Below are 57671 nucleotides of genomic sequence, written 5' to 3' on the forward strand. Positions count from 1 at the left end.
CCGCCGGGCAGGGATTCCGGCAGGGAGCCGGACAGGACGGAGCCTTGACAGGCCGTCCGCGCGTCGTATGTGCTTCGTTGGCGAATCGATTCGCACCTCTCCCAGCGCGGCTGTCTCCGTCTCGTCCTACCTCAAGGAGTACGACAATGCAGCCTTCATCCGTTCCCTTATCGAGCCGTGTGCGGCGTGGGTGGCGTTCTCGGGCGGCCGTCGTCGCAGCCGTGGTGGCGGCGCTGGCAACGCTCCTGGCCACCGCCCTGACCTGGTCGGCACCGGCCTCGGCAGCGACCACGCCGCTGGTGGGCGTAGGCTCCGGGCGTTGCCTGGACGTCAGCGCCTCGCAGGCGAATGGCGCGCAGGCGCAGATCTGGGACTGCAACGGCCAGTCCAACCAGCAGTGGACCGCCACCAGCTCCGATGAGCTGCGGATCTACGGCACCAAGTGCCTGGACGTTTACGGCGCCGGCACCGCCGACGGCACCAGCGTGATCATCTGGGACTGCAATGGCCAGAACAACCAGAAGTGGCGCCTCAACGCCGACGGCAGCATCACCGCCGTCGGAGCGAACAAGTGCCTGGATGTCAGCGGTGCCGGCACCGCCAACGGCACCAAGGTGCAGATCTGGACATGCCACGGCGGCACCAACCAGAAATGGACCACCGGAGCCGGGCCCACCCCGACGCCGACCCCGCAGCCGCCCGGCGCGCGCCCGTGCGACATCTACGCCTCCGGCGGCACGCCGTGCGTGGCCGCGCACAGCACGACACGGGCGCTCTACGGCTCCTACAACGGCAACCTGTACCAGGTCAGGCGCTCATCCGACAACACGACCAGGAACATCGGCGTGCCGACCGCGGGCGGTGTCGCCGACGCCGCGGCCCAGGACTCGTTCTGCACCGGCACCACGTGCGTCATGACCGTCGTGTACGACCAGTCCGGGCGGGGCAACGACCTGTGGTACCAGGGATCCAGCGTGGTCCCCGGCTCCCCTCAGAGCAGGCCCGCGATCGCGACCACCGAGTCGCTCACCGTCGGCGGCGGCAAGGCGTACTCGCTCTACATCAACCCCGGCAACAGCTACTGGCGGGACGGCCACCTGACCGGCGTGCCCACGGGGACCGCGCCCGAGGGCATGTACATGGTGACCAGCGGCACCCACGTCAACGGCGGCTGCTGCTTCGACTACGGCAACAGTGAGACGACCAGGAAGGCCGACGCCGCCGGCGCCATGGACGCCATCAACTTCAGCACCCAGTGCTGGTTCGGCGGCTGCCAGGGAACCGGCCCCTGGGTCCAGGCCGACCTCGAATGGGGGCTCTATCCTGGCGGCAGCCAGTCCTGGAACCCCAACCAGCGGGCGCTTCCCCACAAGTTCGTCACCGCCACGCTGAAGAACAACGGCACCAGCCGATTCGCTATCAAGGGCAGCAACGCGCAGTCCGGCAGCCTGTACACCCTGTACGACGGTCCGCTGCCCAACGGCTACAGCCCGATGAAGAAGCAGGGGGCCATCATCTTGGGCAGCGGCGGCGACTGCTGCAAGCCCGACGGCGGCGCCAACCTCAGCGCCGGAACCTTCTACGAAGGAGCCATGACCGCCGGCTATCCCACCGACGCCACCGAGAACGCCGTCCAGGCCAACATCATCGCCGCCGGCTACCGCTGACCCAGTCGCACGAACCTACGGACGAGGCCGGGCACCGGCGAGGGGGCATGACACTAGGTCTGATGGAAACCGCCGGTGACCTCCAGCAGCCGTCGTCCGGCGTGCTCCGGCCGGATGTTGGGGCCCGCTGCGGCCCTTGCGTCCGGCCGGCGGGTGAACGCGTTGATCGCGTTCTCGTCGATCGTGATGCCGAGACCCGGCGCGTCTCCGAGGATGAAGGCGCCGTCCTCGATGTGCAGGTCGAGCGACATCCCGACCGGCGGGTGCAGATCCTGCAGCTCGCTGGCCAGGTGGTTCGGCACCGATGTCGCGGCGTGCAGCAGCGCGACCGGCGTGTTGCCGATCGGGCTGACCGGCAGGTCATGGGCGTGCGCCAGGGCGGACACCCGGAGGAAGTGGGACACTCCCCAGACCACGGCCGTCTGGACGATGTCGACGGCCCCCGCGGCCAGCAGCGGACGGAACTGCTCGAGCCCGGTGAGGTTCTCCCCCGTGGCGACGGAGGCGCGGATCCCGCGACCGACCACGGCCAGGCCTTCGGAGTCCCACCGCCGGACCGGCTCTTCGATCCACGTGAGATCCAGGGTGCGTTCGAGTTCGCAGACGTGCCGGACCGCCTGCTTGCGGGTCCAGGCCTCGTTCACATCGAGCATCAGGCCCGGCCGCGATCCGTGCCCGGCCTTGGTCAGGACGTCCCGTACCAGCGTCAGGCGGTGCCGGTCGCGTTCGATGTCGAGGCCACCCTTGAGCTTGGCCGCGCGCAGACCGTGCTCGGCGTAGACCTGGTAGACCGAGACGAGTTCGTCGTCGGTCAGGCCGATGTCGAGGCCCGAGGCGTAGGCGGGCACCCGCCGGTCGCGTCCGCCGAGCAGCCGCCAGAGCGGTTCGCCGGCCGCCTGTGCCTTGATGTCCCACAGGGCGGTGTCGAACGCGCCGATCGTACCGAACACGGCGCCGGCGTGGCCCGCCTTGAACGTCTGCCGCAGCATGCGGTCGTAGAGTGCCGTCACCCCGCGCGGATCCTCGCCCTCGATCGCGGCGAAGACAGCCGCGATCTCGACGTGCGGCCCGAGGCCGATGCCGGTGATCCCCTCGTCGGTGTCCACCATGACGAGCGGCACCGAGACGACTCCGTCGGCGAAGACGCCGTTGGCGTCACCGACGGGACGGCCCCATTCCTGGACCGTCGTCGTGGTCCGATACCCCGTGATCCGCATGTCAGCCTTTCGTGGAACCGGCGGTGACGCCGTCGGCGATCTGCCGCTGGAGGAACAGATAGATCATCAGCACGGGTACCGCGGCGATCAGGACCCCCGAGGCGAAGGTGGGGATGTCGTCGGAATACTGTCCGCGCAGCGCGTTGACCCCGATCATGAGGGTGCGATGCTCGGGCGACGGCATCATGAGCAGGGAGATGAGCACGTCGTTCCAGCAGAACAAGGCGTCGAGAATGCCGACCGACAGCAGCGCCGGAACGCCCAGCGGCAGCATGATCCGCCGGTACACGCCGTACACCGTGTTCCCGTCGATCCTGGCCGCGTCGACGATCTCCACCGGAATGGTCCTGTAGTGGCTCGTCATCAGGAAGACGGTGAAGGGCAGGAACTGCGCGACGTAGGCCAGGATCAGCCCCGGGTAGGTGTCGATGAGCCCGCTGTCGGCCATGACCCTGGTGAGCGGCACCATGATCACCTGGAAGGGGATGAACAGCCCCGCGAGACAGCCAAGGAAGATCACCGAGGATCCGCGGAAGCGCAGTTGGCTCAGCGCGAAGCCCGCCATCGACCCCAACAGCAGCAGCAGGGCCACGGCGAATGCCACCACGATGAACGAGTTGACGAAGTACCGTGCCATTCCGGCGCTGGCCCACGCCTCGGCGATGTTGTCCCAGCGCAGGGAACCCGCCGGGGAGAATCGGTCGAGGATGTAGTCGCGCCGGGTCTTCATCGCGACGTTGACGGTGAACACGAGAGGATAGATCGTCGCCAGCGCGAGAACAGCCATCGGAACGGCGGCCATCCACCTGGCCAGACGCATGCCGCGCATCAGTCCTGCCTTCCCGCGCGGCGGAGCAGAGTGATCTGCAGGAGTCCCACCACGAGCATGACGACGAAGAGGACTGTCGAGGCGGCCGAGGCGAGCGCCGGGCGGTTCATCTGTCCCTGTTGGTGCCAGATGTAGTACTCCGGCAGGTAGGTCGACCCCTCCGGGCCCCCGCTGGTCATGATGAAGAGCAGGCCGAACATGGACGTCAGCATCCCGATCATCGTGGTCACAAAGACGAACTGAATGGTGCGCGTCAGGCTCGGGATGATCACGTGCCAGATGATCTGGCGGAGCGACGCGCCGTCCACGCGTGCGGCGTCCAGCAGCGAGGCGTCCAGGGTGCTGAATCCGGCGAGGAACACCACCAAGGCCATTCCGAACGTCGCCCATATGTGCACCCCGACCACGGTGAACATGGCGATGCCCGGGTCGCCGAGCCAGTCGACCGGGCCGACGCCGATCCCGCCGAGCAGGGCGTTCAGCGGACCGTCGAACCCGAGCATGAGGTTGAAGATCGCACCGACGATCACCGGTGAGAGCACGGCGGGGAAGAAGTAGACGCTGCGATAGACCCGATGGCCCGGCACACGCAGATAGATGAAGGTCGCGAGCAGACCCGGAATCGCCACCGCCACGGGAAGCAGCAGCACCAGCAGCCCGACGTTGCCCAGCGCGGTGTGGAACAACGGGTCTCCGAGCAGTTCCAGGTAGTTACTCACGCCGACCGTGGTCCCATTGAGCTCGCCGTCACCCGTGAAGGAGAAGTTGACGCCGAGAACCAGCGGCCACAGCCGCAGCACCACGATGATCAGTACGGCCGGGGCCACCAGAACATAGGGCGCGAGGCGCTCCGCGCGCGCCCCACGGGCGGTCGCGTGGACGCCCCCGCGGTGTCCACGCTGCTTCACCATGTCCCCACCGGCGCGCCCGGATCCGGCCGGGCGGACCGACGGCGACAAATCTCCGATCGGCACGCGGTCAGCTCGCCCGGTCGGAGGCGGCCAGCTGCTTCACAGCCTTGTCCACGGTGGTCGACCCGCTCAGGAGCTGCTGGGACAGTCTTCCCATCAGGTCCAAGGTCTTGGAGGACAGCGCGACGTGCAAGGCAGGCTTGCCGGTCTTGATCTCGGACACGATCGAGGCGACGGCCGGGCCGGCCTGCGAGACGTCGATCGTCGTGTCGGACGCGATCGCGCCGGCCTTGGAGTAGAACGCGGTCAAGGCGTCGGTCGAGGTCAGGGATCGCACCAGATCGGCGGCCAGCTTCGGATCCTTCGTCCACTTCGCGACCGCGTAGCCGATGCCGCCGTCGTACGGAAGGCTCGGGGTGGCTCCGTCGGTGACGACGGGGGCCGGCATGACGCCGATCTTGTCGGGCGGCAGGAACTCGCCGAAATCCTTCCAGTGCCCGATGTCCGACATCAGCCCGATGATGTGAGCGGCCTTACCGGTCTCGAAGACTCTGAAGATGTCGGTGAACATCGCGGTGGAGTTGGCACCGTCGTTGTTCAGCCCTTTGTCGCCGGCGTCCTTCCACAGCTCGAAGATCCGCCTCACATGAGGAGAGGTCCAGTCGCGCTTCCCGGCGATCCAGTTGTCGTACTCCTGAGGCGTCAGGACGCCGGATCCGAGGCCCGACATGAAGAACTGGATTCCGAAGCCTTCCTTGTTGCCCAGCGCGAAGCACGCGGCCCCGGTCGCCTTCTTGATGGCGGCGCAGCCGCTGACCAACTCGTCCCAGGTCTTGGGCGGGTTCGCCGGGTCGAGACCGGCCCTTTCGTAGAGCGTCTTGTTGTAGTAGATCGGGTGGCCCTGCAGGGTCACCGGCGCGGCGTAGGTCTTGCCGTCCTTGCTGAAGGCCTCCCAGCCCGCCAACCGGCTCTTGTCCTCGCTCACGTACGGGTCCAGCGGTAGGAGCGCGTTCACCCGGTCGCGGATCTGGCCGCCCCCGTTGAAGAGCATGACGTCGGGCCCCTTGCTGGACTGAATGGCCGTGCCGAGCAAGGTGTAGTACTGGTCGAAGGGCTGGGCGACGAACTCGACGGTGACGCCGGGATGCCGCTTGGCGAAGTCGGCCTTGGCCTTCTCGATGTAGGCGGCGGCCGTCGGTTCGCCGGACTTCCAGTCCCACACCACGAGCTTGCGCAGCTTGGGCTGCGACTCTCCGCCGGACGGGGAATCCGTCCGCGCCGCGCTCCCGCAGCCGGCCACGGCCAGCCCCGCGGCCAGCAGGACCGACCATAACGCTCGCTGCTTCATAGCTGTTCGCCCTCCGAGAGCGGCCGACGAACCCGGCCGTCTTGGGCCGAAACATAATTCGTATGACGTATTACGGTCAAGAGGGGACATGTACACTGATGCGGTCGCGCTGTCCTTGCCAGGTCACCGGAGGGGAGACATGACGGCACCGCAGGAAACGGGCAGCGCTGTCCCGGCACCACCGGCCTGGGCCCAGCGTCCGGCCAGTCTCGCCAGAGCGGTGACCGCCGAGCTGGTGGAGCGCATCGTTCGCGGCGTGCACCCGCCGGGGACGCCGCTGCCCACCGAGCCCGCGCTGTGCGAAGCCTTCTCCGTGAGCCGCACCGTCGTCCGGGAAGCGGTGAAAGTCCTGCAGGAGAAGGGACTGGTACGAGTCCGTCAGGGCTCCGGCACCATGGTGACCCCTCCGGTGATGTGGGACATGCTCGACGAGCTCGTCCTCGCCGCGGCCATCGCCGCGGACGACAGCCTGGCGATCCTCGACGACCTCGTCGTCACGCGGCGCGTGCTGGAGTCCGACATGGCCAACGTCGCCGCCCGCCTGGCCGGGCCGGACACCATCGAGCAGCTGCGCGCACTGGTGGATCGGATGGACGAGCTCGTGGCCGACCCGGTCACGTACGCCGAAAGCGACCGCGCCTTCCACGACACGATCATGCGGGCGTCGGGAAACCGCATCGCCCGTGGCGTCGTACGGGCGATGGAAGGCCAGGTCATCAACACCGCCCGGTACATGGGCCGGACCGAGCGGGCCCTGTGCGTGGCGTCGAACCTCGGCCACCGCCGCGTCTACGAACGCATCGCCGCCCACGATCCCGCGGGCGCCGCCGAGGCGATGTTCCAGCACATCACCGAGGCCTGGATCGTCCGCCGCAGCGGAACGGCCGATCCCGTACGGCTACAGCGTTAGCACGAGTACATCCCGCGAGACCGGGCGCGCGGAACGATTCGATTGACCGCCGTGAAAGTTTCATCGCGACGCGTCAGTGGCGGCCACGGCCGCTTCTCCTGGTCAGGCGCCGAAGCGACGGGGCCATCTCAGGCGCGGGCGCTCAACGTCGAGAAGGCCGATCCTTGACAGGTCTTGTCACGGTCATATTTGCTCCGCTGCACCATCGCCTCCAGCCGCCAGGAAGAAAGGAGATCCCATTACGGCGGCGTTGAGTGAGCGCTAACACTCCACCGCCCTCACTCCCGGAAAAGGTGGTAGAAGTGGCTTCCCTTTTACGTTGTCCCCCCAAAAAAAGGGAAAGGAATTTGCGTGATGTCGAGGCTTAGATACCTCTTCACCGCTATTGCTTCCGTAGTACTGCTCGTCGTCCTGGCCACGGTGCATACGGCGCTGGGCGACAGCACTCCCCCGCCCCTCGCACAACAGAGCGCTCTCGCGGGCAGCGCTGGATGCGGCAAGAGCCCGACGCTGAGAAGCGGTCCGCAGTCGATTACCACCAGCGGAAAAAATCGTAGCTATATCCTGAGAATTCCTGACAACTACAACAACGCCACCCCCTACCGGTTAATCTTCGGATTCCACTGGAATGGCGGCACCGCCAACGATGTCGACGGGGGCGGAACCAGCGGGTACCCCTGGTCCTACTACGGGCTCCGGGCATTGTCGAACAACACCGCGATCTTCGTCTCGCCTCAGGGCTTCAACAACGGCTGGGCCAACTCCGGCGGTGAGGACATCACCTTCGTCGACGACATGATCCGCCGGATCGAAGCCGACCTCTGTGTCGACACCTCCCAGCGCTTCGCCATGGGCTTCAGCTACGGCGGCGGCATGAGCTACTCGCTCGCGTGCACCAGGGCGACGGTCTTCCGCGCCGTGGCGGTCTACTCCGGCGGGCAGCTCAGCGGGTGCAGCGGCGGCAACCAGCCCATCGCGTACATCGGGCTGCACGGCCTCAGGGATCCGGTGCTCAACATCTCCACGGGCCGGTCGCTACGTGACAGGTTCGTCAGGAACAACGGCTGCACCCCCCAGAACCCGCCGGAGCCTGCGCAAGGGAGCCTTACGCACATCGTCACCAACTACTCGGGGTGCCGGGCCGGGTATCCGGTCGCATGGGCGGCGTTCGACGCCGGCCATACCCCCGGTCCCGTGGACGGGAAGCCCGGCGACTTGGAGCCCGGCGAGAAGTCCTGGACCAGGCCAGTGGTGTGGAACTTCTTCGCGCAGTTCGGAGGCAGCGACCCGAATCCGACGCCGACGCCGACGCCGACGCCCACGGTTGATCCGCCGACGACAGGCGCGTTCAAGGGTGTGGGGTCGGGGCGGTGCCTGGACGTCAGCGGAGCCTCGCAGGCCAACGGCGCGCAGGCGCAGATCTGGGACTGCAACGGGCAGTCCAACCAGCAGTGGGCCTCCACCGGTTCCGGTGAGCTGCGGGTCTACGGCGGCAAGTGCCTGGACGTGAACGGGGCCGGGACGGCGGACGGCACCGCGGTGATCATCTGGGACTGCAACGGTCAGAACAACCAGAAGTGGCGCCTCAACGCCGACGGGAGCATCACGGCGGTGGGGGCGAACAAGTGCCTGGACGTGTCCGGGTACGGCACCGCCAACGGCACCAGGGTGCAGATCTGGACCTGCACCGGCGCCACCAACCAGCAATGGACCCGCGTCTGACAGCCCGTGACAGCTGACCACGCGCCATCGCCGGGACGAGTCATCGCCCCGGCGATGGCCACGAGCACGCAGGCACGTACACGGTGCAGGGCTCGTGCTCGTACCCAACGGAGGCCGACCGCCCGCGAAACCCCCATGGGCATGGAGAACCGAGATGACTGATTTATCGCGAAGGCAAGTGCTGAGATTCGGCGCGGCTGGAGCCGGAGCCGCGCTGTTGCCGTTGCCATGGACGGCCACGGCCCGAGCCGCGTCGGTGGCGCCTGCGGAGGTGCGCGCCGCGAACGATCTGGCGCTCTGGTACGACAAGAGCGCCGGCACGGAGTGGCTGCGTGCGCTTCCGATCGGAAACGGTCGCCTGGGCGCCATGGTGTTCGGCAACGTCGACACCGAGCGGCTGCAGCTCAACGAGGACACCATCTGGGCCGGTGGGCCGTATGACCAGAGCAACACGAAGGGCGCGGCGGCGCTGGGGCAGATCCGGCAGCTGGTCTTCCAGAACCAGTGGAGCCAGGCCCAGAGCCTCGTCGACCAGAACATGCTGGGCAACCCTTCGGCTCAGCTGGCCTACCAGCCCGTGGGCGATCTACGGCTCACTTTCGGCAGCGCCGCCGGGGTTTCGGAGTACAACCGTTTCCTGGACCTCATCACGGCCACCACGACGGTGACGTACCTGCAGAACGGCGTGCGGTACCGGCGCGAGGTGCTCGCGAGCGCGCCGGACCAGGTGATCGCCATCCGGCTGACCGCCGACAGGCCCGGCTCGATCACGTTCTCCGCGACGTTCGGCAGCCCGCAGCGGACGACACGCTCCAGCCCGGACGGCACGACGGCGGCGCTCGACGGCGTCTCCGGCGACCAGAGGGGCCTGGCCGGCAAGGTCAGGTTCCTGGCACTGGCCCGGGCCGTCGCCGAAGGCGGCAGTGTCAGCAGCTCCGGCGGCACACTGCAGGTAAGGGCCGCCAACAGCGTGACGGTGCTGATCTCCATCGGCTCCAGTTACGTGAACTACAAGGACGTCAGCGGCGACTACCAGGGCATCGCCCGGCGCCATCTCGACGCCGCCGCCGGCCGGACCTACGACGACCTGCGTGGCCGGCACGTCGCCGACTACCAGCGGCTGTTCGGGCGCACGACGCTCGACCTCGGCCGCACCGCGGCGGCCGACCAGCCGACCGACGTCCGGATCGCGCAGCACGCCAACAGCAACGACCCGCAGTTCTCGGCGCTGCTGTTCCAGTACGGCCGTTACCTGCTGATCTCTTCCTCGCGTCCCGGCACCCAGCCCGCCAACCTGCAGGGCATCTGGAACGACTCCCTGACCCCGTCCTGGGATTCGAAGTACACCCTCAACGCCAACCTGCCCATGAACTACTGGCCGACCGACACGACCAACCTGTCGGAGTGCTACGAGCCGGTGTTCAGGATGATCAACGACCTCACGGTCAGCGGCGCCCGGACGGCCCGGGTGCAGTACAACGCCGGCGGCTGGGTGACCCATCACAACACCGACGGCTGGCGGGCATCGTCGGTTGTCGACTTCGCCGCGGCGGGCATGTGGCAGACCGGCGGCGCGTGGCTGGCCACCATGATCTGGGATCACTACCTGTTCACCGGCGACCTCGATTTCCTGCGGCAGTACTACCCGGCCATGAAGGGGGCCGCGCAGTTCTTCCTGGAGACCCTCGTGCAGGAGCCGAGCCTGGGTTACCTGGTCACGAACCCGTCGAACTCCCCCGAACTCAACCACCACTCGGGCGTCAGCATCTGCGCCGGACCCACGATGGACAACCAGATCCTGCGGGACCTGTTCAACGGCTGCGCCAAGGCGAGCGAACTCCTGGGCACGGACGCGAGCTTCCGGACGCAGGTCCTGGCCGCCCGGGACCGGCTCGCGCCGATGAAGGTGGGCTCGCGCGGCAACATCCAGGAGTGGCTGTACGACTGGGTCGAGACCGAGCAGAACCACCGGCACATCTCCCACCTCTACGGCCTGCACCCCAGCAACCAGATCACCAAGCGCGGCACCCCCGCGCTGTACACCGCCACGCGGCGGACCCTCGAACTGCGCGGTGACGACGGTACGGGCTGGTCGCTGGCGTGGAAGATCAACTACTGGGCGCGGATGGAGGAGGGCACGCGGGCGCACGACCTGATCCGCTCCCTCGTGACCACGGCCCGGCTCGCGCCGAACATGTTCGACCTGCACCCGCCGTTCCAGATCGACGGCAACTTCGGCGCGACGTCCGGCGTCGCCGAGATGCTGCTGCAGAGCCACAACGGCGAGCTGCACGTGCTGCCGGCGCTGCCGGCGGCCTGGCCGAGCGGGAAGGTCCAGGGTCTTCGGGGGCGCGGCGGCTACACCGTGGACGCGACGTGGAGCTCCGGCGGGGCCACCGAGATCCTCATCAGGTTCGACCGCGACGGGACGGTCAACGTGCGCGGCCGGATGTTCGCCGGGACCTACCAGGTGGTCGACACCACGACCGGCGACACCGTCAGCGTCACCAAACCCGAGAACGACGTCATCAGATTGACCGGCCAGGCCGCTCGTACGTACCGCATGACCGGGTCCGGCCCCGCGCCGGCGAGCTACGTGCGGATCACCAACGCGACCACCGGCCTGGCGCTGGACAGTGGCGGGAATGTCGCCTCCGGGGCGAACCTCAAGCAGTGGAACTGGGACGGCAGCACCAACCTGCAGTGGCAGCTCGTGGACCTGGGCGGCGGGTGGTACCGCATCGTCAACCGTGCCAACGGCATGGTCGCCGACAGCTGGGGCAACACCGCCAACGGAGCCAACGCCAGGCAGGCGGCGTGGGACGGCGGCAACAACCAGCAGTGGCGCCTCAACAGCACGGGCAACAGCCGCTACCAGATCATCAACCGCGCCACCGGCACGGCCCTCGACGGCATGGGCAACAGCACAGCCGGCTCCACCGTGGCCATGTGGACGCCGAACAACAGCACCAACAACCAATGGACCATCACGGGCGCGTGAACCCGACGACGCTCGCAGACCTTCGCGCGCTTCGCCGCAACCGGCCACCGGTTGCGGCGAAGCCATGGGCCTACCGACGCGGCGTCAGGAACGGTTCCACGTCCATTTCTGGTTGTTGCCGCCCGAGCAGTCGTACAGCTGGATCTGGGTGCCGTTGCCGGTGCCCGCGCCGATGGCGTCCAAGCAGCGTCCGGATTGCACACCGACGATGCTGCCGTCGGAGTTGACGCGCCACTTCTGGTTGTCGCCACCCCAGCAGCTGTAGATCTGCACCTTCGCGCCGTTCCCGGTGCCGGCGGCATCCAGGCACTTGTTGCCGTACACCTTGACCTCACCCGCGGAGGTCGAGCTCCACTGCTGGTTGGACTGGCCGTTGCAGTCCCACAACTGCACCTGAGTGCCATCCGTGCTCGAGGCGTTGGGCACGTCCAGGCACCGACCGGAGGCCACCCCCTTGATCTGACCGTTGTCGCCGGGCGGCGTCGGGGTCGGCGTGGGCGTGGGCGTGGGGCCGGGGTTGGCGGCGTTGAGGGCGTTGAGGACCGCGTCGTAGGCGGGCTTCTTGTTGGCGCCATTGAACAGCAGCGGGCTGGCGTTGGCGCCGAGCCAGGAGTCCTGGTCGCGCACCCCCCACACCGTGATGCCGGCGCAACGGGCCACCGCCAGGCAGTCGTTCACCACGGCGGCGTAGGTCTGCGGAGAGGCGCCCTGGATGTCCAGCTCGGTGATCTGCACGTCCACCCCGAGGGCGGCGAAGCTGGAGATGGTGGTGCGGTAGTTGCTGTTGTACGGGCTGCCGCTGTTGAAGTGGGACTGCAGGCCCACGCAGTCGATCGGCACGCCACGCTGCTTGAAGTCGCGGACCATGTTGTAGACGCCCTGCGTCTTGGCCCAGGACCAGTTGTCGATGTTGTAGTCGTTGTAGCAGAGCTTGGCGGCCGGGTCGGCGGCGCGTGCGGTGCGGAACGCCACCTCGATCCAGTCGTTGCCGGTGCGCTGCAGGTTGGAGTCGCGCCGCCCGCCTCCGCTGTCGGAGTAGGCCTCGTTGACCACGTCCCAGGCGTAGATCTTGCCCTTGTAGTGGGCCATGACACCGTTGATGTGGTCGATCATCGCCTGGCGCAGGCTGCCGCCCGACAGCGACTGCATCCAGCCGGGCTGCTGGGAGTGCCAGGCAAGCGTGTGCCCGCGCACCCGCTTGCCGTTCTGCACGGCCCAGTTGTAGATGCGGTCGCCGTTGCCGAAGTTGAACTGGCCCCGGTTCGGCTCGGTGGCGTCGATCTTCATCTCGTTCTCGGCCGTCACCATGGTGAACTCGCGGTTGGCGATCGTGGTGTACTGCGAGTCGCCGAGCCTGCCCGCGCTGATGGCGGCGCCGAAGTAACGCCCGCTCTGCGCGGCGGCCGCGCCGAGCGTACTCGCCGCGGCATCCGCTGGTAGCGGCGCCGTCAGCGCCGTGATCAGGCCGAGTGCGCCGAGAGCACCGACGATCAGGGACCAGCGTAAGCCGTTCAAGGGCCGCCTGGTTCCAGGCGAGGGTATGGCGTTTGCGCCCATGCCTGAGCCTCCATGTCTGAGATACGGAAACGGGATCGACGCCGCGCCCACCACCAAGGCGCCGCTTGGTGACTCAGTGTGGAAATACTCCCGAAACATTGTCAAGACGGATATAAAAGTTTCGGACACATTTGACCGCCTACTCCGGTGCTACAGGGCCTCAGCCACCCATGATGCACACCGAAACTTTCGCCCGTTCCTGCCGCAGAGGACGGTAAGCCCTGAAAGTTTCATACCTTTGCCCCGATCACGCGTCGATGGTGCGCCAGGTCAGCTGCGGGTCCAGCGCTGGTTGGCGCCACTGCCGCAGGACCAGATCTGGAGTTTGGTGCCGTTGGCGGTGGCGTTGTTCGGCACGTCAAGGCACTTGTTCGCGCCGACGGCGGTGATGGTGCCGTCTGCGTTGAGGCGCCACCGCTGGTTGTCCTGGCCGTTGCAGTCCCAGATGATGACACTGGTGCCGTCGGCGGTGCCCCGGTTGTACACATCCAGACACTTGCCGCCGTAGACCCGCAGCTCACCGCTCGCGGTCGCCGTCCACTGCTGGTTGGCCTGACCGTTGCAGTCCCAGATCTGCGCCTGCGCGCCGTTGGCCTGCGAGGCGCCGGAGACATCAAGACACCTGCCCGACCCCACACCCCTGATCGAGCCCGTGGGCGGAGGCGTGACGATGCCCCCTCCGGTCACGACGTACATGGCCGCCCCGTGTCCGGGGACCGACGCGCTGATCGTCCCGGACGAGGAGGACGTCGTGTGCGCCCACAGGTCGCGCACCGAGTAAGAGGACGCGGACCCCAGCCCCAGGGCGGAGGCGGTGGTGGAGACCGTCGAAGTGGAGGTGCCCCGGTTGAGCAGCACGACCGCGACCGAGCCGTTCGACATCGGCTTGCGCCAGACCTCCAGGTTGCCGTTGTCGCTGATCTTGTTGCCCTGCCTGCCACCCCAGTCCTGGTTGACCGCGATGACCTCGGTGTTGGTGAGGATCGTGCGCGTATCGGCGCTCATCGTACGGATGTCGTTTCCGGTGATGAGCGGCGCGTTCAGCAGCGACCACAGGCTGAAGTGCGCGCGGCCCTCGGTCCCCGTCACCCCGCCGACGCCCACCTCCAGCATGTCCGGATCGTTCCACCCGCCGGGGCCCGAGTACGCGTCGAGCCCAACCTGCTGGTCCAGGATGCCCATGATCGAGTTCCAGTTCGCCGCGATGTCGCCGGTGTTGCGCCAGGAGTTGCCCACCGGCATCCCCCACGTCCACACGCTCTCCTGCCCCCAGTTACACAGGCTGTACACGATCGGACGCCCGGTGGCGGCCAGCGCGTCCCGCATGGCCGTGTACCGCTGCTGCCCGTTCAGGCCCCGGTGGTCACCGCAGTTGTCGTACTTCAGGTAGTCGATTCCCCAGGACGCCCACAGGGCCGCGTCCCGCCGCTCGTTGCCCAGGCTGGCCGGGTACCCCGCGCACGTCGTGGTTCCGGCCGAGGAGTAGATGCCGAGCTTGAGCCCCTTGGAGTGGACGTAGTCGGCCAGGGCCTTGATGCCGTTGGGGAACTTCTGCGGATCCGGCACCAGGTCACCGTTGGAGTTGCGGTTCTTGGTGGACCAGCAGTCGTCGATGTTGACGTAGGTGTAGCCCGCCGACGCCATGCCGCTGGAGACCATGGCGTCAGCCGTCTGACGGATCAGCGAGTCGTTGACGTTGCAGCCGAAGCTGTTCCAGTCGTTCCAGCCCATCTGGGGCGTGCGGGCCAGGCCGTTGTCCAGCGCGGCGGCCGGCGACGTCTCACTGCCGATCGCGACAACGGAGCCGGCTGCGAGTACCGCCGCCATTGCTAAGCCAAGGATTCTGCGCATCTGATTCCTCTACCTACCGGGGTTTCGGGGAGATCTCCGGGCGATCCACCGGGGGGACGTCATGCGTTGAGGCGAGTCCAGCGCTGGTTGGCGCCACCGCCGCAGGACCAGATCTGGAGTTTGACGCCGTTGGCGGTGGAGTAGTTCGGCACGTCAAGGCACTTGTTCGCGCCGACGGCGGTGATGGTGCCGTCTGCGTTGAGGCGCCACTTCTGGTTGTTCTGGCCGTTGCAGTCCCAGATGATCACTGCGGTGCCGTCCGCCGTCCCGGCCCCGTTCACATCCAGACACTTGCCGCCATAGACCCGCAGCTCACCGCTCGCGGTCGCCGTCCACTGCTGGTTGGCCTGACCGTTGCAGTCCCAGATCTGCGCCTGCGCGCCGTTCGCCTGCGAAGCGCCGGAGACATCAAGACACCTGCCCGACCCCACACCCCTGATCGCACCCGCACCAGGGGTTCCGCTCCCCGGCTGGCCGATGCTGCCCGGTACCGACTGAAGCGCCTCGTGCCAGGCGGCGGCCATCTTGTCGTAGCCACCGGCGGTGGGGTGAATGCCGTCGATCAGGTCGGAGGTGGTCAACTTGCTGTGCATGTCGACCAGGTGGACACGTTTGCCGGTGTTCACCTTGCTCTGGACGATGCCGGGGATCGCCGCGTTGAAGGTGCGGGCGGCCGACTCCTGGCCGGAGTTGGACAGCGGGATGATGGTGGCGACGAAGACGTCCGCGTTGGGCACGGCTGTGGTGATGTGGTCGATCAGCGTGGACACCCGTTGCGGGGCACCGGCCACGTTGTAGTTCTGCAGGACATCGTTGGTGCCGATGTGCAGCAGCACCGTGCGCGGTGTGTACGTACGCAGCCAGCCGGTGATGTTCGCGTCGATCTGGTCGATCCGCCAGCCGGGATGGCCCTCATGATCGTGGTCGCCCAGGCTGCCCGGCCCGTTGAACTGCGACCCGACAAGGTCGACCGTGTAGCGGCCGGCGGCCAGGCGCTGCCACAGCCCGATCCGGTATCCGCCGGGCACCTGCGTACCCTCGGTGATCGAGTCGCCCAGCGGCATGACCCGGACCCCGCCGTTGGATTCGGCGCCGACGACACCGGCCCCCGCCACCACCAAGGCCACGGCCATCAGCGCGACGGCGCACCATCGTCCCCACGTACGCGTGCTCAACCCCTCACGGCGGTCAGGGGGCAGGTCGAATCGTGTAGCAATGTATGCGCTGACGTACTTGCGCTCCGGCCCGCCTGTTGTGGACACGGGGACCTCCTTCGGTAAGAATCGGCGACTTGGGATCGTGCTCGGTGGTTGCCGTAACGGACCCACGGTGGGGACGCTCGGGTGCTGCCTGATTCGGCATGCCGGCGGAGGCTCCCGATCTAGTTGTTAGCGCTAACATCGCTTTGGCTCAAACCGGTGCTCCTTCCAGACAGGCCAGCTGAGGTGGTGGTGTGGCGGAGCAAACATGACGCGGGAAGATCCGTCAAGGGCCCGCTCTCGTCCATCGCGGTTCTGCCGCGCGCCGAAGTGGCCTGATCAGAGCTGACCGGGCGCGGTCGCACAGTCGCGGCCGGCGAGGTGATGAAACGTTCATCCGGCGGCCGTGTGGCATGACCAGGACGCACCAGCGCACCGGCCTCCTGAGTGCGACCATCCCATCGAACCGATTCGTCCATGGTCTTGACATGTTTCGTAGCCGTTTCCACACTGAGTCCGCAAGGCGGTGGTGAACGGCAGGAGTCCTCGGCTGTGACGCGTCCGGCGATGGACCGGTCGTGGATCGCGGCTGCCTCCCCTGATGCCTCATGGGAATCGCGCGGCCGGCCAACCGGATTCCCACGGCAGTACATCGCTCTCACATGTCGGGCCCTCTTTCCCGGCGATCGAAGGAGGACACAATGGTTGCCATCGGCGGGGCCCGGCAGGCCTTACCGGGGCGGCGTGGCTGGCGGTCACTGGTCGCCGTCCTCGTGACCGCCGTCCTGGCCGGCTCCATGTTCGCGCTCGGCACCGCACCGGCCTCGGCGGCGAGTGTCGACACCAGCGCCTGGTACGTGCTGGTGAACCGCAACAGCGGCAAGGCCCTGGACGTGTACAACCTGGCCACCAACGACGGGGCGCGCATCGTCCAGTGGGCTCGCAACGACGGCAACCAGCAACAGTGGCAGTTCGTCGACTCCGGCGGCGGTTACTATCGGCTACGCTCCCGCCACTCAGGCAAGGTGCTGGACGTCTACAACTTCTCCACCGCCGACGGCGCGGCCATCGTGCAATGGAGCGACCAGAACGGAACCAACCAGCAGTTCCGGCTGGCCGACTCGACCGGAGGCTACGTCCGTCTGCTCAACCGCAACAGCGGAAAGGCGCTGGAGGTCCAGGGCGCTTCCACCGCAGACGGCGGGAACATCGTGCAGTACTCCGACTGGGGCGGGAGCAACCAGCAATGGCAGCTGGTCCGGGTCGGCGGCTCAGGATCGGGTTCCCTGCCCTCCACCTTCCGATGGAGCTCCAGCGGCGTGCTGGCCGGTCCCAAGCCGGACGCCACGCACCCCAGCGCGGCGATCAAGGACTTCTCCGTCATCCGGTACAACAACCAGTGGCACGTCTACGCCACCAACGCCACCGGCAACGGCTGGGGCCTGCTGCAGTTCTCCTTCAGCGACTGGCCGCAGGCCGCCTCGGCGCCCTACGCCTATCTCGACCAGTCGCCGATGGGACCGGGCTACCGGGCCGCGCCGCAGGTGTTCTACTTCGCGCCGCAGAACCTGTGGTACATGGTCTACCAGACCGGCCCGCCCACCTACTCCACCAGCAGCGACCCCACCAACCCTCGCTCATGGTCGGCCCCGCGGACCTTCATCGCCAGCGAGCCGCCCATCGTGACCCAGAACAAGGGCAACGGCACCTGGATCGACTTCTGGACCATCTGCGACACCGCCAACTGCTACCTGTTCTTCAGCGACGACAACGGCCACCTCTACCGGGCGCAGACCAGCCTGGCCAACTTCCCCAACGGCTTCGGCAACACCCAGATCGTCCTGTCCGACAGCCAGTTTGCTCTGTTCGAAGCGTCCAACGTCTACAAGATCGCCGCCGAGAACCGGTACCTGCTCATCGTCGAGGCCATCGGCTCGACCGGCCGACGCTACTTCCGGTCGTGGACCTCCCCCAGTCTCACCGGCTCCTGGACCCCGCTCGCGGCCACCGAGTCCGAGCCGTTCGCCGGCCGTAACAACGTCACCTTCCCGGGCGGCGGCTGGACGCAGGACATCAGCCACGGCGAGCTGGTCCGGGCGAGCAACGACCAGACCCTCACCATCAACCCCTGCAAACTCCAGTACGTCTACCAGGGCATGGACCCGGGCGCCGGCGGCGACTACGGCCGCCTTCCCTGGCGGATGGGCCTGCTCACCCAGACGAACTCACCCTGCTGACCTGCGCGCCCGCGGCCCGCTCAACCTGCACCGCCCCTCCGTGACCAAGGAGTCACATATGGACGCCACACTCCGCAGGCGGCACAGAGGCCGCCGCCGGATCGCCGCCCTCCTTGCCGCAGGCGCACTCGTCGCCGCCTCCGTCGTGACGGCCGCCACGCCGGCCCTGGCCGCGGACCAGGCCATCACCGTCGACTTCTCCGCCGGTGGTGGCTCTCCCACCTACCGCGCCGCCGGATGGATCTACGGCATGACCGAGAACGCGTCGGCGCCGCCGGACCGCTTCTACACCGATGTGAAGTTCCGGTACATGCGCGCCGGCGGGGCGCAACTCGACAGCCCGGGCGGGTGGGTGTCGGGCAAGTACGACCGCCGATGGAACTCCACCCGCGCTCAGCTGCTGCGCACCCGATCGCTGGGCGGGGAGTTCATCCTGCTCGTCCACGACCTCTGGGGTGCCGACGGCTACCCGATCTCGCGATTCCCCGGCGACAACGGCGACTGGACCGACTACGACAACTTCCTCACCCGCCTGATCAACGACGTGCGGGCGACGGGCGCCACCGTACAGTGGGACCTCTGGAACGAGCCCAACATCACCTTGTTCTGGAACCGCCCTCAGTCCCAGTACTTCGAGCTGTGGCGGCGCGCCTACCAGCGCATCCGGGCCGCGTTCCCGACGCATCTCATCGTCGGGCCGAGCTGCGCGTGCGTGCCCTCGACCACGAACCCGTTCTGGAACCAGTACCTGGACTACGTCAAGGCCAACAACGTGGTCCCCGACATCATCAGCTGGCACTCCCTGCCCGGCGACCCGGTCGCCAACGTGGCGGCGGCCGACACCACGCTGAACTCTCGCGGCATCCCGCATCCGCGCCCGTACCAGATCAACGAATACGGGGCGTCCAACGAGCAGAACCCCGGTGACGGATCCTGGTACATCGCGCGCCTGGAAAGGGCCGGCGCCGACGGCCTGCGCGCCAACTGGGCGGGCGGTGGAAACCTGCACAACGACCTCGGCAACCTGCTCGTCCGCAACTCGGCAGGCGAGTACCAGCCGAAGGGCGAATGGTGGGTCTACCGCTTCTACGGCTCTCAGACCGGCCAGATCGTGTCCGTCACGCCCAGCTCCTCGTACGACGCGTTCGCCACCAAGGCGGCCGGGACGGTCAAGATCCTGGTCGGCGGCGGCAGCACGACCGGCAACATCGCCGTCAACCTGCGGCGCCTGGACACCACAAGCGGCATCGTGCAGAACAACCAGGTAAGGGTCGTCGCCGAGCGCATCCCCTACAACGGCGGCGGCGCCGTCCAGGGCCCGGTCCTCGTCCAGAACTCCGTGGTGACGCTGTCCGGCGACGGCGCGACGGTCAACCTGCCGCACACCGCCATCGACGACACCTACACCCTCACGCTCCTGCCCCCCACGGACCCCGGCCCCGGCCCCGGCGGCGGGTCGACGTCGGTGTTGCGGAATGTCAACGCCGGCCGGTGCCTGGAGGTCCCGAACGCGAGCACCGTCAACGGCACCCAGCTCCAGCTCTGGGACTGCGGCGGCGGCACCAACCAGCAGTGGACCCTCACCTCGTCCAGGCAATTGCAGGTGTACGGCAACAAGTGCCTGGACGCCAAGGGGCAGGGCACCGGCAACGGCACCCAGGTGATCATCTGGGACTGCAACGGGCAGGCGAACCAGCAATGGAACGTCAACAGCGACGGCACCATCACCGGCGTGCAGTCCGGCCTCTGCATGGAGGCGAGCAACTTCGGGACCGCGAACGGAACGAAGGTGCAGCTGTGGTCCTGCACCGGCACGACCAGCCAGAAATGGACGAAGAGCTGACGTTCGACCTTGTGAGGAGCGCCGGGTGAACATCGGCGAGATCGCCAGGCGATCGGGCGTGTCCCGCAGCACCGTCTCGTACGCCCTGAGCGGCAAGCGCCCGGTGTCGAAGGAGACCCGGCGGCGCATCCAGGCCGTCATCGACGAGCTCGGCTACCGCCCCAACGCGACCGCCAAGGCGCTCAAGGAGGGCAGGACCCGCACCATCGCCCTGGTCATTCCGCCGGCCAGCCGACGCCTGACCGACGTGCAGCTCGGCTTCGTGGCCAGCGTCGTCGACGCAGCCGGCCGCGCCGACCTGGACGTCCTGCTGTCACCCTCGGGCGGCGAGCACGAGCGTTCCTTCGAGCGCGTCATCGGCGGCAGGCGCGTGGACGGCGTCATCCTCATGGAGATCCGGCTGGAGGACGACCGCGTCACCCGCCTGCGGCAGACCGGACTGCCATTCGTCGTCGGCGTCGCCGCACGGCACCTGGCCGAGAACCTGCACCCTCCGCTCACCGCGGCCGACATGCCCGCCGACGAGCTCGGCTCCCACGCCGTCGAGCTGCTCATCGAGCGCATCGCCGATCCCGCGGCTGCGCACCGCAATCTCCTCCTTGCTCCGCCCATCTCCCTCCGCGGGACCACCGCACCCGCGCGCCCCCCGCGACTTCCTGCTCTCCTGACTAGGGGCGGTGATGATATGCGGCCGGCTGCCCGAATTCGGCTCAGGCGGGTTCAAGGCGGTCGCGAAAGTGCGGCCCTGCCTCGACGGGCAGCCGGGAAAGGATGGGGAGTTCGAACCCTGATCCATCACCTCGACGCGGACCCGTCGGGGGTCGAGCCACATGCGGACACGGAACGATCCGTGTCGCCATCGGCCGGAGATCGTGTGCTTTATGGCGTTGGCCGACAGTTCGGTGGCCAGGAGGCGCAGATTATCGAGGAGATCTTCGTCTTCGGCGGTCTCGGGACATTCGACAACGAGCCACCGAGACGCATAAATCCGCACATCACTAATAATGTCCGGACGACCGGGAAACTTCATCTCGCCTACCATCCGCATGCCAAGCGCTGCCATTTTCACCATCTTTGTCCTATACATCTGCTTCCCTGTATATGCCAGCAAAGACCGCCGCCGGCCTCTGCCATATGAACAGCGGCCTACTATCTGCCGCCAGCCACTTCACAACACTGCTCGCGGCCAGCTACCTTGTGTGCGATAAAAGCCCCAGAGCGGTCCCAGACTTTCGCTGGCACTGAACCAGAAAGCTGGAATGGACCTGGCGCAGGGAGCAGCGATGCCGCCACTTAAAGAGCTAGACCCGACCGCCAACCCAACAGCGCGTTTCGGTGCGGAACTACGAAAATACCGACTCGCTGCAAATTTGACTCAGGCCCATCTCGCCGATCGCATCGGCTACAGCAAAAGCCGCATCGGCAACGTGGAGCGCGGTGACGAGAATCCCACGTACGAATTGATAGAACTCTGCGAAAAGGCGCTCGGCCTGGAGGGAGCGTTGCTCACCCACTGGCCGGCCATCAGCGGCAAGGGGATGCCCAACTGGTTCCAGCAATGGCCGCCGATCGAGCGGAAGGCCGACCAACTCATCACCACGGCTCCGTTGATCGTCCCTGGGCTGGCGCAGACGGAGGAGTACGCGCGCGCAATCTTCGAAGGCGAACCTCACTCCACGCCGCAGCAGGTGGAAGAAGCGGTTCAGGCTCGCATGGAGAGGCAAGCCATTTTCGACAGACCGACTCCTCCGCAGTTCCTTGCTGTGGTGGACGAGGGAATCCTGTACCGTCCGGTTGGAGACAGGTCCGTGACCCTACGACAACTGGAACACCTGATCACCCTTCAGCTACTCCCGTACGAAGGCCTCTGCACAGCAGTGCTGGTGGGTTCGGCTCTCTTGGCGCAGGAGGACGGAGTGCCGACTGCGGCATACGTCGAATCAGCCCTCCTCGGTCGCGTTGTAGACAAGCCCCACGAGATCAAACGCATCGTGGATCGGCTCGAACGCGTACGCAGCACGGCGCTTCCCGAGTACTTGTCAGTGCAGCGGATCAAGGAAAGAGTGGCGACGTGGAGCTGAATGAGGTAATCACGAGAGAGATCGCAGACCCGGCTGGATGGATCACCGCGTCCAGTGGCCAGGGCGGTGACTGCCTGGAGGCCAAGCACCTGTCCGACGGCCGCGTCGCCCTGCGCGACACAGAGCAGCCCGACACCCAGCCCTGGGTTCTCCGCCGGGCCGTCTGGGACAAGTTCATCACGGGCGCGAAGAACGGCCTGTTCGACTGACCACGCGGCCCCTGGCGATCTGCCCGGGGCCGTCGCGTGTCTTGCCCAGAAACACACACGTGGATCCATTCTGAGGCGCACGCGCGCGCCTCGCGTGGCGGGGCCGACGCCAACCGAGCGAACTCTATGACCGCATCACCCGCGAACACCCGTTCTACGCCGACGCCAGCGAAGACCTCGCCTCACGCGGCGACCTCGCTGACAAACACCCCGTTATCGACCTGTGCGGTGGGACGGGCGTCACCGCAGCCAGCCTCCTGAAGCGCCCTCCCATCACACGGCCGCACTATCCGCCGTGACAACCCTCTCGCATACATCCGGATCCTCAGCTGATCCTCCGGGAAGACCCCCTCCCAATCGTGCTCCAGGGGAACCCATGCCGCAGGCTTGCCGGAGGCCGATACCGGCCTGGCCGGTCACGACGCGTCGTAGCGCAGGCGGGCGGCGGCCACATATGCGCGGTGCTGCTCGGCCCATGCGATGAGCCCGGCGGCCTGAGCCGAGAGCGTCTGCCCGACCGGGGTCAGGGCGTAGTCGACCCGCGGCGGCGAGGTAGGGGTGACGGTGCGTTCCACCAGGCCGTCGCGCTCCAGGCTGCGCAGGGTGAGGGTGAGCATCCGCTGGGAGATGCCCTCGATGGCGCGCTGCAGTTCGGAGTAGCGCTTGGGCCCGCCGCCGAGCAGGTTCATCACCAGCACGCTCCACTTGTCCCCGACGCGGTCGAGAATGTCGCGCAGCTGACAGGTCGGGTGGTCCTCGCTGACCGTCTCACGCACATCGGTGTGCCTTGCGCGGGTCAAAGTGCCTTCTTCCGTCATGGCGGCATTGTGGACGAAGCTCGGTGCACGCACAAGGAGTAACCAGCGCACAGAAAGTGGTGTTGCGATGAGCATCGACTTGACCGATCCTCCGCCCCGATCCGGACCACGCCCGCGGACCACGGGCCTGGAGATCCCGCATGACCAGCTCGACCAGTTCTCCCCACCTCACATCAGGGCCGCCTTGGTTGCGCGGGCGCAGGCGCTGGCCGGCGTGTTCACCGGCCCCAGCCAGGTGTCCGAGCCCGCCTCGCTGGCGCTGAGGCTGCACGAGGCCGCCGGGCCGTGGGCGGCGTTCCTGCACCCCAGCCGTGACGAATTCGGGCACATCCACCGCTCGGGTTTCCTCCATCTCACCGTGCCCGAGCCGCTGATGGCGCCGCTGGAGCGGGCAGGGTGGACCGAGCCGCATCCGATCAGCCGGCGCCCCGAGTGGCCCGACACGATCGTGATGCTTTATGCCCCCCGCGACGAGGCTGAACTGGCCGTCGCCCTTGCCGTCCTGCGCGCCTCCTGGCGGCAGGCCGCCGCATCGTCTGCTACGGAAATGGAGTGATCATCATGCGTGCCATGGCTTTCACCGACTTCGGCGCCGACTTGGTGGCCGCCGACCTGCCCGTGCCCGAGCCCGGTCCGGGCGAGGTGCTGGTCCGGGTGCTGGCCTCCTCGGTCAACGGCTTCGACCTCGGCGTGCTGGGCGGCTATCTCAAGGGCATGTACGAGTACGAGTTCCCGGTCGTGCTCGGCAAGGACTTCGCCGGCACCGTGGCGGACGTCGGTGAGGGGGTGACCCGGTGGACGCCGGGTGAGGACGTGTTCGGCGTGGTCATGCGCCCGACCCTGGGCCAGGGCGGCTTCGCCGAGTACGTGGTGGTGAGCGAGCAGTACGGCCTGGCCAAGATCCCCGACGGGCTCGGCCACACCCGCGTGGGCGTGCTGGGACTGGCCGGGACCGCAGCGCTCAACGCCGTTGACGCCGTCGCCCCGGCATCGGGGGAGACCGTCCTGATCTCGGGGGCGACCGGCGGGGTAGGCGCGTTCGCCATCCAATTGGCCGCCGCGCGCGGTGCCCGAGTGATCGCCACCGCCCGGCCCGGAGCCGAGGCCGCCTTCGTCACCGGCCTGGGGGCCGCGTGGGCCGTCGACCACACCGACCTGCGCGCGCAGGTACGCGCCATCACGCCCGGCGGGGTGGACTCCGCGCTGCACCTGGCGGGCGACGGCTCGGCCGTGGCCGCCCTGCTGGCCGACGGCGGGCGGCTGGCCTCCACCCTGCACTACACCCCTGACGAGCCCGGCCGGGACATCAAGGCCACAGCGGTGATGGCCGACCCGAACCCGGCCACCCTGGCCCGGCTCGCCGCCGATACGGCCGAAGGACGCCTGCGGGTGCCGGTGGCCCGCTCGTACTCGCTGGCCGAGGCAGCGCGCGCGATCGGCGACTTCGCCGCGGGAACGGTCGGCAAGCTCGCCGTCACGATCTAGAAGACGTCGGCAGTGACAGGAGCACCCTCCGGCCCGGCCACACCGTTTCGTGCAGAGCCGCCCTCGGCTGTGCACGTCTATTCGTACCTAGCTCTGCACGACCAGGGGTACGCCGACAGGTGTCCGCGCTCCTTCATGAAAGCGATGAGGGCAGCGAGGACAGCGGGGTCGCGGCTGCGGAGGGACTCGTCCAGTTGGCAGAGGAGCTCGGCGAGTGCATCACATGATGGTGTGGCCTGAGCCGTCTGGTCCGAGGTCACTGCGTTGGGCACTGATCTCGCCGAAGGCGTGCTTGAGGGCGTCCTCGCCGTTGAGGGCGCGGTCCTTCCACGACGCCTCGACCTGGGCCTTCCGCTGGGCCTGGTCATGTTGGCGGGTTCTGTCCGTGTCGGCGGCGGCCTCGGCGACCAGCTGGCGGGCTGCTCGTTTTGATAGAGGAAGGTCCGCGAGACCCCGGCCCGGCGGGCGACGGCCGCGTGCTCGCGCTGCATCTCACGCAGCGCCCGACGCGTCGCTGCCGGGCCTGTACCAGATCAACCGCAACGGCCACCCCGACCACGACATGGCGTCGCCGCTCGGCAGCATGCCGGCCCAGCTCCAGCAGCGCTACCAAGTGGCTGACCCGGATCTTGACACCATTGCGCGGCTGACGTCCACGCGGAGGTCGTGATGGGCGAGGTGCTGAACGACGACGCCGGAGAGAGGCGTAACCGGCGGCGCTCTGGGCTTGGCCGTCTGGTTGTCGCCCAAGCAGGAACGCGGCATCGCCGAGGCCAAGGCCCGGCTGAACATCTGGCACGGCGCGATCGGGTCGGGGAAGACGATCGCGTCGCTGTTCCGGTGGCCCCAGCCACTGGCTGAAGCGCGACTTCCTCGACCGGGCCGGCGAGCTCGACCTGCGGTACTGGGACTTCCGCCTCGACAACAACCACGCCTTAGACCCGGCGTACAGCCGTTCGCGCTCATCGTGGACCAGGCCAGCTCGCCTGACGAGGACGGCGGCTGGTCGATGCCCGCGCCGGCGGTGTGGGCCGAGCAGATCGGGGCCCGCGGCGTGTGGGCGACAGGGCAGACTGTGGAGATCGTGGAGCCGCACCTGTGTCCCCGACGCTGATCGCGCAGCGGCTCGACCACAACAGTGCTCAGGCGGTCAGCGCGGACATCGCCGCCGCGCTCAAGCGGGCCGCCAAAGCGGAGGGGCTGGGCGCCGAGCACCTGCTGCATCAGGAGATCGGCTGCCTGGACCGGATGATGGCGGCTCTGTGGACCAGTTCGGGTCGACGGCCGGCCAACATGGCCACCGACGCGCTACGCGGGGTCAACTTCGGCCTCGCCAGCACCACTCCCGAAGACCATCGGGAGCTCAGTGACGTGCTCACCCGGCTCCGCCTCGCCGGGGGCAACTCCGACGCCCCCGTTGAAAGCGCCACATTCGCGATTCACATTCTGAGTACTTGCCGTAACCGCCGGTATACGTGATGCTTACTGACCTCTTGAGCTAATCGGCGGAAAGCTCCCAGAACGCGTCACTCGTGCGGTCGAATCACGCTGACGTGGCGAGGGGAGCGGCAACCAGAGAGGTAGTACGTCCCCGTGAGTCATGGCACGTGGTCCCAGCAGCCCACCGAAACACTAGCGTCGACCCCCATAGAACCGCTGCTGACCAGGGACTACGACGCCGATCCCGCACTCGTGCACGAACGCCTGCGCGGCAGGTACGGACCGGTCGCCCCGGTCGATCTCCTCGGGGTGCCGGTCTGGTTCGTCCTCGGCTATGAGGACGTGCTGCGCGTCCTGCAGAACGCGGGCGGCATCTGGAGCAAGGACGTGGAGCGGTGGCACGCCTACATGGAGGGCCGGATACCGGCGGACTGGCCACTGCTCCCCGTCTTCCAGCTCAAGAGCTCGACATTCCAGGAAGGCGCCGCGCAGCACGAGTTGCGGGCCGCGTGGACCAGCGCGCTCATGCCGTTCCAGGACCTGTCCCAAGCGCAGGCGAAGAAGTTGGAACAGGCCATCGTGCGCTACGCCGACGAACTCCTCGACGTGCTGACGGAAGGCGGCTCCACGGGATGGGCGGACCTGGCCGCGCAATACGCGCGGCCGCTCCCGCTGATGGTCGCCAATCGCCTGCTCGGCTTCCCCGCGGCGCGCGGCGAGGACGTGATGATGGACATCTGGCGGATGGTCGACGCCGGGCCCGACGCGCCCGCGGCGTTCGAGCGTCTGTACGCCGCCATGAGGGAGCTCGCGGCCACCAAGCGGGAGCATCCCGGAGACGACCTGCCCTCCTACATGATCCAGGCCAAGCCGGACTTCACCCTGGACGAGCTGGCCCGCGAGCTCCTCATGCTGCCCGGCTTTCTGGACTTCATCACCAGCCTCGTCTGCAACGTGGTCGTCGAGGTCATCTCCAACCCGGATGTGCGGGAGAGCCTGTCGGTGGGATCCATCGACGAGACGGTGAATCGGGTCGCCCTGCTCAATCCGCCGATGGCCAACCTGAGCTTCCGGTTCCCGCTCACGGACGTGAAGCTGGGCAACTACACGATCGCCGCCGGCGATCCGGTGATGCTCTCCGTCGCGGGCGCCCACTCCGACCCGCGGTTCGCCGGGGCGATCGATCGGCAGGCCATCCGCAGCACCCGCGCGCACGTGGCTTGGGGAGCGGGTCCGCACAGCTGCCTGGGCCAGCGGCTGGCGACCCAGATCACCATCATCGCCGTGCGTCGGCTCTTCAACCGGCTCTCCAAGATCAAGCTCGCGCTTCCGGCTGATCAGCTGCCCTGGCGCCCGTCCCCGTTCGCGCGAGCGCTGCGGTCCCTGCCCGTCCAGTACCAACTCGCCGGCGACCACGTCCCCGCGCCTACCGCCGGTCCTGCCGACGCGCAGCCGTCCCGAACGGATGAGGCCGCCGGACGACCGGCCCCCCGTTCTTCCCCACTGTGGAATTTCCTGCGCGGGCTGCGTCGCCCACGATGAGGAACGGCGCCCGCCTGGTGACCCTCGCGAGGACGGTCTGAGGCGGACACCGGTCGTCGGCTCTCGCGGCCGGGTCCCGTCAGGCGCGGGTCCCGGTCGCGAATCGCACCGTACGGGGGAGCACGAACGTCTCGTACGCCAGGGCATCTTCCAGGGCCGCCCTGGCCTCCGGGTGCAGGTATTCGGGGATGGTCTCCAGGGAGGCGCGGCGGGCGGCCGACCACAGCCAGTCCCATACCTGTCCGGCCTCCACGATCACCTCGAACACCACGTCCTCACAGCGGACCCCGTCCAGGCCGCCCTCCGTGAGCAGCTCGGTCAGTTCCTCGGCCGTGCTGAGGGTGCGGTGGAAGGGGGCGGTGCCCGCGGCTGTGGTGTACGGGGCCAGGGCCCGTGCCACCACGCCCAGCAGCTCGATCTCGGCCGGGCTCGCCTGGGCCAGCAGGCTGGCGGCCAGCCGTCCGCCGGGCCGCAGCAGGCCGGTCATGGAACGTACGGCGGCCAGCGGGTCGGGCAGGAAGTACAGCATCATCCCGGCCAGCACGACGTCGAACCGCTCGCCGGGCAGGAGTTCCTCGGCCCGTTCCGCGTCGCCCTGGAGGACCGTGGCGTGCGTCAGGGCGTGCCGTTCGATCTCGGCGGCGGTGGCGGCGACCATCCCCGGCGCGAGGTCCAGCCCGACCACCCGGCCCGTGGGCCCGACCGCCCCGGCCGCCGGGACGAGTGAGGCGCCGGTGCCGCATCCGGCATCCAGCACCCGGTCACCCGGCTCCGGGGCGGCCTGCCGTACCAGCTCGGCGGCCACCGGGCCGAAGAACGGCACACCGACCTGTTCGTAGGTGCCGGACGCGCGGTCGAACACACCGGCCATGTACTGCTTGGCATCCAAGGCGTCTCCTTGCGACAGAGGGGGGTTTGTGCGGAAAGGTGACTCGTGGGGGCTGGCTGTGACGGGGAACGGCAGGCGCGTGACACCAGCCGGGTGGCCCGGCACACGACGATGCCAAGCCACCCAGCCTCGGAGCGTCAGACGCTGGATGGTCCCGTCGGGTCGAAGCGGATCCGGAAGGTGGCGGCACGGGCGTGGAGCTCGTACTGCGGCAGGGTGGCCGGTCCGCACGACGCGGTGCCCACGCCGTGCTGGGCGAGGTCCAGGTTGACGTGCACCCGGTCGCCCGGCTTCAGGTCGGGCCGGTGGCGGGCCGCCTCCAGTTCCGCGGTGGTCCAGCGGCGGGCGGTGAGGCCGAAGACGGGGTCGCCGGTCACCCTGAGACCCCCTGACGAGCTGGTCAGCTCGGCCCAGCGGACATCCGCCCGGTGCCCGTTCTCCTGCGGGTAGACGTACGGTGTCTGCAGGTCCTCCACGGTGGCGGACCAGCGGCCGACCCTGGCGGCCATGCCGGTGTCGGGGTACGCCTCGCCGGGGCCCCTGCCGAACCACGTGACGTCGCCGAACGCCGCGGGCAGCGCCATGACCACGCCGAGTCTCGGGAGCGGTTCGGTCCAGTCGCCGTCCGGCTCGACGTCCACCGTCAGCTCCAGCCCACCGCCTGTCGCGACCCATCGGTAGACGACGTGCAGACCGAGGTCGGTGGCCGCCGGTGCGACCCTGGCGCGTACGGTCAGCCCTTCGCCGGTCTCTATGGCGTCCACCCGGTGGGTGAGCCGGTGCAGGCCGAGGTGCCGCCACCGGTCCGCCAGCCCGCCGTAGGTGTCGTTGTCGATCGGCGCCCGCCAGAGATCCAGCCGCGGCCCCTCGACCTCGATCCCGAACAGGCGGGTGAGCCGCCCAGTAGCGGGGTCGAAGTCCAAGCCCGCCGAAGCTCCGGAGCCCGAGTCCGCCACAGCACTGAGGACCCGGTCCGCCGTAGCCCCCGCGCCTCCGGCCTCGGTTGCCGGGCGAGCCTGCTCCTGGGCGTCTGACCCCAGATTGTCCCCGGCATCAGGCGGGGTGCCGGGTGACAGGCGGGTCTGGCCCCAGGCCACCTCGTGGCCCGCGTCGGCCCACGGCTGGTCGGCGGCGAGCACCGCCCGTACCGTCAGCCACCGCTCCCCTTCCCCAGCAGGCAGGTCGGGCAGCTTGACCTCACCCCCCGCCGCAGGCACGTCGAGCGGGAACTCGGCGACCGGCACCCCCTCCTCCTCGACCACCGCGACGAACCCCAGATGGGACAGATCGCGGTACCCGTGGTGGTTCGCCACCCGCACGACCTGGTCCGCGAACTCGAACCGGACCGGCTCGAACACCTTCTTCAGGTCCAGCAGCCCCGGCGAGGGCGTCCGGTCGGGGAACACCAGCCCGTCGATCACGAAGTTCCCGTCGTGCACCGGCTCGCCGTAGTCGCCGCCGTACGCGTACTCGAACGTCGGGTGCGCCAGCCCGTGATCGATCCACTCCCAGATGAACCCGCCGGCCAGCCGCGGATACCGCTCGAACAGCTCCTGGTAGTCGGCCAGTCCGCCGGGCCCGTTGCCCATCGCGTGGGCGTACTCGCACTGCAGGAACGGCATGGCGCGCCGTCGCGCGTCCAGTTCGGGGTCGGGCAGCGGCTCCTCGACCCCCTGCCCGATGGCCTCCACCTCCGCGTGTGAGGCGTACATCCGCGAGTACACGTCGGTGACGGCGCACGAGCGGTCGCCCTCGTAGTGGATCGGCCGCGACGGGTCGCGCTGCCGGGTCCAGTCGGCCATGACGGCCAGGTTGCGACCGACTCCGGCCTCGTTGCCTAGGGACCACATGATGACGCTCGGGTGGTTCTTGTCCCGTTCGACCATGCGGCGCATCCGGTCCAGCAACGCCTCGGCCCAGCGCGGGTCGTCCGTGGGGTTGCCGCGCCAGCCGACCTCGCCGAAGCCGTGCGTCTCCAGGTCGCACTCGTCGATCACCCACAGACCCAGCTCGTCGCAGAGGTCGAGGAAGTCGGGGTGCGGCGGGTAGTGGCTGGTCCTGACCGCGTTGACGTTGTGGCGCTTCATCAGCAGGATGTCGGCGCGCATGGTCTCGTACGGTACGGCGCGGCCGTGCTCGGGGTGGAACTCATGCCGGTTCACGCCCTTGAGCAGCAGGGGACGGCCGTTGGCCAGCAGCACCCCGTCCTCGATGGAGATCGTCCGGAACCCGACGCGCACCCGTACGGACTCGCCGGGCAGCGTGACCACGGCCTCGTACAGGCGGGGCGTTTCGGCCGTCCACGGCTCGGCGTCGACGGTGATCTCGGTGCCGGGCGCCAGGTCGGCGATGCCGAGCTCCGCGATGGCGAGCCGTCCGGGGCCGTCGAAGCTCAGCGTGCCGCGACCGTCGGCATAGGAGGCGTGGACGAAGACGTCGGCGGCCGAACGGGTCAGCGACACGTCCCGGAAGATGCCGGGCAGCCACCACATGTCCTGGTCTTCCAGGTAGGAGGCGGCCGACCACTGGTGCACGCGGACGGCGAGCACGTTGCGGCCCGGCACCAGCCACGGTCCGGCGTCGAACTCGACCGGCAGGCGGCTGCCGGTCGAGAAGCCCAGCTCGTGACCGTTCAGCCAGACCCTGGCGAAGGACTCGACGCCCTCGAACCGCAGGCGCCCGCCGGTCCAGCCCTCGGGCAGGTCGAAGGCGCGGCGGTGGTCGCCGGTCGGGTTCTCGTTCGGCACGTGCGGCGGGTCGACGGGGAAGGGGTAGACGACGTTGGTGTAGGCGGGCGAGCCGTGCCCGTGCAGCTGCCAGTGCGACGGCACCGGCAGGGAGTCCCAGGCCGAGTCGTCGTAGCCGGGGTCGGCGAAGTCGTCGGGCAGGTTCGCGCCCGGCGAGAGGCGGAAGCGCCAGTCGCCGTTCAGGTCGAGGGTAGGGGCGTCAGAACGGAGTGCGGCCCTGGGGTCGAGGTGACCCGAACCAGGGGCGAAATTTTCGAGATCCATCGTCGTTGAGCCTAGAGGTTCTGGGCGGTTTCGTCAGCGATGAGTTTCGTGTCCGTACCGGCGCATTCGGTGTGCCTCCCTGCGCTCCTGCCGAAGCTCACGGACGGTCCTGGCCACGAACCGCAGCAGGGCCGGGCGATCGGTGCCGGGACGCAGCAGCGCTCGGGCCGTCCAACCGGCCAGGCGCGGCGTGGTGAGCGCTTCGGACGGGCGGATGATCCTGGAGTAGACGTCGAGGAAGCGGGTCATCAGGGCGGGGCCGGCGCGGAGGGCGCGGTGCATCTCGACGTCGAGCGGGCCGACCGGGTCCGCGCGGCCGGTGCGGTCGGTCCAGTAGAACGCCTCCAGGCACTCCCGGTCCCGCCGCCGCTCCCCCTCCGCGAGCACCGCGTCCACCTCGCCTGCGGAAAGATCTGTGTCGGCGAGCGATTCCCCCATGAGGCGGCCGAAGCGGAGGGCGTCGCGGATGCCCTGGGCGGTGACCGGGTCCTTGAAGTGCCCGGCGTCGCCCACCAGTGCCCATCCCGGCCCCGCCGACACCCGGAAGTACGACTCCAGCCCCGCCGCGCCGAACACCCGGGAGCGCCGCGCGCACCCCCGCAATCGCTCCGCCAGACCCGGCAACAGCTCATCGATCGTCCTGTCGTACTCCTTCTCGGGATATTTCCGGAAATCGGGCGCGCGGGCGTCCGGCGGCATGAGCAGCACCAGTGTCAGCCCGCCGTCGCACGGAAAGGCCGTCCCCAGCTCCGCCCCCTGCCGCCACTGCGAGGCGACCGCCCGCAACGACTCGTCCGGATCAGCGAAGTAGGCGTAGTAGCAGGCCCGACCGTCCCTCCGCCTCAGGTACGGATCGGCCGCCCCGGCGAGGCGGGCCACCGTGGACCGCCGTCCGTCGGCCCCTACGACGACCGGCGCGCGCAGCGCGTAGGAGCGCCCGCCACGCTCGTTCACCTCGACCCCGGCGACCCGCCCCTCGGACCAGAGCAGCCCGGTCACCCGGCATCCCTCACGCACCTCCGCCCCCTCCGCCCGGGCGGTCTCCACGAGCGCCAGGTCCAGCCCGGCGCGCCGGGCGCACATCGCGTACGAGATCCCGTCGACGGCGCTGTACCCGCCGACGGCCCGCACGCCGGGGATCTCGACGGAGGCCAGCGGCAGCCGGGGCGCGCCCAGCGCCGCCACCCGGTCCAGCGCGCCGAGCCGGGCGAGCTCGGCCAGGCCGCCCGGCCACATGAGGTGGGTGGAGATCGTCGGCGAGGGGAAGCGCGCGGAGTCGACCGCGATGACCCTGCGACCCGCCCGGGCCAGGGCGATGGCGGCGGCCGACCCCGCACAGCGGGCGCCGACGATCACCACATCGGCGTCCGCCCCGCCCGCCGGGTGCCGCGGATGTCCGTCCGTCATGGCCGCCGGGTGTCGCGGATGTCCCTCCGTCATGGCCATCGGGCGTCGCGGATGTCCCTCCGTCATGGCCATCGGGTGTCGCGGATGTCCCACTTGTTGGGCAGGCCGAGCCGGTACCGCAGCTTGTCCTCGGCCTTGTCCAGCTCGAACAGCGGCGAGCGGTAGAGCTGGTGCACCGAGCACCGCGCCGCGCCGGACCCGGCGGCGTCCAGCAGGGCGTTGACCGCCTGGCGAGCCCCCTGGTTCGCGCCTTCCATGGTGGTGACGTTGATCGGCGTGCGGACCCAGTCCCCGGCCAGGAACAGGTTCGGGATGGCGGTCTTGGAGTCGGGCCGGTCGCTCCAGGAGCCGGGGTGCTGGATGAACAGCGGCTCGTCGTTCGTGCCGCTCTGGATCGCCGGGTCGAGGAACCAGGAGTGGAGCAGGTCGTCGGTGACCTCGGGAATGTGGGCCTTGATCTCGCTCCAGGTCTCGGTGGCGATCTCCTGCGGCGTGCAGTCCTTGGCCTGCCTGCCGTTGAACGTGCCCGGCGTGAACCAGTCGGAGATGATCGTGGACAGGCAGTCCTTGACGGTGCCGTCGCCATACGTCGAGAAGTCGCGGTTCCAGAACTGGGCCTGGCTGATCGAGGTGACGGCCCAGGCGGAGTCGACGTAGTTGACGTGACCGGGGGTCAGCGGTAACTCCTTCTTGAGGTAGAACATCAGGCCGTTCATCCAGTCCTGCCGCAGCCGGGCGATCCCGGCCAGCCGGGGGTCGGCGGCGACCAGCGCGGGCGTGATGAGCCGGGTGGCGCGCTCCGACGGCATGGCGACGATGAACCAGTCGGCGCTGATCGTCCCCGAGGCCCCGGCCGTCGCCCCGGTGATCCGCCCGCCGGACAGGGTGAGGCCGTCCACGGTCCAGCCGACGTTGAACTGGACGCCCTTCGAGCGGAGGTAGGCCACCCACGGGTCGATCCACATCTCGCTGGTGGCGCCGTCGAGCACCCGGTCGATCGAGCCGCCGGGCTCGTTGCCGAGGCCGAGGGCGCTCCACAGCGTCGCCTCGCCGACCAGGCCGATCGAGTGGGTGCTGGCGTCCTTGGACTTGGTGGCCGCGAGGTTGCGTACGGTGCCGTCGGCGACGATCTTGTTGTACTCGTCGGAGAACCAGTCGGCCCGGATGAAGTCGGCCCAGGTGATGCGGTCCCACTGGCCGAGACGCCGTTCGTCGCTGCTGGTGGCGTACACGGCGATCTTCTGCGCGAAGAACGACGCCTCGGTCAGCGAGATCTTGTAGAGGCTCTGCAGACCGGAGATCAGGGTCGCGATGAGGCTGCTGAGCGAGTAGATGCTGGGGTTGGTCGGCAGGGGGAAGGGGAAGGGCGCGGTCAGGTCGGGGCGGTCCTGGCGGGACATCAGGTAGGAGGTGGCGCGGGTCAGGTTGCCCCAGCAGCCCTGCGCGTTACCGGGGAACGGCGTGCGCCGCATCGTGTCGGTGAGGTCGAAGTAGAAGCCGGGGAAGAAGCGGAAGCCGTGCTCACCGGGTAACCCGCCGGGCGCCTCGATACTGCGGGCCTTGCCGCCCAGGGCCTTGCGCTCGTACACGGTGACCTCGAAGCCGCGTTCGATCAGCTCGTGGGCGGCCGACAGCCCGGCCACACCGCCGCCCAGGACGGCCACCCGCTTTCCCGGCGCCTGCGCGGCGCCCAGGACGCCGACGGTCGCGGCCGCCGCGGTGATCTTGAAGAAGTCTCTGCGCGTCCCCTCACTCATGTCGCCTCCAAGGCGTGAGGTGGCTTTGCAGAGATTCGTAACACGTTGTTGGCGCTCCGCCAATAGAGATTGGCGACGCGCCAACCGGGAAAAAATCCGGCGTGGAACGGATGGACCCCGACGACCGCCGGCAGCAGATCCTGGACCGCGCGCGGACGATGTTCCGCGAGCGTCCCTACGGGGAGGTGTCCAACACCGAGATCGCGGCCGCGGCCGGGGTCAGCCGGGGGCTGCTCAATCACTACTTCGGCACCAAGCGGGAGCTCTATCTGGCGGCGGTGGCCGAACTGCTGAGCGTGCCACCGGTGCCGGTGCCCGAGTACGTCGAGGGCGCGAGCGTGCGCGACCGGGTCTGCGAGAGCGTCCACGGCTGGCTGGAGCTGCTCGAACGCAACCAGGAGACCTGGCTGGCCGCTCTCGGCACGGGCGGCGACCCCGAGCTGGAGCGGATCGTCGACGAGGCCAGGGAGCGGGTGGTGGACCACATCATCGAGGTGGTCGGCCTCGGACCGGTGGCCCGGTCACGGCCGGAGGTGCGCGGGATGCTGCGCGGGTTCAGCGGCATGGCGGAGGCCACCTCGTCGGAGTGGCTCAGGCGCGGGCGGCTGACCCGGCATCAGGTGCACGTGTTCCTGGAGGAGGCGCTGGTCGGGCTGCTCGTCGACATCATTCCGCGAGTGCTGGACGACCCCCCGCCGTGAGATATCCGGCCAGCAGCGCCTCGGCCGTGGCCCCCACGGCGTCCTCGCGGGGCAGGAAGTCCGGGCTGTGCAGTCCGGCGCCGGTGTCGACCCCGACGAACATCATCAGCGACGGCATCACCGACGCGTAGGCCGCGAAGTCGTCCGCGCCGCACGAGCGCAGCTCCTCGGTGACCGTCCATCCCCGGTGCCGCAACAGGTCTCCGCTCTGTACGGCCAGCGCCTCGTCATTGGCGAGCACCGGCTCGCCCAGCAGCACGCGTACCTCGCCGTGGCAACCGTGCGCCCTGGCCACGTCCTCGGCCACCTGGGTGAACCGGTCGTGCAGGCCGCGGCGCCACGGCTCGGACATGGTCCGCAGCGTCCCCCTGGCCACGGCCTCGCCGGGGATGGCGTTCGGCGCCGTGCCGGCGTTGACCATGCCGAACGTGACCACGGTGGGCACCATGGGGTCGGCCGACCGGCTGACCAACTGCTGGGCGGCCACGATGATCTGGGACATGGCGACGACCGGGTCACGGGCCAGGTGGGGGTAGGCGGCGTGACCCTCGGCACCTCTGACGGTCAGCTCGAACTCGTCGGCCGAGGCGTTGACGGCACCCGGTGTGCAGGACACCACGCCGGAGGCGAGCACGGGCTGGACGTGCGCGCCGATCATGGCGCGTACCTGGTGACGGTCGAGCACGCCGGACTCGACCACGTCGAAGGCGCCGGAGGGGTAGGTCTCCTCGCGCGGCTGCAGCACCACGACCAGCGGCGCGACCGCGTCCCAGCTCCAGGAGTCCGTCCGCTCGGGGGAATCCACGCCCTCCTCCACCGTGGCGCGGACCTTCGACACCGCGCGGGCCAGGGCGACGACGGCGGCCAGGTGCACGTCGTGGCCGCAGGCGTGCATGGCGCCGTTCGTGGCGGCCCATCGGACGTTGGTGCGCTCGGCGATCGGCAGCGCGTCGAGCTCCCCACGTACGCCGACCGCGGGACCGGGGCCGCCGATCCTGATCACGGCGCCGGTGCCGGCCACGTACTCCACGAGGCCGCCCGGCAGCGCGTCGAGCACTCGTCTGAGCGCCGGCCCCTCCTTTCCCGACAGGCACGGCTGCGCGTGCAGCTCCCGCCTGAGCTTCGCGGCCGCGGGCAGCTCGGCCCGCAGCGCCTCGCGCAACAGTTCCCCCGGACTCACTCACGTACTCCCCTCGTCACTCCTGTTCCCCCGCTGCCCATTCCGGCGCCGTCCTCACGTTCCCGGGCCCAGGTCGTACACGCGGCGGGCGTTCTCGGCCCCCACCATGGTCGCCACCCGCACCGCCTGCGCGGCCGACCACTCGCCGTCGGCCACGAGGCCGCCGAGCACCCGTCCCATCGCGCGTCGCCACAGCTCGGCCCCGAGATGGTGCAGCTCGGTGGGCCCCCAGGCGTCGGAGGAGAACAGGATCTTGGCGAACGGCGCCAGCTCCAGGCTCTCCGCCACCAGCTCGGCGCTGCGCGCGCCGGTGTAGGTGACGCCCAGGCCCACGTCGAAGTACACGTTCGGATAGGCCTGGGCGAGGAACCCGGCCTGCCGCTGGTACGGGTAGCAGTGCAGCAACAGCAGCGGCACCCCCGTCGGCTCCGCCAGCTCGATCAGCCCGCGCAGCAGCAGCGGGTCGGACCGGCGCAGGTCCACGTCGGGATCGCCGAAGCCGGTGTGGAACTGCAGGGGCAGCCCGAGCTCCAGACCGGTCCAGATGATGTGGCGCAGCAGCACCGGGTCCCGGAGCCGGCCGCCCTCCGCCAGCCATCGGCCCGCCGCCTCGGTCACCTCGTCCGGGCCGGGCGGCGCGGGGTCGAAGTCGAGGCCGTGCCGGTAGGCGGCGATGCTCTTGAGGCCGCGGGCGGTGCGGGTGCGTTCGTGGAGCGCCTCGGCGAACCGTCCGGCGAACCCGGCCGCGTCACCGCCCGCGACCTGCTCGGCGACCGACTCCAGGCGGACGATCTCGTCGGCGGGCCGGCCGCTGGCCTCGGCCATGCCCGCCGGGCTGAGGATCTCCTCGCCCCGGTAGCCGGTCTCGACGAGGAAGTGACCCACCCCGCCGGCCGCCAGCAGCCGCCTGTTGACCTCGGCCGCGCCCAGCCTGACCCGCCTGGCCAGGTATTCCTCGGGCGTGGCGTACGGGTCGAGGCCGAGCACGGGCGCGCAGTGGCGCAGGATCGCGTGGCCGACCTGGGAGTCGAACTGGGTCATCCAGGGCGGCACCGGCCGGTCCGACTCGGTGATCAGCTCTTCGAACGCGGTGCGGGTCAGGTCGTGGGCGGTGGCTCCATGTACGTGGTGGTCGACCAGGGCGAGCCGTTCGATGGTCTCCACGAGGTCGGTCATGACCCCATTGTGGGGGTCACCCTTCTGAGGTGACCCCCACCCCTGAGGTCAGGCGGCGGCGTTGGCCGTCAGCGCGACCGTCGCCTGGCGGGTGACACCGCTGACCGTCAGCGCGACCGTCACCTGCCCCTTCCGCAGCGCCGTGAGCGTCCCCGTCGCGGGGTCGAGCACGGCGACGTCCCAGGGCTTGGCGCTCTGCCGCGACCCGATGTGCAGGTTCGGCGAGCCCGACCACGCCACGGACACCGGGTAGGCGGCGGGCACCACCCGGGTGCCCTGCGTGAGCGTGGCCGTCACGGCCGCCGCCTTGCCGACCTGCACGCTCTCGGGGGCCGTGAGCGCGAGGTCGTCCACGTGCGGCCGTACCTGGGCGCCGAGCCAGTCGGGCGCGTCGGCGAACCAGTTGCGCCTGACGTGCTCGGCCTCCTTGGCGGTCACCGGGTCGACGCCCCACAGCGACCAGCCGGTGAAGCCGCCGTCGTCGGCCGCGGTGGCCGGGTTCTTGCCGGAGTTGCCGTTGATGAAGTACGGCACCGCGTCGACGTGCGAGGCGTTGAACGTGCCGACGTGGGCCCCGATGTAGGCGGCGCCCTTGCCGGTGCTCCGCTGGAAGTCGGCCAGCCAGCCCTCGACCAGCGCGGCCTCCTTGCGGTCGCCGAGCTGGCTGCCCTTGCCGGGCGTGGGGTCGCGCGGCGGCACGTGGAACAGCACCGCCACCGAGCCGACGGACGCGTCACGGGCCGCCGCGTCGAGCTGGGCACGGAGCAGGGCGACCTGGTCGAAGCCGCCGCCCCGGAGGTTCAGCCGCGAGGTGTCGAGCGTGACGAACCGCGTGCCCTTGTGGTCGAACGTCTGGTACGTGTCGCCGAAGACCGCCTTGAAGTTGTCGATCTTGCCGCCCATCACCTCGTGATTGCCCGGGATGTAGTGGTAGGGCAGCGTCCCGCCGAGCTCCTCGTCGAGGATCTTCTTGGCCAGCGCGAAGTCCTCGGGTGACGCCTCGTCCACCAGGTCACCGTTGATCAGCAGGAAGTCCGGCTTGACGGCCTTGATCTCCCGCAGCGTACGGCGGGCGTTCTTGACGATGTCGCTGTCCGGGTCGCGGGCGACGAACTGGGCGTCCGACATGACGGCGAAGCGCCACGGCATCTTCGCCACGTCGGGCTTGACGACGGGGTCGGCGACCTTCTGCGCGGGCGGAGCCGTCACCGACGGCGGCACCTTGGCCACCAGCCCGTCGATGAGGATGTCGTTGGTGTACTTCTGGTCGGCCTTGGTCTCGGCCACGTAGAAGCGCCGCAGCTTGAGCGGGTAGCTGATGCCGGGCGGCACGGCGAACTCGACGTACTTCCAGCCGGTCCAGGTCATGTACGGGCCGCGCAGGATCTGCGACTGCCCCTGGCCGTCGTAGAACTCCAGGCTGGGCCACTCGCCCTTGCCGGTGGAGTTGATCCACAAGCCGAACGCCTGCGGCTGCCCCGCCACCACGATCTGCTGCGGCGGGCTGGCGTAGGCGGCGCGGGTCGCGGTGGACTGGGTGAAGTCGTACGACAGCTTGAGCCCGCCCCCGCTCTGGCCGGGCGCGGCCGACAGCGAGCCGGTGGCCCGGGCGGCGGCGAAGCTCCACTGGGCGGCGTTCTCGAAGTCGGCGACCGCCTTGTCCTCGAAGCCCACGGTGACGGGCACGGCGGTGCTGATCTTGCCGACCTTGGCGGTGATCAGCCCCGCCGTGGTCGCCTTCTTGGACTTGACGGTGAAGTAGCCCTGGTCGGCGGGCGTCACCTCGAAGGCGTCGTGGTCGTAGTCGAGGGTGAGGTCGGCCGGTTCGATGGGCGCGGTGTTGCCGTTGTGGTCGTAGCCGACGACGCCGAAGGTGGCCGTGCCGTCCGTGCCGGCCAGGCCGACCCGGTCCACGGTGGTGCCGAGCCGCTGCAGCGGCTGCAGCACGGTGAGCTCCAGCGTGCCCTTGGCGCCGCCGCGCGAGGCGGTGACCGTCGTCTGGCCGGGGACCAGGGCGTGGAATCTGCCGTCGCGGATGACTCCGTGGACCGCCGGCTCGGCGCGCCAGGACGGGGTCCCGGCCGCCGGGCCGTACGTCTCGTCGTAGCCGGCGGCGGTCAGCCGCCGCGTGAGGCCGGGGAAGACGCGGTCGGGACGGCCGCCGGCGATGGGGGCGGCGCCGGGCGCCTTGGCGGGGTCGCCGGCCGTCTCCAGCCAGAAGCCCTTGAGCTTGCCGCTGCCCTCGGGGGCGAACAGCGCCAGCCCGTTCGGCACGTGGCGCTCGCCGCCGTCGGACGGGCTGTTCTCGACCTGGACGTCGGCGGAGCCGGGCTCGCGGGCGAGCATGGTGGAGGAGCCGCCGCCGTCGAGGTTGAGCGCGTTCGCGGCGCCGAGCTCGACCATCATGGCGGCCAGCTCGTTGAGCGTGACGCCGCGGCTGTCGGCCTGGCGGCCGTCCACGGTGAGCAGGTACATCTTCCTGCCGTCGGCGGAGAAGCCGACCGCGGTGCGCGGGTGCGCGGCCGGGTCGGTGGAGCTCTGCACGGCACCGTCCTTGACCAGGACGTAGTTGCCGCCGACCGCGGCCTTGACCGCCTTGCCGTCCGACGACTTCGGCTGGTACTTCACGTCGACCTTGTCGCCGGCCTTCAGCCCGGCCAGGGCCGCGGCTCCGGCGTCACGGCCGAGCAGGATCGTGGTGCCCGCCGGGATCGGGCCGGTGCCCGGCGCCTGCCGTACCGCGGAGACCACCCCGTCGACCAGCTCGACCTCGGTCACGGCGGTGGCGCCCTCGACGGCGCGGGCCCGGTTGTAGGAGCCCCACAGCGGCGTGAACAGGCCGACGCCGCCCGCCTGGACGATCTGGTTGAACTGGGTCAGCGTGACCGGCGCGCCGCCCGCGGGGGTGGCGGTGCCCTCGAAGTACATGTTCAGCACCCGCCCGAGACCGTCGCCGGTGACCGCGACGGCCTTGTCATGACCGGAGGCGGGCGACTGGACGAGCGTGCCGTTCTGGATGCCGATGCCCAGGGCGGCGCCGGAGCTGTTGATGTCGAAGAAGTCGCCGTTGACGGCGGCGACGGCGTGGGCCCGTTTGGCCGGCCCGGACAGCGGCTCGGTCTTGGACACCTCGCCGGAGTAGACGTAGTCGGCCTTCGCGGCGCCCAGTTCGGCGGTGACGGCGTCGGCCCGCAGCCAGCCGAGCTCGTCGTAGCGGTCGAACGAGGTCAGCGAGATGCCGGGGGCCACCGGCCGGGTCTTCTTGGCCGTCTCCAGTTGCTTGCCGGTGACGGCCTGGGTCAGCAGCGTGGAGGGGGGCGGATAGGACGACGCCTTGAGCGCGTCCTCTATGGGGGGTTGGGGATCTGCCTGCGCGGGCGCGGCGATCCCTAAGACGAGCGCGGCCGCGGCGGCCGCGTAGCGGAGGGTGTGCACGACCGAACTCAATCGTTCGTGGTTATAACTTTCAAGACTTGACGGTGAACTAAAGAAAAATTTCAGCCCCTGCGCGCCGTGGGATCTCTGTTACCCGAGGTACGTCTGCGGCGGCAGGGCAGTCACAGAGAGATCCAAAACCACCCATCACTGGCGTTGTGCCTCTCATCGGCGCAGACTGGAAAGACGGCGATCCCGTAGAGCAGCACCCGTGAAGCAGTGGAGCACCCGTGGACAATCAGCTTGATCACATGCCGGTTCTGTCACGCGGCAGGCATCGCAACCCGAAGCGCGGCGCCTGTTTCATGGAGCTGGCGTCCTACCTAGCCGGAGAGCGGTGGAGTGACCACCCGGCCTGCACGCACCCGCTGCTGGCCGCACTCGCCCGCTTGGTCAACGACAACACCAGCGACGCGAACCGGGGCCGGCTCGTGCGCCTCGTCCCCTCGATCATCGACCTGGCCACCGACGACCTCCGGGTGGACGCCCGGATCGCGCTGCGATGCGCGACGACCGCGCTGCCGGTCTCGGCGGCCGAGCGTCAGCTGGCGCTCGCGGTGTCGGTCCTGGCCGCCGAGGAGATGCTGGCCCGGCTCGACGGCAGCCCGTCGGATCGGTTCAGCTCGATCACGTTGAGCGAGGAGAGCCAGCTCGCGATGGCGCAGGTCCCGCACGCGGCTGAGCAGGCCAGGCGCTTCAGCCGCGCCGCCCGGATCACGGAGAAGGGCTTCCGCCGGTACGCCGCGCCGAACGCGGTGCAGCTCTCGGTGGTGGGCATCGTCCAGGCCTGCATCACTGACCCGGACACCCTGCTGCGCAACCTGCTGACAGGCGCCATCGCCGACTGCACGGCCCTGATCCGCGGCACAACCGCCGAGACCCCGCGACCCGCCCTGCCCACCCGCGTCTGACCGCCCTCTGGGGAGGCACCACGCCTCCCCACCGGCTCAGGTGTCGAGCAGGTCCGCCGGGTCGAAGGAAACCGCGAACGGGTCCGAAATCGTCAACCTGATTGCCCAGTCCTGGACTCACGACCTCGATGTGCTCCCCGGAGTCGGGCAGCTTGAGCCAGTCGGCGAGGTCCATATGACCGAGTCTCGCACGCCGGCGATTTCGGCTTCATTCCTTTCGAGGATCCGTACGCACGTTCGCACCCCGCTGCTCCGCCGCAGGTCAGGGAAGCCTCCCCTTCGTTGCGGATCATCGTGACTTCTGCCTAAATTTCGTACTAAGGCGTTACTGAAGCGGAGGATGTTCATGACCATCGAGCTCGACCGGCCGTACTCTCCCGAGAGGCACCACAGCCACCGAGACGTGACCGGCGGCTGGCTACGGCCGGCGGTGTTCGGGGCGATGGATGGGCTCGTGTCCAATTTCGCCTTGATCGCCGGAGTCGTCGGAGCGGCGGGCGCGGGGCGGGGCGCGGTGCTCGCCGGGTGCGCCGGGTTGATCGCCGGGGCGTGTTCGATGGCCGCGGGCGAGTACACGTCCGTGAAGTCGCAGACCGAGCTGATGCGGGCCGAGATCGCCGTGGAGCGTCGTGAGCTGGCCCGCGACCCCGAGGGGGAGCTGGCGGAGCTGGCCGCGATCTACCGGGCCCGCGGGCTGGACGCCGAGCTGGCGGGGCGGGTGGCGGCCGGGCTGTCAGCCGACCCCGAGCAGGCGTTGCGGGTGCATGTGCGTGAAGAGCTGGGTGTGGATCCCGATGACCTGCCGTCGCCGTTCGTCGCGGCCGGGTCGTCGTTCGGCGCGTTCGCGGCCGGCGCGCTGGTGCCGCTGGTGCCGTTCCTGTTCGGGGCGTCGGGGCTGACGGTGGCGCTGGTGCTGAGCCTGGTGGCGCTGTTCGGGTTCGGTGCGGCGGTGGCGCGGATGACGGCCCGCCCGTGGTGGCTGGGCGGCCTGCGCCAGCTCGCGCTGGGCGCCGGGGCCGCCGCCGTGACGTTCGGCCTGGGCCACCTGCTCGGCGTCACCGTCTCATAGGTCGCTCTTCTCAAAGAGCGGCTACGGCCGGGTGGCGATGGCCAGGTTGACGCCGAGGGCGATGAGGGCCGCGCCCGTCAGCCCGTCGACCGCCTTCCGCACCGCCGGCCTGGCGAAGACCTTGCGCAGCGCTCCCACGATGTTGGCCACCAGCAGGAACCACAGCACGGTCCCCGCCAAGGCGATCACCGACAGCGTCAGCGTGTCGGCCATGGACGCCCCCTCGCTGACGAACTGCGGCACGAGCGCCACGAAGAACAGCGCCGCCTTGGGGTTGAGCGCGTTCGTCAGCAGCCCCTCGACGAACGCCGCCCAGGAGCTCCGCTTCCCCGGATCCAGCGGCTCCAGCCGCGGCTCGCCGCCCTTGCGCAGGGCCGCGCGCCACGCCTTGACCCCGAGGTACAGCAGGTAGGCGGCCCCGACGATCTTGACGATGGTGAACGCCAGCGCCGAGGCCGCCAGCAGCGCCGCGACGCCGGTCGCCGCGGCCACCACCCAGGCGAACACGCCGACCGAGATGCCCAGGGCCGCCGCCATGCCGTACAGGCGCCCGGAGATCGCCGAGCGCCGCACCACCACGGCGAAGTCGGGCCCCGGGGACATGGCCCCGAGCATCACCACACCGCCGAAGGCCACCACTTGCGGCACAGAAGTCATGACGCTCACCTTATGCAAGGAAGATCAGCGCTTGCGGCTTTTCTTGAGGCCCTTCTTGAGGACCGCCCGGATGGTCAGCAGCAGCACGACGGCCACGATCTGGCCGCCGATGACGATGCGGTTGACGTCGACCGCCGGCTGCCAGCGGACGTCGCCGTCCTTGATCACGTACACCCCGGCGGGGATGGCGCCGTAGCCGAATCCGCCGCCGCTGCCTTCGCCGCCGGGCGCGGCGTCCGGCCCCGAGGAGGCCTCCTGCCTGCCCATTCCCCCGCCACCGCCCTGGACGATCCGGGCGACGGGGATGACCGTGACGTCTCCCTGCTGTATCGGGTCGCCGAAGACCCGCTTGACGGTCACGGCGTCCTTCGAGCGCTCCACCAATTCCATGAAGTTCATTCCCACATGCTGACCCTAGACCCGGCGCAGCACCACCATCTCGCTGCGATAGTCGGGGCCGGAGTGGAACCACGTGGGCAGGGTGAGCCCGTGGTGCATCAGCGTGGCCCCGTGCCAGGAGCCGTCGGACCCGGCGTAGACGGCCGACGGGTCGAGCCCGGCCAGCCGGAGCCGCCGGGGCGGCTGCTTGTCCAGCGCGAACGGGTTGTAGGCGAGCACGACCACCTGGTCGCCGAGCGTGTACTGGACGGCGGAGGCGCTCTCGCCCGGCGTCCCGGCCAGCCGGTGCAGCGTCCCGTGCTGGATCACCGGCCGGACCGCCTTGTAGTCGGCGATGAGCCGCCTGGCCTCGTCGAGCTCCGCGGCGCTCCATCGGGTGAGGTCGCCGCCGACGCCGAGCGTGCCCGCCATGGCCACGTGGAAGCGGTAGCGCAGCGGCACCTCCCGGTGGGTGATCGGGTTGGGGCTGTCGGTCACCCAGCACGACATGGTGCTCGCCGGGTAGAGGTAGGAGAAGCCCCGCTGGATCACCTGCCGGTCGCGGGCGTCGGTGTTGTCGGAGGTCCACACCTGGTCCGTACGCCGCAGCATGCCGAAGTCGGCCCGGCCGCCACCGCCCGAGCAGGATTCGATCCGGAGCCCCGGATGGCGCCCGCGCAGCTCGTCCATGATCGCGTAGACGCCTCGGGTGTGCTCGATCCAGACCAGGTCGCCGCCCTCGGCCCAGCCCGCCTGGCTGAAGCTGCGGTTCATGTCCCACTTGAGGTAGTCCAGGCCGTACTCGCGGACGAGCTGGTCGAGCCAGCCGAGCGCCCACTCGCGCACGTCGTCGCGGGCGTAGTTGAGCACGAGCTGGTTGCGCATGGTGTCACGGCGGCGTTCCGGGTAGTGCAGCACCCAGTCGGGGTTCTTCCGGTACAGGTCGCTGTCGGGGTTGACCATCTCGGGCTCGACCCAGAGCCCGGCGCGCAGGCCGAGATCGTGTACGCCCTGGAAGAGGGGGCCCAGGCCGTCCGGGAAGCGCTCGGGGTTGGGCCACCAGTCGCCGAGCCCGCGCGTGTCGTCGGTGCGGGCGCCGAACCAGCCGTCGTCCACCACGAACAGCTCCACGCCGAGATCGGCGGCACGGCGGGCCAGGTCGAGCTGGCCCTGCTCGGTGACGTCGAAGCCGGTGGCCTCCCACGAGTTGTACAGGACGGGCCGTTCCTCGCCGGGCGTGGGCAGGACGTGCTTGCGGGCGTAGTCGTGCCAGGCCCGGCTGGCGGCGCCGTACCCGCCGGCGGTGTGCAGGCCGAGCGCGGACGGGGTGCGCAGCGACTCGCCGGGGCCGAGCGGCCAGGTTAGGCCCTCGTGGCCGAATCCGGCGCTCACCGCGACGTCGCCTTCGGGGCGGCGCTGCGTGGTGAGCCGCCACGAGCCGCTCCAGGCGAGCGCGACGGTCCAGAGGTCGCCGGTGTCCTCGGTGGCGTCCCCGAGCATGATCCACGGGTTGGCCTTGTGCGAGGTGGTGCCGGTCCGGCTGCCGAACGTGGTCTCCCCCGCCGGCAGCTCGCCGCTCTGGAGGTGCGTCTCGCGGCCCCATCCTCCGGCGGCGCCGGTGTAGCGGAAGCCCGCCTGTTCGGGGATGACCCAGCTGCCCGAGTCGAGGCGGCGCAGCCGTACGGGCGCCGCCGACTCGTTGGTGACGCTCACCCAGCGCTCGACGACGTCGCAGTCATCCTGGACGCGCACGTGCAGGCCCACCCGGAGGCCGTAGGCGTGGTCGCGCAGGACCACCTCGATCTCGTTCTCACCGAGGACGGCGTCGTCGAAGCCGAGCTCGACGGAGCGGATCTCACCCTCGTAGACGACCTGGAGCGAGGGCACGCCCCAGCGCCGGCCGCCGTCGACGGGCAGCAGCTCCGAGGCGTCGTCGGGGTCGAGGAAGCCGGTGACGATCCAGCCCGGGGCGTGCTCGGTGACCTGGCCGAGGGCCGCGGCGGGTAGCCGCGGCCCCCAGTACCACTGCACGACCCGGGTGTCCTCGCCGGATTCGACGCCGAAGACATAGGAGGTATTGCGGGTGAGTGCCGCCCAAGTGTGCTCGTGGGCCGGAACAGGGATGAGGGGCATGCCTGTGATCGTCGGACCTTTCGGCGCCGCCGTCAAATGCCGCCCACCGGTCCCGCCCGCGCGGGATCAGTCGAAGGAGTTCGAGATCTCGTGCCACCCGCCGGGCGCGATCCTCTCGGCCTCCTTGGGTCCCCAGCTCCCCTTCGGGTACGGCAACGGCCGGTCCGGCAGGTCGAGGATCGGCTGGACGATCCGCCACGACTCCTCCACCAGGTCGAACCGGGCGAACCGCCGTGGATCGCCGCTCCCCGCGTCGGTCAGGATCCGCTGGTAGGCGGCCTCCATCGGCCCGAACACCTTGGTGAAGTCGACGCTCACCGGCACCACCCGGGTCCGCTGCAGGCCGGGCTCCTTGGCCAGCACGTCGAACGTCACCCCGGCGTCGGGCTGCAGCCGGAACCTGACCAGGTTGGGGCTCAGGTGCGGGTCGTGCTCGAACAGCGTGACCGGCGGCTTGCGCAGCTCGGCGACGATCTCCAGGTCGGTCACCGGCAGCGCCTTGCCGGAGCGGATGCAGAACGGCACCCCGGCCCACCGCCAGTTGTCGACGTAGGCGCGCAGCGCGACGAACGTCTCGGTGGTCGAGTCCTTCTTGACGCCCTCGGTGTCGAGGTAGCCCTCGTACTGGCCGCGGACCACGTCGTCGGGCTTGATGGCCTGCACGGCGCGCAGCACCCGCCACTTCTCGTCCAGCATGGCGCGGGCGTCCTTGGACGGCGGCGGGTCCATGGCCAGGATGGCGAGGAGTTGCAGCAGGTGGTTCTGGACGACGTCGCGGATCGCGCCGTTGGCGTCGTAGAAGGCGCCCCGGTCGGCCACGTCGAAGTCCTCGGCCATGGTGATCTGGATGCTGCGGATGTAGTTGCGGTTCCAGATGGGTTCGAGCAACATGTTGGCGAACCTGAACACCATGAGGTCCTCGACCGGCTCCTTGCCCAGGAAGTGGTCGACCCGGCGCAGGTGGTCCTCGTCGAAATACTTCAGCAGCTCGGCGTTGAGCGCCCGGGCCGACTCCAGGTCGCTGCCGAACGGCTTCTCCACCACGAGCCTGGCGTCCCTGTTGAGGCCCTCCGCGGCCAGCCCCTCGGCCACGGGCTCGAACAGCACGGGCGGCACGGCCAGGTAGTGGACCAGGAACCCCTTGCCCTCCACCTCGTCGCGGAGCCGGGCGAACGTCGCGGAGTCGCGATAGTCGCCGGCCACCAGCCGCAGGTTGCCCGCCAGCTTCTCGAACGCCGCGTCGCGCACGCCGCCGCACGCCGCGCGGGCGTGCTCGCGCAGCCCGTCGAGGTCCAGGTCGGTCTTGGCCACGCCGATGATCGGCAGATCGAGCTCGCCTTTGGCGGTGAGCTGGTAGAGGGCGGGCAGGAGCATCTTGCGCGCGAGGTCACCGGTGATGCCGAACAGGACGAGCGCGTCCGCGCGCTGGGTCACCTCCACCTCAGACGCGCCTTCCGCGCAGCTCGCGGTAGCGCCGGACGAGCCGTTCGGTGGAGGCGTCCGGGAAGTCGCCCGGCGGTTCTTCCGAGGTGAGCGCGGGCGCCAGGTCGAGCGCCATCTTCTTGCCCAGCTCGACGCCCCACTGGTCGAAGGAGTCGATGCCCCAGATGGTGCCCTCGACGAACGTCATGTGCTCGTACAGCGCCACGAGCTGGCCGAGCGTGGACGGGGTGAGCTTGGTGGCCAGGATCGTGGAGCTGGGCCGGTTGCCGGGCATCACCTTGTGCGGCACGATCGCGGCGGCCGTGCCCTCGCCGGCGATCTCCTCGGCCGTCTTGCCGAACGCCAGCGCCGACGTCTGCGCGAACAGGTTCGCGGTGAGCAGGTCGTGCATGCCCTCCCGGTCCTCGTACGGCTCGGCGAACCCGATGAAGTCGGCGGGCACCAGCCGGGTGCCCTGGTGCAGCAGCTGGTAGAAGGCGTGCTGGCCGTTGGTGCCCGGCTCGCCCCAGAAGATCTCGCCCGTGTCGGTCGTGACGGGCGTGCCGTCGGCGCGTACGGACTTGCCGTTGGACTCCATGGTGAGCTGCTGCAGGTAGGCGGGGAAGCGGTGCAGCCGCTGGCTGTAGGGCAGGACGGCCCGGGTCTGGGCGCCGAAGAAGTCGTTGTACCAGACGCCCAGCAGCCCGAGCAGCACCGGCATGTTGACCTTGAACGGCGCGGTGCGGAAGTGCTGGTCCATGGCGTGGAACCCGGCCAGCATCTCGCGGAACCGCGCGGGCCCGATCGCGATCATCAGCGACAGGCCGATGGCGCCGTCGTAGGAGTAACGCCCCCCGACCCAGTCCCAGAAGCCGAACATGTTCGCGGTGTCGATGCCGAAGCCGGCGACCTTCTCGGCGTTGGTCGAGACGGCCACGAAGTGCCGGGACACGGCGTCCTCGCCGAGCGCGCCGACCAGCCACTGGCGGGCGACCTTGGCGTTGGTGAGCGTCTCCAGCGTGGTGAACGTCTTGGAGCTGACCACGAACAGCGTGCTCGCCGGGTCCAGCCCGGCCAGGTTGCCGGTGATGTCGGCCGGGTCGATGTTGGAGACGAACCTGGCCGTGATGCCGGCGTCGGCGTAGTCGCGCAGCGCCTCGTAAGCCATGGCCGGGCCGAGGTCGGAGCCGCCGATGCCGATGTTGACCACGGTGGTGATCGGCTTGCCGGTGGCGCCCGTCCAGTCCCGCGAGCGGACCCGGTCGGCGAAGGCGCTCATCTTGTCGAGCACGGCGTGCACGTCGGCGACCACGTCCTGGCCGTCGACCTCCAGCTTGGCCTCCCGGTTCATGCGCAGCGCGGCGTGCAGGACGGCCCGGTCCTCGCTGACGTTGATGTGCTCGCCCCGGAACATCGCGCCGATCCGGTCGCGCAGCCCGGCCCGCTCCGCGAGCTGGACGAGGAGGTCGATCGTCTCGTCCGTGGCGCGGTGCTTGGCGTAGTCGAGGTAGAGATCACCGGCGGTCAGCGTCATCCGCTCGGCGCGGCCGGGATCCTCCGCGAACAGCTCGCGCAAGTGCTTGCCCGCCAGCTCCCCGTGGTGCTTGTCCAGTGCCGCCCACTCCTGGCTCTGGGTGATGTCGCCGCCCACTCTTCCTCCTGATGCCGTCAAGCCGATCACATTAGTCCCGTATCGGGGAAGATATCGCGCGGGACTCCAGGTCAGTGGGATTCCCTGCCCACGGCGTCCCCACTCGAACCTGTGAGGAAGTCCAGGTCGACGCCCTTGTCCGCCTGCATGACGTGGTCGACGTACAGGCGCTCCCAGCCGCGCAGCGGGGCGGCGTGCCCGTTCACGACCGCCTGCCTGGCAGCCAGCTCGGCGGCGGGGAGGTCGACATCGAGGCGCCTGGCCGCGACGTCGAGCACGATCGGGTCTCCGGTCCGGACCTTGGCGAGCGGGCCGCCCGCCGCCGCCTCGGGCGCGGCGTGCAGCACGACCGTGCCGTACGCGGTGCCGCTCATCCGGGCGTCGCTGATGCGGACCATGTCGCGCACGCCCTTGGCCAGCAGTTTCGCGGGCAGCGGGAGGTTGCCGACCTCGGGCATGCCCGGGTAGCCCTTGGGGCCGCAGCCGCGCAGCACCAGCACCGACGTCTCGTCGACGTCCAGGTCCGGCGAGTCGAGCCGGGCGTTGAGGTCCTCGACGCTGTCGAACACGACGGCCCGGCCGCGGTGGCGCAGCAGTTCGGGCGAGGCGGCGGCGGGCTTGATCACCGCGCCGTCCGGCGCGAGGTTGCCGCGCAGCACCGCGATCCCGGCGTCGGGCAGCAGCGGGTCGGCGCGCCGGCGGATGACGGTCTCGTCCCAGATCTCCGCGCCGGCGAGGTGCGCCACGAGCGGCCGGCCGCTGACGGTCAGCGCCGCCGGGTCGAGCAGGTCCTCGACCTCCTTCAGTACGGCCGCCAGCCCGCCCGCCCTGAACAGGTCGTCCATCAGGTGCCGCCCCGCGGGCTGGAGGTCGGCCAGCAGCGGCACCCCGCGGCCGGTCCGGTCGAAGTCGTCCAGCTCCAGTTCGACGCCGAGGCGCCCGGCGATGGCCAGCAGGTGCACGACGGCGTTCGTGGAGCCGCCGATCGCGGCCAGCGTCACGATCGCGTTGAGGAACGAGCCCCTGGTCATCACCTGGCTCGGCCGGCGTCCCTCCTTGACCAGCTCGACGGCCAGGCGGCCGGTCTCGTGGGAGCGTTCGAGCAGCCGGCTGTCGGGGGCGGGGGTGCCCGCCGTGCCGGGGAGCGTCATGCCGAGGGCCTCGGCCATGCAGGCCATGGTGGAGGCGGTGCCCATCGTGTTGCAGTGGCCGCGGCTGCGGATCATCGACGACTCCGAGCGCAGGAACGCCTCGCCGGACAGCGTCCCCGCGCGTACCTCCTCGCTGAGCCGCCACACGTCGGTGCCGCAGCCGAGCGGGACGCCGCGGAAGTGGCCGGTCAGCATCGGGCCGCCGGGCACCACCACGGCGGGCAGGTCGACCGAGGAGGCGGCCATCAGCAGCGCCGGGATGGTCTTGTCGCAGCCGCCGAGCAGCACCACGCCGTCGATCGGGTTGGCGCGCAGCATCTCCTCGGTGGCCATGGCGGCCAGATTGCGCCAGAGCATCGCGGTGGGCCGGACATTCGTCTCGCCGAGGGAGACGACGGGCAGGTTGAGCGGGACGCCACCGGCCGCCCACACGCCCTGTTTGACGCTGTCGGCCACCTCGTCGAGGTGGGAGTTGCACGGGGTGAGGTCGGAGGCGGTGTTCGCGATCGCGATGTGCGGACGGTCCCCGTCGAACGCGGCATCCGGCAGGCCGCGGCGCATCCAGGCGCGATGGATATAGGAGTTGCGGTCATTGCCCGAGTACCAGCGTGAGCTGCGGAGCGGCATGCCCTCATCCTGACATCCCCCTATATGGGGATGAAACCGGCGGCCCGTGCAGGGGCACGGGCCGCCGGGGGCGTGATCTCACCGGCCGCCGGAGCGTGAGATCACGATCCTGGGTGGATACATCTCTAAAGGCGTTCCATCCAGTTCCATGCCGTTCCATTCACGCCGGGTGATAACTACATCGCACCCCCGTCTGTACGGCCGAGCGCAGCCGCTCCCCGATGACCGCGTCGGCCTCGCTGATCCGCACCAGGGCCCGCCTGATGGCCTTGCCCACGGCGATCCTGGCCCGCTCCTCGCTCCCCGCGAACTGGCGCGTCCGCCCGGCCAGCCCGGTGGCGGCGGCCAGCTCGTCGATCAGCCAGTCGCGCTCGGCCCGCAGCGTGGCGGCCCGCTGGAGATCGTTCATCCCCTCCAGTTCGTCGATCTCGGCCTGCAGCCCGGACAGCCGCCGCTTGTAGGTCTGCCTGGCCTGCTCGTCCAGCACCGGCTGGGCGGACTCGGCGGCCTCGCTCGCCGCCGCGCCCGCGGCCAGGTCCACGGCCGGGATCTCCCGGCCGGGGTTGGCCAGCAGGGTCGCCAGGTGGGCCATCCCGACGATGTGATCGACGAGCACGGACCGGCCGTCCAGCTCGATCCGCCACTTGCGGCCACGGCGCACGCAGACGACCTCCGCCGGTGGCATCGGACAGTCGGCGGGCAGCGTCATGCCCATCGACGCGGCCTCCTGCCGGGCCAGTGCCAAGATCCTGCGCGACTCCTCGGTCCCGCGCAGGGCCTGGCCGAGCCGCAGGCGCGAGAGCGCGACGGCGGGCCAGTGCCCCAGCGCCAGGTTCTCGTGCACGGCGGCCCGCAGGTGGACGATCGCCTTGTCGGTCTCGCCGCAGGCCAGCATGGCCACGCCGAGAGGATGGTGGACCGAGCCCAAGCAGGTGACACCCAGGCTGACGATGACGGGCAGCCGCTCGAAGGGGCGGAGCACGGCGTAGATCTCGGCCGCCGTGGCGGCGTCGCCGAGCAGGTACGCCGCCTCGATCCCGCCGTACATCGAGATGAGCCAGGTACTGGAGCGAGGCAGCACCGTCAGATCCTGACCGCGCAGCCGGGCCAGCGCTCCCGCCGCCAGCCGCCGCTCCCCCGCGGTGGCCGCGGACACCGCGAGCACCGCCAGCAACGACCTGTCCACCTCGCTGAGGTCCGGCGAGTTGACCATGTCCGTCACCATCGGGATGAGTTCGGCGACTCGTCCCTGATACCAGCGGATGGCCGCGATCTGACCCGCGTACCAGCCCGCGCTGTCGATGTCACCGGCGGCCGCTCCCCGATCGGCGCAGGCGCCGGCCATCGCCTCGGCCTCGGACAGCCGGCCGCCCCTGATGCTGAGCATGACCTCCATCGCGTCCACGACGAACCCGACCGCCAGGTGGTCCTCCTTGGACAGCAGCCCGCGCAGCTCCACCAGCGCCCGCTCGGCGTGCGGGTCGGCGGCCAGCACCAGGTCCACGGTCCGCCAGAGCAGCCCCATCAGCAGATCGCCTCGGCGCCCGGTCCGCTGCGCCTCCTCGATCAGCTCCTGGGCCAGCGCCAGGCGTAAGGCGCCGTGCTCGGGCCCCAGAACGCAGTGGTGGGCCAGGCTCAGCGCCTCGGCCAGCGCCACGGCGTCGCCGGCCCGCCTGGCCTCCTCGACCATGGCCAGGATCCTGTCGTACCCGCCCGTGCGGTAGTCGTCCTCGCCGGCCAGCCGTACCCGCAGCCGTAACGCCAGCGAGGACTGTGGTCCGACCAGCGCCAGAGCCTGGCGCTGACGGGTGCGCACCACGGCCGCCTCGGCCGCGGTCCGATGCTCGTGCACCCACAGGCCGCCCAGCCCGAGCGCGGCCCGTGCCATGCCGTCCGTGTCACCCTGCTGTTCGGCCTCCTGATAGGCAACGTCGAACCACCGGCGGGCGGCCCGCAGGCTGCCCTCCACATATAGTGCGTGCTCTCCCGACAGCAACGACATCTCGATGCCGTCGCGTACAGCCAATCCCCGCGATCCGCCCATAGGCGTCCTCCGCACCCCGTGGTGGTAGCACGCGTTCAACGCGTACTTCCAGCGACTGCGGCCCCCCATCGCTATGACGGATGCTAACCGAATGAGGTTCAACTAGATGACATCATGTTCAACTAATTCGGCTCAAGAGATTTTTATCGCCATCCGTATGGCGGTGCCGTGCGGTCCGGTGGTGATGGCCACGCGGTCGGCCAGGCGGCGCATCATCCATATCCCCCAGTGGCCGCGCGTCGCGGGCGCGGGCGGGTCGGTCTTCGCGAGGTAGCGGGAGGGCAGGCCGGGGCCGGAGTCGCGGACCTCGCAGAGCAGGCTCACGCCCTCGCGCCAGAGGCGGAGCCGCCCACGGCCGCCGCCGTGGATGAGCACGTTGGCCACCGCCTCGTTCACCACGATCACCAGGTCGGCGGCGCGTTCACCGCGCAGGCCGTGCTCGTCCGCGAGCCTGAGCGCGGCGCCACGCGCCCGCCCCAGGTCGCCCTCGGTGAAGTCCATCGCGAACGCGTCCATCGTGCGGAGCCCCCCTTGACCTCTCGGCCCGCCGGCACACCTTCACCTCTGCCACAGGAAGCGGCTTCTAATCTGGTTGAGCGGCGTTTCTGGAGGAATCAGCAAAGGCATGGAGCGAATAGATGCCTACTGGCGCGCGGCGAACTATCTGTCGGTGGGCCAGATATATCTGCTGGACAATCCACTACTAACAACGCCATTGACCCCAGAGCACATCAAACCCCGCCTGCTGGGCCATTGGGGCACCACACCCGGACTGAACTTCTGTTTCGCCCACCTCAACCGGATCATCCGCGAACGCGACCAAGACCTGATCTACATCGCCGGCCCCGGCCACGGCGGCCCCGCCGCGGTCGCGCACGCCTGGCTGGAAGGCACCTACTCCGAGCGCTACCCCGACATCTCCCAGGACGCCGCCGGGATGCGCCGGCTGTTCCGCCAGTTCTCCTTCCCCGGCGGCATCCCCAGCCACGTCGCCCCCGAGACACCCGGATCCATCCACGAAGGCGGCGAACTCGGCTACTCCCTCGCCCACGCCTACGGCGCCGCCTTCGACAACCCGGGCCTGGTCGTCGCCTGCATCATCGGCGACGGCGAAGCCGAGACCGGACCCCTGGCCGCCAGCTGGCACTCCAACAAACTCCTCGACCCTGCCCGCGACGGCGCCGTCCTGCCGATCCTGCACCTGAACGGCTACAAGATCGCCAACCCCACCATCCTGGCCAGAATCCCCGAAAAAGACCTGCTCGCCCTGATGGAAGGCTACGGCTACCGCCCCCACCTGGTCGGCCCCGACCACCAGCAGATGGCCGACACCCTCGACACCGTCTTCGACCAGATCACCGACCACCGGCAGGGCCGCTCCGACCGGCTCCCCATGATCATCCTGCGCACCCCGAAAGGCTGGACCGGACCCAGCGTCGTCGACGGACTGCCGGTGGAAGGCACCTGGCGAGCCCACCAAGTGCCGCTGGCCAACGTACGGGAGAACCCCGAACACCTGGCGATGCTGCAAGAGTGGATGCGCTCCTACCGCCCCCAGGAACTCTTCGACGACGACGGCCGCCCAACGGCGTCGATCCTGGAGACCGTGCCCCCGGGCGACCGCAGGATGAGCGCCAACCCGCACACCAACGGCGGCGAAAACCTCGAACCACTACGGCTGCCCGACTTCCGCGACCACGCCATCGACGTCAAAACCCCCGCCACCCAGTCCACCGAACCCACCCGGGTGCTCGGCAGGCTGCTACGCGACGTGATCGCCGCCAACCCGCGCACCTTCCGCCTCATGGGCCCGGACGAGACCGCCTCCAACCGCCTGTCAGCCGTGTTCGAGGTCACCGACCGGGCCTGGAACGCCCAGCTCGAACCGACCGACGAGGACCTGGCCCCCGGCGGCCGGGTCATGGAGGTGCTGAGCGAGCACCTGTGCCAAGGCTGGCTCGAGGGCTACCTGCTCACTGGGCGGCACGGGCTGTTCACCTGCTACGAGGCGTTCATCCACATCATCGACGCCATGTTCAACCAGCACGCCAAATGGCTGGAATCCTCCCAGAAGATCCCCTGGCGGCGGCCCATCGCCTCCCTCACCTACCTGCTGTCCTCGCACGTCTGGCGCCAAGACCACAACGGCTTCTCCCACCAAGACCCCGGCTTCCTCGACGTCGTGGTCAACAAGAAAGCCTCCGTGGTGCGTCTCTACCTGCCGCCGGACGCCAACACCCTGCTGTCGGTCGGCGACCACTGCCTACGCTCACGCGACTACATCAACGTCATCGTGGCTGGCAAACAACCCGTCCTCGACCTGTTCACCATGGACCAGGCCATCGCCCACTGCACCCGCGGCCTCGGCATCCTGCCCTGGGCCTCCACCGACCAAGGCAACGACCCCGACGTCATCCTCGCCTGCGCCGGCGACGTCCCCACCCTCGAAACCCTCGCCGCCGCCGCCCTGCTCCACGAACACCTGCCCGACCTCCGCGTCCGCGTCATCAACGTCGTCGACCTCATGCGCCTGCAACCCCCCTCAGAACACCCCCACGGCCTGCCCGACGCCGAATACGACACCCTGTTCACCACCGACAAACCCGTCATCTTCAACTTCCACGGCTATCCCTCCCTCATCCACCGCCTCACCTACCGCCGCCACGGCCACACCAACCTGCACGTCCGCGGCTACAAAGAAGAAGGCACCACCACCACACCCTTCGACATGGCCATGCTCAACGACATCGACCGCTACCACCTGGTCATGGACGTCATCGACCGCACCCCCGGGCTCGGCGCCAAACAGGCCCACCTGCGCCAGCGGATGACCGACGCCCGCCTGCGCGCCCGCGCCTACACCCGTGAGCACGGCGAGGACGCCCCCGACATCCAGGAGTGGACATGGCCGGACAGATTCTCGTCCTGAACACCGGCTCCTCCTCTATCAAGTACGAGCTGGTGGACGTGGAGTCGCGGGCCCGCCCGGCCAGGGGGCTGGTGGAGCGGATCGGGGAGGAGGAGGGGCTGCTGACGCATCACGCCGGCGACGGCCCGCCGTACGAGCGGAAGGAACGCTTCGGCGATCACGCGGAGGGGCTGGCCGCCATGCTGGCGGCCTTCACCGACGCGGGGCCCGCGCTCGATCCGGTGGCGGTGGGGCATCGGGTGGTGCACGGCGGGACCCGCTTCCAGGAGGCGGTCCTGGTGGACGACGACGTGATCAGCGCCATCGGCGAGCTGTCGCCGCTCGCGCCGCTGCACAATCCGGTGAACCTCACCGGCATCCGGGTGGCCCGCGAGGCCTTTCCCGGCGTGCCGCAGGTGGCCGTGTTCGACACCGCCTTCCACCGGACGCTGCCGCCCGAGGCGTACACCTACGCCGTCCCGCTCGACTGGCGTGACCGGCTCGGCGTGCGGCGCTACGGCTTCCACGGCACCTCCTGCGCGTACGTGTCGGCGCGGGCGGCGGCGCTGCTGGAGCGGGATCCGGCGCGGACGAACCTGATCGTGCTGCACCTCGGCAACGGCGCGAGCGCCACCGCGATCGAGGGCGGCCGCAGCGTCGACACCTCCATGGGGCTGACGCCGCTGGAGGGGCTGGTCATGGGCACCCGTTCCGGTGACGTGGACCCCGCGCTGCCCGGCTACCTGGCCCGCGCGGGCGGCATGGACGTCGCGCGGACCGAAGAGGAGCTGTCGCGCCGCAGCGGCCTGCTCGCGCTCGCCGGCACCGGCGACATGCGAGAGGCCCGGCACCGCGCCGGCGAAGGCGACGAGCGGGCGCGGCTCGCGCTGGACATCTACGGCCGCCGGATCAGGAAGTACGTCGGGGCCTACTACGCGCTGCTCGGCCGGGTGGACGCGATCGTGTTCACGGGCGGCGTCGGCGAACACGACCCGGCCACCCGCGCCGCCGCGCTGACCGGGCTGAACCGCCTCGGCATCGCCCTGGACCCTGCACGCAACGAGGCCGCCGAGACGGACGAGCGGCGGGTGTCCACACCGGAGTCGGAGGTGGCCGTGCTGGTCGTACCCACGGACGAGGAATGGGAGATCGCCAGCGAGGCGCTCGCACTGATCCGTCTGTGACCTGTTTCGCCGCCGGACGCTGTTGTGCCTGCGCGGACCAGCCGAGTACGTCGCATAGGATCGGCAGCGCCCGCTGCCGCGGCGGCAGGCGCCGGCTCTTCCCCTATGAAGGC

Annotated in this window: 42 protein-coding genes and 2 pseudogenes; 20 read left to right on the forward strand and 24 right to left on the reverse strand. The window is 69.6% G+C overall.

What is annotated here, in order from left to right; all coding sequences use genetic code 11:
* Positions 1–179 precede the first annotated feature (179 nt).
* Entirely contained in the window at positions 180–1667 is a 1488-nt protein-coding gene (locus ACGFNP_RS04105; RefSeq protein ID WP_393314576.1) for an arabinofuranosidase catalytic domain-containing protein, read from the forward strand.
* 53 nt (positions 1668–1720) lie between these two features.
* Here ACGFNP_RS04105 and ACGFNP_RS04110 read toward each other — a convergent pair whose 3' ends face one another.
* From ACGFNP_RS04110 to ACGFNP_RS04125, 4 genes are all read right to left on the reverse strand, one after another.
* The gene (locus ACGFNP_RS04110) at positions 1721–2884 is read right to left on the reverse strand and encodes a mandelate racemase/muconate lactonizing enzyme family protein (RefSeq protein ID WP_393314579.1); all 1164 of its coding nucleotides are present in this window, start codon (positions 2882–2884) and stop codon (positions 1721–1723) included.
* 1 nt (position 2885) lies between these two features.
* The gene (locus tag ACGFNP_RS04115; RefSeq protein WP_358329653.1) at positions 2886–3713 is read right to left on the reverse strand and encodes a carbohydrate ABC transporter permease; all 828 of its coding nucleotides are present in this window, start codon (positions 3711–3713) and stop codon (positions 2886–2888) included.
* Positions 3713–4624 carry a carbohydrate ABC transporter permease gene (locus tag ACGFNP_RS04120; RefSeq protein ID WP_393314582.1) on the reverse strand — a complete coding sequence of 304 codons (912 nt, stop codon included), beginning with the start codon at positions 4622–4624 and terminating at the stop codon, positions 3713–3715. The genes ACGFNP_RS04115 and ACGFNP_RS04120 overlap by 1 nt, the downstream gene beginning before the upstream one ends.
* Before the next feature lie 67 nt (positions 4625–4691).
* Entirely contained in the window at positions 4692–5972 is a 1281-nt protein-coding gene (locus ACGFNP_RS04125; RefSeq protein WP_393314585.1) for an ABC transporter substrate-binding protein, read from the reverse strand.
* Positions 5973–6111: 139 nt separating this feature from the next.
* On the opposite strand from ACGFNP_RS04125, the gene ACGFNP_RS04130 reads away from it, so the two are divergent.
* From ACGFNP_RS04130 to ACGFNP_RS04140, 3 genes are all read left to right on the forward strand, one after another.
* Positions 6112–6882 (forward strand): FadR/GntR family transcriptional regulator, encoded by a 771-nt coding sequence (locus tag ACGFNP_RS04130; protein WP_358329645.1) that lies wholly within the window; start codon positions 6112–6114, stop codon positions 6880–6882.
* Between the two features lie 354 nt (positions 6883–7236).
* The gene (locus tag ACGFNP_RS04135; RefSeq protein WP_393314588.1) at positions 7237–8604 is read left to right on the forward strand and encodes a ricin-type beta-trefoil lectin domain protein; all 1368 of its coding nucleotides are present in this window, start codon (positions 7237–7239) and stop codon (positions 8602–8604) included.
* A 178-nt stretch (positions 8605–8782) separates the two neighbouring features.
* Positions 8783–11605: a glycoside hydrolase N-terminal domain-containing protein gene (locus ACGFNP_RS04140; protein WP_393314591.1), complete on the forward strand. Its 2823-nt coding sequence runs from the start codon at positions 8783–8785 to the stop codon at positions 11603–11605.
* Positions 11606–11689: 84 nt separating this feature from the next.
* On the opposite strand, the gene ACGFNP_RS04145 is transcribed toward ACGFNP_RS04140, so the two are convergent.
* The 3 genes from ACGFNP_RS04145 to ACGFNP_RS04155 all read right to left on the reverse strand — a co-directional run bounded on the left by ACGFNP_RS04145 (position 11690) and on the right by ACGFNP_RS04155 (position 16275).
* Positions 11690–13120: an endo-1,4-beta-xylanase gene (locus tag ACGFNP_RS04145; RefSeq protein ID WP_393314594.1), complete on the reverse strand. Its 1431-nt coding sequence runs from the start codon at positions 13118–13120 to the stop codon at positions 11690–11692.
* A 312-nt stretch (positions 13121–13432) separates the two neighbouring features.
* Positions 13433–15013: a lectin gene (locus ACGFNP_RS04150; protein ID WP_393314597.1), complete on the reverse strand. Its 1581-nt coding sequence runs from the start codon at positions 15011–15013 to the stop codon at positions 13433–13435.
* A gap of 59 nt (positions 15014–15072) precedes the next feature.
* On the reverse strand, positions 15073–16275 hold the full coding sequence (locus ACGFNP_RS04155) for a lectin (protein ID WP_393314600.1): 1203 nt from the start codon (positions 16273–16275) through the stop codon (positions 15073–15075).
* Between the two features lie 638 nt (positions 16276–16913).
* Between ACGFNP_RS04155 and ACGFNP_RS04160 the strand changes: the two genes are divergently transcribed.
* The 3 genes and pseudogenes from ACGFNP_RS04160 to ACGFNP_RS04170 form a co-directional block, all read left to right on the forward strand.
* Entirely contained in the window at positions 16914–18449 is a 1536-nt protein-coding gene (locus tag ACGFNP_RS04160; protein WP_393314603.1) for a non-reducing end alpha-L-arabinofuranosidase family hydrolase, read from the forward strand.
* Between the two features lie 58 nt (positions 18450–18507).
* Entirely contained in the window at positions 18508–20292 is a 1785-nt protein-coding gene (locus ACGFNP_RS04165; RefSeq protein ID WP_393314606.1) for a ricin-type beta-trefoil lectin domain protein, read from the forward strand.
* Positions 20293–20317: 25 nt separating this feature from the next.
* Positions 20318–20911 (forward strand): annotated as a pseudogene (locus ACGFNP_RS04170) (LacI family DNA-binding transcriptional regulator); the annotation flags it as partial.
* A 216-nt stretch (positions 20912–21127) separates the two neighbouring features.
* On the opposite strand, the pseudogene ACGFNP_RS04175 reads toward ACGFNP_RS04170, so the two are convergent.
* Positions 21128–21379 (reverse strand): annotated as a pseudogene (locus ACGFNP_RS04175) (hypothetical protein); the annotation flags it as partial.
* A 172-nt stretch (positions 21380–21551) separates the two neighbouring features.
* Here ACGFNP_RS04175 and ACGFNP_RS04180 point away from each other — a divergent pair.
* Both ACGFNP_RS04180 and ACGFNP_RS04185 read left to right on the forward strand, forming a co-directional pair.
* Positions 21552–22373 (forward strand): helix-turn-helix domain-containing protein, encoded by an 822-nt coding sequence (locus ACGFNP_RS04180; RefSeq protein ID WP_393314609.1) that lies wholly within the window; start codon positions 21552–21554, stop codon positions 22371–22373.
* On the forward strand, positions 22364–22582 hold the full coding sequence (locus ACGFNP_RS04185) for a DUF397 domain-containing protein (protein WP_358329615.1): 219 nt from the start codon (positions 22364–22366) through the stop codon (positions 22580–22582). Before ACGFNP_RS04180 ends, ACGFNP_RS04185 begins: the two co-directional genes overlap by 10 nt.
* A gap of 416 nt (positions 22583–22998) precedes the next feature.
* Here ACGFNP_RS04185 and ACGFNP_RS04190 read toward each other — a convergent pair whose 3' ends face one another.
* Positions 22999–23400: a winged helix-turn-helix transcriptional regulator gene (locus ACGFNP_RS04190; protein ID WP_393314613.1), complete on the reverse strand. Its 402-nt coding sequence runs from the start codon at positions 23398–23400 to the stop codon at positions 22999–23001.
* Positions 23401–23467: 67 nt separating this feature from the next.
* Here ACGFNP_RS04190 and ACGFNP_RS04195 point away from each other — a divergent pair, with 67 nt between their 5' ends.
* The 6 genes from ACGFNP_RS04195 to ACGFNP_RS04220 all read left to right on the forward strand — a co-directional run bounded on the left by ACGFNP_RS04195 (position 23468) and on the right by ACGFNP_RS04220 (position 27867).
* Positions 23468–23956, forward strand: a complete 489-nt coding sequence (locus ACGFNP_RS04195) for a luciferase family protein (protein WP_358329609.1) — start codon at positions 23468–23470, stop codon at positions 23954–23956.
* A gap of 5 nt (positions 23957–23961) precedes the next feature.
* Entirely contained in the window at positions 23962–24885 is a 924-nt protein-coding gene (locus ACGFNP_RS04200) for an NADP-dependent oxidoreductase (protein WP_358329606.1), read from the forward strand.
* Positions 24886–25149: 264 nt separating this feature from the next.
* A complete protein-coding gene (locus ACGFNP_RS04205; RefSeq protein WP_358329603.1) occupies positions 25150–25317 on the forward strand; it encodes a hypothetical protein in 168 nt (55 codons plus the stop codon).
* Between the two features lie 295 nt (positions 25318–25612).
* Entirely contained in the window at positions 25613–25999 is a 387-nt protein-coding gene (locus tag ACGFNP_RS04210) for a hypothetical protein (protein WP_393314618.1), read from the forward strand.
* Positions 25984–26364, forward strand: coding sequence for a hypothetical protein (locus ACGFNP_RS04215; protein WP_393314621.1), 381 nt, complete (start codon positions 25984–25986; stop codon positions 26362–26364). The genes ACGFNP_RS04210 and ACGFNP_RS04215 overlap by 16 nt, the downstream gene beginning before the upstream one ends.
* Positions 26365–26478: 114 nt before the next feature.
* Positions 26479–27867: a cytochrome P450 gene (locus ACGFNP_RS04220; RefSeq protein ID WP_393314624.1), complete on the forward strand. Its 1389-nt coding sequence runs from the start codon at positions 26479–26481 to the stop codon at positions 27865–27867.
* 79 nt (positions 27868–27946) lie between these two features.
* Here the strand turns inward: ACGFNP_RS04220 and ACGFNP_RS04225 are convergent, their stop codons facing one another.
* From ACGFNP_RS04225 to ACGFNP_RS04240, 4 genes are all read right to left on the reverse strand, one after another.
* Positions 27947–28756: a methyltransferase domain-containing protein gene (locus ACGFNP_RS04225; protein WP_358329592.1), complete on the reverse strand. Its 810-nt coding sequence runs from the start codon at positions 28754–28756 to the stop codon at positions 27947–27949.
* Positions 28757–28893: 137 nt separating this feature from the next.
* Entirely contained in the window at positions 28894–31767 is a 2874-nt protein-coding gene (locus ACGFNP_RS04230) for a glycoside hydrolase family 2 TIM barrel-domain containing protein (RefSeq protein WP_393314628.1), read from the reverse strand.
* 33 nt (positions 31768–31800) lie between these two features.
* Positions 31801–33174 carry an NAD(P)/FAD-dependent oxidoreductase gene (locus ACGFNP_RS04235; protein WP_393314631.1) on the reverse strand — a complete coding sequence of 458 codons (1374 nt, stop codon included), beginning with the start codon at positions 33172–33174 and terminating at the stop codon, positions 31801–31803.
* A gap of 62 nt (positions 33175–33236) precedes the next feature.
* Positions 33237–34931, reverse strand: a complete 1695-nt coding sequence (locus ACGFNP_RS04240; RefSeq protein WP_393314634.1) for an FAD-dependent oxidoreductase — start codon at positions 34929–34931, stop codon at positions 33237–33239.
* 110 nt (positions 34932–35041) lie between these two features.
* Here ACGFNP_RS04240 and ACGFNP_RS04245 point away from each other — a divergent pair, with 110 nt between their 5' ends.
* Entirely contained in the window at positions 35042–35632 is a 591-nt protein-coding gene (locus ACGFNP_RS04245) for a TetR/AcrR family transcriptional regulator (protein ID WP_393316596.1), read from the forward strand.
* Here ACGFNP_RS04245 and ACGFNP_RS04250 read toward each other — a convergent pair.
* The 3 genes from ACGFNP_RS04250 to ACGFNP_RS04260 are packed head-to-tail and all read right to left on the reverse strand — an operon-like array spanning position 35598 to position 41423.
* Positions 35598–36812, reverse strand: coding sequence for a M20 family metallopeptidase (locus tag ACGFNP_RS04250; RefSeq protein ID WP_393314637.1), 1215 nt, complete (start codon positions 36810–36812; stop codon positions 35598–35600). The genes ACGFNP_RS04245 and ACGFNP_RS04250 overlap by 35 nt on opposite strands.
* A gap of 54 nt (positions 36813–36866) precedes the next feature.
* Entirely contained in the window at positions 36867–37988 is a 1122-nt protein-coding gene (locus ACGFNP_RS04255; RefSeq protein WP_393314640.1) for an amidohydrolase family protein, read from the reverse strand.
* 48 nt (positions 37989–38036) lie between these two features.
* Positions 38037–41423: a phosphodiester glycosidase family protein gene (locus ACGFNP_RS04260; protein ID WP_393314643.1), complete on the reverse strand. Its 3387-nt coding sequence runs from the start codon at positions 41421–41423 to the stop codon at positions 38037–38039.
* Between the two features lie 230 nt (positions 41424–41653).
* On the opposite strand from ACGFNP_RS04260, the gene ACGFNP_RS04265 reads away from it, so the two are divergent.
* Both ACGFNP_RS04265 and ACGFNP_RS04270 read left to right on the forward strand, forming a co-directional pair.
* A complete protein-coding gene (locus ACGFNP_RS04265; protein WP_393314646.1) occupies positions 41654–42334 on the forward strand; it encodes a hypothetical protein in 681 nt (226 codons plus the stop codon).
* Positions 42335–42680: 346 nt separating this feature from the next.
* The gene (locus tag ACGFNP_RS04270) at positions 42681–43403 is read left to right on the forward strand and encodes a VIT1/CCC1 transporter family protein (protein ID WP_358329571.1); all 723 of its coding nucleotides are present in this window, start codon (positions 42681–42683) and stop codon (positions 43401–43403) included.
* 21 nt (positions 43404–43424) lie between these two features.
* Here the strand turns inward: ACGFNP_RS04270 and ACGFNP_RS04275 are convergent, their stop codons facing one another.
* The 8 genes from ACGFNP_RS04275 to ACGFNP_RS04310 form a co-directional block, all read right to left on the reverse strand.
* Positions 43425–44060: a LysE family translocator gene (locus tag ACGFNP_RS04275; RefSeq protein ID WP_393314649.1), complete on the reverse strand. Its 636-nt coding sequence runs from the start codon at positions 44058–44060 to the stop codon at positions 43425–43427.
* Positions 44061–44084: 24 nt separating this feature from the next.
* A complete protein-coding gene (locus ACGFNP_RS04280; protein ID WP_358329565.1) occupies positions 44085–44459 on the reverse strand; it encodes a spore germination protein GerW family protein in 375 nt (124 codons plus the stop codon).
* Between the two features lie 15 nt (positions 44460–44474).
* Complete coding sequence (locus tag ACGFNP_RS04285) at positions 44475–46571, reverse strand: alpha-galactosidase (RefSeq protein WP_393314652.1); 2097 nt, start codon at positions 46569–46571, stop codon at positions 44475–44477.
* 66 nt (positions 46572–46637) lie between these two features.
* Complete coding sequence (gene zwf / locus ACGFNP_RS04290; RefSeq protein ID WP_358329560.1) at positions 46638–48011, reverse strand: glucose-6-phosphate dehydrogenase; 1374 nt, start codon at positions 48009–48011, stop codon at positions 46638–46640.
* Between the two features lies 1 nt (position 48012).
* Positions 48013–49644: a glucose-6-phosphate isomerase gene (gene pgi, locus ACGFNP_RS04295; RefSeq protein ID WP_393314655.1), complete on the reverse strand. Its 1632-nt coding sequence runs from the start codon at positions 49642–49644 to the stop codon at positions 48013–48015.
* A gap of 71 nt (positions 49645–49715) precedes the next feature.
* Complete coding sequence (locus tag ACGFNP_RS04300) at positions 49716–51422, reverse strand: IlvD/Edd family dehydratase (protein WP_393314658.1); 1707 nt, start codon at positions 51420–51422, stop codon at positions 49716–49718.
* 160 nt (positions 51423–51582) lie between these two features.
* Positions 51583–53466 carry a hypothetical protein gene (locus tag ACGFNP_RS04305; protein ID WP_358329551.1) on the reverse strand — a complete coding sequence of 628 codons (1884 nt, stop codon included), beginning with the start codon at positions 53464–53466 and terminating at the stop codon, positions 51583–51585.
* A gap of 132 nt (positions 53467–53598) precedes the next feature.
* Entirely contained in the window at positions 53599–53982 is a 384-nt protein-coding gene (locus ACGFNP_RS04310; RefSeq protein WP_393314661.1) for an ATP-binding protein, read from the reverse strand.
* A gap of 109 nt (positions 53983–54091) precedes the next feature.
* Between ACGFNP_RS04310 and ACGFNP_RS04315 the strand changes: the two genes are divergently transcribed.
* Positions 54092–56395: a phosphoketolase gene (locus tag ACGFNP_RS04315; protein ID WP_393314664.1), complete on the forward strand. Its 2304-nt coding sequence runs from the start codon at positions 54092–54094 to the stop codon at positions 56393–56395.
* The gene (locus tag ACGFNP_RS04320; protein WP_358329541.1) at positions 56371–57558 is read left to right on the forward strand and encodes an acetate kinase; all 1188 of its coding nucleotides are present in this window, start codon (positions 56371–56373) and stop codon (positions 57556–57558) included. Before ACGFNP_RS04315 ends, ACGFNP_RS04320 begins: the two co-directional genes overlap by 25 nt.
* Positions 57559–57671 lie beyond the last annotated feature (113 nt).

The organism is Nonomuraea sp. NPDC049269, from assembly GCF_043197155.1.
Taxonomy (GTDB): Bacteria; Actinomycetota; Actinomycetes; order Streptosporangiales; family Streptosporangiaceae; genus Nonomuraea.

Coding starts and splice junctions, on each gene's coding strand:
- ACGFNP_RS04305 (WP_358329551.1), bottom strand. CDS start 53,466: ATGGGCGGATCGCGGGGATTGGCTGTACGCGACGGCATCGAGATGTCG.
- ACGFNP_RS04165 (WP_393314606.1), top strand. CDS start 18,508: ATGGACGCCACACTCCGCAGGCGGCACAGAGGCCGCCGCCGGATCGCC.
- ACGFNP_RS04235 (WP_393314631.1), bottom strand. CDS start 33,174: ATGACGGACGGACATCCGCGGCACCCGGCGGGCGGGGCGGACGCCGAT.
- ACGFNP_RS04255 (WP_393314640.1), bottom strand. CDS start 37,988: ATGACCGACCTCGTGGAGACCATCGAACGGCTCGCCCTGGTCGACCAC.
- ACGFNP_RS04110 (WP_393314579.1), bottom strand. CDS start 2,884: ATGCGGATCACGGGGTATCGGACCACGACGACGGTCCAGGAATGGGGC.
- ACGFNP_RS04115 (WP_358329653.1), bottom strand. CDS start 3,713: ATGCGCGGCATGCGTCTGGCCAGGTGGATGGCCGCCGTTCCGATGGCT.
- ACGFNP_RS04245 (WP_393316596.1), top strand. CDS start 35,042: ATGGACCCCGACGACCGCCGGCAGCAGATCCTGGACCGCGCGCGGACG.
- ACGFNP_RS04240 (WP_393314634.1), bottom strand. CDS start 34,931: ATGAGTGAGGGGACGCGCAGAGACTTCTTCAAGATCACCGCGGCGGCC.
- ACGFNP_RS04180 (WP_393314609.1), top strand. CDS start 21,552: ATGGACCTGGCGCAGGGAGCAGCGATGCCGCCACTTAAAGAGCTAGAC.
- ACGFNP_RS04230 (WP_393314628.1), bottom strand. CDS start 31,767: ATGGATCTCGAAAATTTCGCCCCTGGTTCGGGTCACCTCGACCCCAGG.
- ACGFNP_RS04130 (WP_358329645.1), top strand. CDS start 6,112: ATGACGGCACCGCAGGAAACGGGCAGCGCTGTCCCGGCACCACCGGCC.
- ACGFNP_RS04135 (WP_393314588.1), top strand. CDS start 7,237: ATGTCGAGGCTTAGATACCTCTTCACCGCTATTGCTTCCGTAGTACTG.
- ACGFNP_RS04200 (WP_358329606.1), top strand. CDS start 23,962: ATGCGTGCCATGGCTTTCACCGACTTCGGCGCCGACTTGGTGGCCGCC.
- ACGFNP_RS04320 (WP_358329541.1), top strand. CDS start 56,371: ATGGCCGGACAGATTCTCGTCCTGAACACCGGCTCCTCCTCTATCAAG.
- ACGFNP_RS04120 (WP_393314582.1), bottom strand. CDS start 4,624: ATGGTGAAGCAGCGTGGACACCGCGGGGGCGTCCACGCGACCGCCCGT.
- ACGFNP_RS04310 (WP_393314661.1), bottom strand. CDS start 53,982: ATGGACGCGTTCGCGATGGACTTCACCGAGGGCGACCTGGGGCGGGCG.
- ACGFNP_RS04150 (WP_393314597.1), bottom strand. CDS start 15,013: ATGCGCAGAATCCTTGGCTTAGCAATGGCGGCGGTACTCGCAGCCGGC.
- ACGFNP_RS04315 (WP_393314664.1), top strand. CDS start 54,092: ATGGAGCGAATAGATGCCTACTGGCGCGCGGCGAACTATCTGTCGGTG.
- ACGFNP_RS04300 (WP_393314658.1), bottom strand. CDS start 51,422: ATGCCGCTCCGCAGCTCACGCTGGTACTCGGGCAATGACCGCAACTCC.
- ACGFNP_RS04195 (WP_358329609.1), top strand. CDS start 23,468: ATGAGCATCGACTTGACCGATCCTCCGCCCCGATCCGGACCACGCCCG.
- ACGFNP_RS04270 (WP_358329571.1), top strand. CDS start 42,681: ATGACCATCGAGCTCGACCGGCCGTACTCTCCCGAGAGGCACCACAGC.
- ACGFNP_RS04275 (WP_393314649.1), bottom strand. CDS start 44,060: ATGACTTCTGTGCCGCAAGTGGTGGCCTTCGGCGGTGTGGTGATGCTC.
- ACGFNP_RS04125 (WP_393314585.1), bottom strand. CDS start 5,972: ATGAAGCAGCGAGCGTTATGGTCGGTCCTGCTGGCCGCGGGGCTGGCC.
- ACGFNP_RS04280 (WP_358329565.1), bottom strand. CDS start 44,459: ATGAACTTCATGGAATTGGTGGAGCGCTCGAAGGACGCCGTGACCGTC.
- ACGFNP_RS04160 (WP_393314603.1), top strand. CDS start 16,914: ATGGTTGCCATCGGCGGGGCCCGGCAGGCCTTACCGGGGCGGCGTGGC.
- ACGFNP_RS04285 (WP_393314652.1), bottom strand. CDS start 46,571: ATGCCCCTCATCCCTGTTCCGGCCCACGAGCACACTTGGGCGGCACTC.
- ACGFNP_RS04190 (WP_393314613.1), bottom strand. CDS start 23,400: ATGACGGAAGAAGGCACTTTGACCCGCGCAAGGCACACCGATGTGCGT.